The sequence below is a fragment of the Desulfoluna sp. CLI2B genome, from assembly GCF_056847375.1.
This window is the reverse complement of the sequence record NZ_CP186557.1, coordinates 4,106,077-4,163,747: the sequence shown is the minus strand read 5'-3', so window position 1 is coordinate 4,163,747 and position 57,671 is coordinate 4,106,077. Positions and strand designations below refer to the sequence as shown.

Genomic DNA, 57,671 nt, shown 5'->3' with positions numbered 1-57,671 from the left:
TCCGCTGGTGGTCCTGTCGGATCCGTGGAGCTACAGCTCGGAGCAGTTCCGCTCCATCAAGACGACGATCATGTTCCCGGAAGACGGCAAGGCGCGCCGCGTGATCCTTGTGACCAGCGCCATGCCCGCCGAGGGGAAGTCCTTTGTGGCCGCCAATGTGGCGGCGGCCATCGCCGGGAGCCTGGACAATCAAGTGATGGTCATCGACAGCGACTTGAGGCAGCCCGTGGTGGCGGATATTTTTTCCTTGCCCGGTGAAGCTCCGGGCCTGGATGCCTTCCTGAACAACCGCTGCGGGCTGGACGAGGTGATCCATCCCACGCACCTCGAAAAGCTCTCGGTTATTCCTGCCGGAAAGACCGTTGAGAACCCCTCGGAGCTTATTTCCTCTGCGTCCATGCACCACCTCATTGATGACCTGAAGATGAGGTATGCGGACCACTACGTCATCATCGACTCTCCGCCTCCTTTGTTCGCCCCTGAAACCGTGGCCCTGTCCCGACACGTGGATGGGATCGTGGTGGTGGTTCGAAACGACAAGACCTCCAAAAAGGTGGTGGGGGAGATGCTGGAAAAGGTGGACCGCACCAAGGTGATCGGCATCGTCCTCAACCGACACGATGTCCCCTTCGGGCGGGACCGAGGCTATAGCGAGTACTACGCCTACCGAAAAGGGCGCGGCAACGGGAGCAAGTCTTAACCGAATCAGACGGGGCTCGGGTATTTCCATGATCAATCTATTTGAACGGTATTACACGATTAGAAATATCTTTCTGGTCCTTCTGGAGAGCCTGCTGCTCTATGTGTGCCTGCTGCTTACCTGGTTCATCGTCTCCGGTGGGAGTCCCTGGAGTGACCACTCGGGCCTTCACCTGAAGGCGGTATGCATCATCCTGGTGTGTGTCTTCTGCCTCTATTGCAACAATGTCTACAGCCTCAGGGATATCAGTGGCTACCTGGACCTGGCCGTCAAGCTGTTTCAAGCCCTGGGCATGGCCCTGATCCTGCTGGCTTTGATCTACATCGGTTTCAGCCGGGCCAGGCTGGCCACGGAGTTCTTTCTCGTCTACGTGCCCGTGGTGGTCATGGTGCTGTCGACCTGGCGGTTTGTCTATGTCTTCATTTTGAAGACGGGCATGTTCAGCCAGAAGATCATGGTGGTGGGGGACGGCGACTTTGCCGTGGATATCTGCCGGGAGATCGAACGCGAGATCGACTGCGGGTACAGCGTGGAGGTTCTGGTTACCGAAAAGCACGTGGACGGGCTCGACACCTTGAGTACACCGCACCATCACTCCTACGAGAAGCTGGCGACGACCGCCGAAGAGTTTGAGGTGGAGCGCATCGTGGTGGCGTTAAAAGAGAAGCGGGGCAGCCTGCCCGTGGATGAGCTTCTTTTGTGCCGCATGAACGGCATCGATGTCATGGACGGCAACACCTTCTACGAAATGCTCACCGGGAAATTTCTGGTCTCCTCCATCAACCCGGGGTGGCTCATCTTTTCAGACGGGTTCAGGAAAGGGCGCCTGCGCAGCATGCTCAAGCGTCTGGAGGACATCGTGGTTTCGCTGACCCTGCTGGTCCTCTTCTCCCCTGTGATGCTGGTGGCCGCCGTCTTTATCAAGCTGGACTCAAGGGGGCCGCTCCTGTTTGCCCAGGAACGGCTGGGGCAGGGGCACAAGCCTTACAAGCTCTACAAGCTTCGGTCCATGGTGGAGAACGCAGAAAAGGAGTCCGGCCCGGTGTGGGCGCTGAAAAACGATTCCCGGGTGACCCGGGTGGGGCTTTTTATCCGGAAATGGCGCGTGGATGAGCTTCCCCAGCTGTTCAATGTCCTGAAAGGGGACATGAGCCTGGTGGGGCCGCGGCCGGAGAGGGCCCATTTTGTCGAGCAGCTGGAGGCCGAGATTCCCTACTACGGGGAGCGTTTCACCGTGCGCCCCGGGGTGACCGGGTGGGCCCAGGTTCGCTACGAGTACGGCGATTCCGTGGAGGACGCCATGGAAAAGCTCAACTACGACCTTTTTTACATCAAGAACATGAACCTGTTCATGGATATCGTCATTATTTTTCGCACGATCAGGACGGTGCTTTTCGGTGTGGGGGCGCGTTGACCGGGTCTTCCACCGTTTGGCGATATGGTTGAATCGCCGATATTGAAGGTGGGCTTATCCCCCTTTTAGCAGGCGTTTTGGCTTTCTACTTCGCGGCTTTTTGTCAACAAAAAATCAACGTTTGAAGAGGGTTCTGTAACCCGAGGGGCGGAGCTATGTCTAATCAATCGCGTATGGCGGTCATTCTGGCGGTCTGTCTGATGGTGACATGTGGCACGGGTATCGGAGGGGCTCTGGCCGAGACAAAGAAGGCCAAGAGCCCGGAGAGCTACACCCTGGGCTTTGGGGACGTCATCGACGTGCTGGTGTGGAAAGAACCCGATTTCTCCCTTGAAAACACGGTGATTCGCCTGGACGGCAAGATCACCCTGCCCCTGGTGAGCGACGTCACCGCCGCGGGCAGGACCACCCGGCAGCTCAAGGCCAATTTGGAGAGCGCGCTGCGCAGGTATATCGACAACCCGGTGGTCACGGTGATCTTAAGGGAAGCCCGAAGCCAGCGATTTTATATCCTGGGAGAGGTGGTCCAGGCCGGTGAATACCCCCTGGCCAAGGAGCTTACCGTGCTCCAGGCCTTTGCCATTGCAGGCGGGTTCACCGAGTGGGCCAACAAAAAAGATATCTTCGTGCTGAGGCGAAACGATCAGGGGGACACCAGGATCCGCATCAACTATCACGATATTCTCTCGGGAAAGGATTTGAAGGGAAACATCGTGCTCCTGGCCGATGACACCATCATGGTGCCTTGATGATGAGGGCGCGCAGGACGGCAACAGACAGCCGCAAATGGGTGGTCCCCGCGCTGGTGTTTCTGGTCGTCGCCCTGGGCGGAGGCGTGGCAACGGATCCCGTACGGGCCGATGTGCGCCTCGGGTTGGAAACCCAGGTGGAATACAACGACAACCTGTTCCTGGACGAAGGGGACGAGACCGACGATATCATCTACCGCGTCGCGCCCTGGATCGAGGCCACAAAACAGTGGCAGCGCCTTTTGACGGAACTGAGATACCAGCCTCGCTTTACCTGGTACGACGAAAACACGGACCTGGATTTCACCGGGCACAATGCGGACCTGGTGCTGTCCGGGAACGTCTCCCGCAACGTCAATCTGGTGCTGGACACCCGGTTTGTCCGAAGCGAAGAGGAGAACCTGTACTGGTCCACTTCAGCGATCCTCCCGTCTGCCTTACACCAACTTCTTTTCGAGTCTCACCGGCACCTGGCTTACCGGCAGGGACGAGAGCCTGGGCTTTGTCGTGAGCGGGGAGGACCTGGACTACGATGAGGAGAGCCTCTCCCAGGACGGCAGGGAGTATGAGGGGCGAATCAATGGTCGGCACCGGATTCAGGACCTGGATTTTGCCACCTTTGATGTGGGCTACGCCACCGGCGAGTACGACGACGACACCACCTATGACGTCTTCAACGGCGTGGTGGGGGCTGAGCGCGGGATCGACCGGCAACGGCGTCTGTTTGCCCGGCTGGGGTTTTCCACCACCTCCGGGGACGCCAGGGCAAACTACAACACCTTGAACCCCCTGGTGGGCATCGCAGGGGAGAAGAAAAATCTTCAGTACGATGTCGGGGCCGGTTTTCTGGTCTACGACCAGGATGATGCCGACACCGAGATCTACCCCTCTCTGGTGGCCAATGTGGTGGCCACCCACGGGTGGCGCCGGGGCGAGGTGGTGCTGACCTTTACCAGCGGGTACGAAGAGGAGTTTCTGGAGTCGGAAAACCCCGGGTTCAATACCTATGCCCTTGCAAGGGCCACGGGCCTTTACAGCCTCACCCAGGACTGGCGGTGCAGCGCACTGGGCGAGTTGCGGGGGGACGCCTACGAGGACAACCGCCCCAATCAGGATGACCGCAAGGATCTTTCCCTGATTGTGGGGGGCGGCATCGAATACCAGCTGATGCGTCGGGCCGTCGTGCGCCTGGATTATACCTTCCGCGCACGTGAGTCCGAGGACAATACCTTTGAGTACAAGGAAAACAGGGTGCTGATGACCTTGAACCTCTTCACGTTGTGATGTGTCGGGGACAAAGGGGCATCGGTGTCCGAGCAGATGAGGGCGCGAGGTGACGGACCATGCACAGGGCCGAACCGCTGGCAAGGGCGGATGAGCAGGAATACGGCGGTCTGGCACAGGATGCCGTGGGGCAGGAGCCCCCGGTGTTCCTGCTGACCGTGGACGTGGAAGACTGGTTCCAGGTGGAGAACTTCAAGCCCTGGATCCCCTTTGACTCCTGGGGCAGCCGGGAGCTTCGCGTGGTGGACAACACTCTGCGGCTCATGGACAGCCTGGAGGCCCTGGGGGGCAGCCAGCCCGTGAAGATAACCTTTTTTGTTCTCGGCTGGGTGGCGGCCCGGTGCCCGGAGCTTATCCGCGAGATGGACGCCCGTGGCCACGAGGTGGCATCCCACGGGTACAACCATCAGCTGGTGCCCACCTGTGACGACGATGAGCTCACCGAAGACCTGGTGGCAAGCCGTCAGTGCCTGGAGGATATCCTGGGAAAACCTGTGGCTGGTTACAGGGCCCCGAGTTTTTCCATCGAGCCGCGCCTGATACGGCTCCTGGCCGAGTGCGGATACCGTTATGATGCAAGCTACAACTCCTATGGGGGCAACGCCCGTTACGGCAGCTTTGACGACATGCCCCCCCCGGACCGGGGGGTGGCCCGACTTGCCAACGGCCTCTACGAGCTGCCGGTGAGCAACCTGTCCGTGGCCGGACGCACGGTGCCCTGGGGAGGCGGGGGCTTTTTCCGCCTGATTCCCAAGGGGCTGTACGTAAGGGGGGTCAAGGCTGAAGCCGCCCGGGACGGGGTGTTTCACTTTTACCTTCATCCCTGGGAGATCGACCCGCACCAGCCCCGCGTCCGTCAGGCGTCGCCCATGTTCAAGTTTCGTCATTACCTCAACCTGGGCCACTGCCTCGCCAAACTCACCTACCTCCTGAAGCGCCTCGACGGGTTTGTCTTTTCAACCTGCTCCGAGCACCTTGACAAGGTCGCCAACGATTCGACCGAAGGCTAAAGGGGACCCCATGCACATCGTGAACACAGAGACGGATCGTACCGTCACGGAGGAGGCCTGGAACGCCTACCTGTTCGCCCACGGCAGCGGTTCGCTTTACGCCATGGCCCAATGGGGGGCGCTGGTCAGGGAGATTTACGGCCATCGGGATATTCGCCTAACGGCCTTGGAGAGGCGCCACGGCGCCGACGAGGTGGTGGGGGTGCTTCCCCTGGTGGCCATGCGGTCCCGGATTTTTGGGCACAAGCTCGTCTCCATGCCTTACGTGGACATGGCCGGGGTGGTGGCCGATACCCCGGAGATCGAGCAGGCCCTTGTGACTCGGGCCCTTGAGATCGGTCGTGAAACCGGGTCGCGCTGTGTGGAGGTGAGGCAGGCCGGAACCTTAGAGTCCTTTGACGGAAAGGAGACCCTGGACATGGGGGCAGGGGTGTATACCCTCACCGTGGCCCGGGACAAGGCGCGCATGGTTCTCTCCCTTCCGGCTTCGTCCGAGGAGCTGTGGAGTTCGTTTAAGTCCAAGCTCAGGAATCAGATCTCCCGGGGAACCCGGGACGGGCTCTCGGCGCGGGTGGGAGGGGACGAGCTGGTGGCCCCTTTTTATACGGTGTTTGCCGAGAACATGCGGGACTTAGGGTCCCCGGTGCACTCCAAAAAGCTTTTTTATCGGGTGATGGAACGCTTTTCCGGCAAGGCCAACATCATCCTGGTGGAAAAAGAGGGGGAGCCTGTGTCCGCTGCCATGGTCTGCTCCTTTGGAAAGGCCCTCCAGAACCCCTGGGCCTCCACCCGGAGGCGGTTCAACAAGATGAGCCCCAACATGCTGTTGTACTGGCGCATGCTGGAGTTCGCCTGCGATGCGGGGCACACCTCATTTGACTTCGGACGGTCCACCCCGGGGGAGGGGACCTACCGGTTTAAAAAACAGTGGGGGCCGGAGCCCCACCCCTTGTACTGGTACAGGTTTACCCCCGGAGTACAGCCCCGATCCGAAGGCCCCGCCGGAGAGCGGGATCGGTTCGGCAAGGCCATGGCCTTCTGGAAAAAGCTGCCTGTTCCCGTGACCCGGGTCATCGGGCCCATGGTGAGGGGGCAGATCAGCCTGTGAGACTGGGACGTACACTGCCGCCCGCTGCCGCCCCCGTGCCCTTGAAAAGCGTGCTGAACGGCCTCAAGGGCCTGATGCGCGGGAAGACCGAACTCCGGCGCTTTGAAGACGAGCTCAAAGCGCACCACGGAGCGTCTCACGTGATTCTCGTCTCGTCGGGCAAGGCCTGCCTCTACCTTATCCTCAAGGCCCTGCAGCGGCTCAACCCGTCCCGCCGGGAGGTGGTGATCCCTGCCTACACCTGCTACTCCGTCCCTTCGGCGGTGAAGCGGGCAGGGCTTACGGTGTGCCTCTGCGACATCGACCCGGCAACCCTGGATTTTGATTTTACGCGCCTCTCCCGGCTCCTTGCCGAGCGGGGCGATGACATTCTGGCCGTGATGCCGACCCATCTCTTCGGGGTGGCCTCGGACGTGCCGGAGGTTCGAAAGCTCACGGCCGGGACCCCGGTGACGGTCGTCGAAGACGCGGCCCAGGCCCTGGGGGGACGGCTTCGGGGCAAGCCCCTGGGCACCTTGGGTGACGTGGGTTTTTTCAGTTTGGGGCGGGGCAAGGCCCTCTCCACCGTGGAGGGGGGCGTGGTCCTCACCGACAACGGGGACCTTGCCGCAGCCCTTAATGATGAGCTTTCGTCTTTTGACGGGTACTCGGCCCTTGATATCGTGAACCTTGGGGTGCAGGCTGCGGCCCTTGCTCTGCTCATGGACCCCAGGTTCTTCTGGATTCCCAAGGCCCTTCCGTTTTTGAGACTCGGGGAGACCCATTTTGATACCGATTTTTCCTTAAAACGCATGTCCGGCTTTCAGGCAGGGCTGGCCCGTGGCTGGCAACAGCGGCTGGAAGAGGCGACATCAGCGCGGCGCCGACACACCGGTGCCTGGGCCGAGGCGCTTCAAGGTGACGGGAGCGCAGGGCACACGAGCCCTGCCGAGGGCCTTTTGAGGTACCCCCTTCTGGTGTCGGAGCCGACGCAGAGGCAGGCGCTTTTGTCTGCCAGCGAGCGTCTTGGTCTGGGCGTGATGGTCGCCTACCCGCGATCCCTGGATTGCCTTTCCGCCATGGGAGCCCATTGCGGGGACACCCACTGCCCCGGGGCCCGGGACGTTGCGAGCCGGTTGGTGACCCTGCCGGTGCACCCCTATGTGACGGACGGTGACCGGCGGCGCATTCATAAAGCCCTTCCGTGTACCGCGGCGTCCGGTGGGGAGGCCGTACCATGAACGGGGTCCACCAAAAAATCCGGTTGATGCAGATCACCCATGACCTGGCCATCGGGGGCCTTCAGCAGGTGGTGGTGAATTTGTGCCGCCACATTGACAAAGAGCGCTTCGAGGTCTCGGTGCTTTGCCTGAGAGAACTGGGGGAATTTGCCCCGGAGGTGGAGGCCATGGGGATCCCCGTCTTCCTGCTGCCCCAGAAGGAGGGCACCGACTATTTTTCGTTTGTGAAGGTGGGGCGCCTGTTGCGGCGCGAAAAGATCGAGGTGATCCATACCCACAACACCCAGCCCTTTGTGGACGGCATGGTGGGCGCCCTCATGGCCGGGGTGAAGAGACGGATCCACACGGACCATGCCCGTGCCTTTCCGGACAAATGGCGTTACATGGCAGCCGAATGGGCGGTCTCCCACGTTGCCCACAAGGTGGTGGGGGTTTCGGATCATACGGTGTCCAACCTGAGGCGTTACGAAAAAATTTCCCCTGCCAAGCTGGCAACCATCGTCAACGGCATCTCCGGGGAGACCTACGCCGTGCCCGTGGACCGCAGGGCCAAGGCACGTGAACTGGGCCTGGATTTCGACGGGCCTGTGCTGGGGTTTGTAGCGCGCCTGGAAGAGGAAAAGGGAGGGATTTTTCTTATCCGGGCCATGCCGGAGATCGCCGCCCGTCTTCCCGGGGCCGTGCTGGTGGTGGCCGGGCAGGGCAGCCGGCAGGGAGCTCTGGAGGAGGAGGCCCGGAGCCTTGGCATGACCGATCGCATCCGTTTTATCGGGCCCCGCATGGATGTGCCGGAACTCCTGGGGCTTTTTGATTTGTGCGTGCTCCCTTCCCTGCGGGAAGGGCTGCCCATGGTGATCCCCGAGGCCATGGCCGCCGGGTGTCCCTTGCTGGCCACCCGGGTGGGGGGCGTCCCGTCGGTGATTACCCATGGCGAGAACGGCTCCCTGGTGCCCCCTGCAGACCCTGGGGCCCTGGCCGCCGAGGCTGCGGACCTTTTGGAAGACGAAGCCAGGCTGGCCGCGTACCGGGAAGCCGGACGGCAGGTCTTTTGGGAGCGGTTCAGCGCCGAGACCATGGCGGCACGGTATGAGGCCCTCTATCTCGGGCGGAACGGGACGGACCCATCATGACAGTGGTTGAAAAAGCGTTCAAGGGCGTCTCCTGGCTGGCCCTGTTCCGTCTCTTCAGTCAGCTCTTCTCCTGGGCGGTGACGATCTTCATCGCCCGGGTCCTGGTCCCCGAGGACTACGGGCTCATGGTCATGGCCACCATCGTGACGGGCTATGCCGAGATCTTCAACGAGCTGGGCTTGGGGGCCGCCATCATCCAGAAGCAGGACATCGTCACCGAGCACCTTTCCAGTGTGTTCTGGTTTGCCCTGGGGGTGAGCTGCCTGGTGGCGGCAAGCTGCGTGCCCCTGTCTTACCTCACCGCCTATCTCCTTCGGGAGCCCCGGGTCGTGCCCCTGACCCAGGCCGTTTCCGTGATTTTTATCCTGTCGGGCCTTCAGATCATCCCCTTGAACCTCATCAAGAAAGAGCTGGGGTTCAAGTTCCTGGGGTTCATGACCATGGTGGGCACCGTGGTCTCGTGCCTGGGCATGATGGTCATCGCCACCCGGGGCGGGGGAGCGTGGACCCTTCTGGGGGGGCGGATCATCTCCTTTTCGGTCATCACCTTCTTTGTCTTTGCCAAGACCCGCTATTGCCCCCGGCTGCACTTCAGCTACCGGGAGCTCAAGCCCTATGTTTTCTTCGGGCTCACAAAGGCCTTCAGCGGGTCTGTATTTTATGTCTGGGAAAAATCAGACCAGTTCTTTGCCGGGCGTGCGTGGAAGAGCGGGACCCTGGGGTACTACTCCCTGGCCCTTCAGCTCTCGAAGATCCCCACGGAAAAGATCGTTTCTCTTATCAACCAGGTTGCCTTTTCCGCCTTTGCCAAGCTCCAGGGGAACAAAGAGGAGTTCAACCGGTTTTACTTAAGCATCACCAAGGTCTCCATGCTCCTTGTGATTCCTTTCTTCTTAGGGGGCTTTCTCACCGGGGACGTCATCGTCACCCTGCTGCTCACGGAGAAGTGGAGCCCCATCATCCATGTGTTCCGGTACCTGTGCATCGCCCAGATTTTCATCGCCTTAAACGCCAACAACAGCTTTGTGCACTTTGCCCAGGGGCGACCCAAGTGGGGGCTTTACTACCAGCTGGCCTGCGCCGTGTGCATGCCCATCTCCTTTTACCTGGTCATCCCTTACGGCCTTAACGCCATCGTCATCCCGTGGCTCACCGTCAATCCCCTGCTCTGCCTCGGCTGGGTCCTTGTGACCATCCGAAAGATCGGGATCCCGGTCTCCACGTATGTTGCCAACATCATGGGGTCTTTGGTGGCGTCTGTTGCCATGGTGTGCGGGGTGACGGCTTTGCGCTACGGGGTGGACTCGGCGCCCTTTGATGTTGCCCTGGGGGCTGAGCTGGCCCTCTACGTTGTGGGCGGGGGCGTGGCCTATCTGCTGGTTCTTTTCAAGCTGGAGCGAGCCGTCTTCGACAAGGTGGCGGAGTCTGTCTCCGGGGTGGTGTCGGTGGGCATCAAGCGCCTGCGCATGAGCCATGATGCCACCAAGCCGTAATCCTTTTAAGGCTCGGGCCATGCCGTGGCCCGGCCGTTGATTTCACGGGGTGTGAAACAGATGAAGAAAAAAAAGATATTTGTCGTGGCCGGGGCCCGTCCCAATTTCATGAAAATTGCGCCCATCGTCCGCGCCATGGACGCCTCCCCGGCCTTTGAGACTGTGATCGTCCATACCGGTCAGCACTACGACCACAACATGTCCGGCTCCTTTTTCGCGGAGCTGGGCATCCGGAGGCCGGACCACAACCTGGAGGTGGGGTCCGGTACCCATGCCTTTCAAACCGCTTCGGTGATGATGAAGTTCGAGGAGATCTGCCTGACGGACCGGCCCGATTACGTGATGGTGGTGGGGGACGTCAACTCAACCATTGCAGCTGGCCTTGTGGCCAAAAAACTGGGGGCGAGCCTGATCCATGTGGAGGCGGGCCTGCGCTCCGGGGACCGCCTGATGCCCGAAGAGATCAACCGGCTGGCCACCGATGCCATCACCGATATTTTCTTCACCACGGAAAAGGGCGCCACCGCCAACCTTGTTTCCGCAGGGTGCGACCCCGGCCGGGTCCATTTCGTGGGCAACGTGATGATTGATAACCTGTTTTATCAGCTGGGCAGGCTCGAGGCCTCGGCGGTGTCCGGGGAGGTGGCGACCCTGAAGCAGAGCATTCGCGGAAACTACATCTGTCTGACCATGCACCGGCCCTCCAACGTGGACAACCCCGAAGTGCTTGAGGCCATGCTGGCCGCCCTCGGGGAGCTCGCCGGAGAGGTGCCAGTGCTCTTTCCCTGCCACCCCCGGTCGCGAAAAAACATCACGCGCTTCGGCCTGGACGGGTATCTGAGCGAACTCCCCATCAACGGCGGCACCGTGAAAGAGGGCCTGTTGTGCATGCCGCCCCTGGGCTACAACGATTTCCTCTACCTGTGGAAGGATGCGGCCCTGGTCATCACAGACAGCGGCGGGCTTCAGGAGGAGACCACGGCCCTTGAGATTCCCTGCATCACGATCCGGGAAAACACAGAGCGCCCCGTCACCGTGGATGTGGGCTCCAACCTTATCGTGGGATCCGACGGCGAAAGGCTCAAAACCGAAAGCCTGAAGGCCCTGTCCGGCCGCTGGAAGCCATGCACCGTGCCGGAGCTGTGGGACGGACACGCCGGTGAGCGGATCACGTCGGTTCTTGAGGGCGCCTGTGGCATCTAAAAACCTTTTGATGGTGTGTTACTACTTTCCGCCCTTGACCGATGTGGGGTGCAAGCGGAGCGTTGCCTTTGCCACCTACCTGAAAAAGGACGGCTGGAGCCCCTATGCCCTGAGCGTGAAAAACCCGGACAGGCACTACTGCTCCCTGGGCACGGACGCACCTCCGGACGGGGTGCCCGCGGTCTACACCCGGTCCATCGTCAATCCCATCAAGTTTCTGGGCAAGGCCAACGGCCTGGTGGACAGGGTCCTCTCCCTGTTCAACAGGGGGGTGTCGCGGAACTATTTCTACGAGTTCCTCTGCATCCCCGGTTCCTGTGGGGCGGGGGTGCCGCTGACCATTGTCCGGGCCGTCAAGCTCATCCGTGCCCACAAGATCGATACCGTCTATGTCTCCTGCTCCCCTTTCAGCGCCGCCCTCATCGGCGTGGCCTGCCGACGGCTCACCGGCAGGCGATTGGTCCTTGATTTTCGCGACCCCTTCGGGTTGACGGTGGAGGGCTCCAAGGCCAGCCGCACCAAAGAAAAGATCGATGCCTTTTTTGCGAGGCTGTTTTTGAAACACACGGACCTGCTCATCGTCACCACCGACGAGACCCGGCGTGAGTATGCGGCCCAGTTCCCCCAGTTCAAAGAGAAGGTGGTGACCGTTCACAACGGCTTTGACGCCACCCACCTGGTGACGGATCGCCCGGAGAAGTTCCACCGGTTCACCATCATCTATACCGGGCAGTTCTACTACAAGTTCAACCCCTCCCTGAACATGTACGCGGACAACTTCTTTTCGGCCCTGGCCCAGTTGAAGAAGGAGAACAGGATCTGTCCCGAGACCTTTCGGTTTCTCTTTTACGGCTCCGAACAGGGGGCGATTCGCGACTATGCGGCCCGGTACGGGGTGGAGGACCTGGTGACGGTCAACGGCCGGGTGAGCCACGCCGAGGTGCTGCTGGCCATGAAGCGGTCCCATTTGCAGCTGCTGCGCATCATGAAGCTGATGCTCAGCACCAAGCTTTTTGAAGGGATCCCCATGAACATCCCGTTTCTGGCCACCATCCCGTCCGGTGAGGCTGAGGAGATCATACGGCGTTACAGCCCCGCGTCCTATGTCATCACCGAGGACTCATCGGAGGAGATCAAAGGGGCCATTGTGGATGCCATGGACCGGTATGCGGAAGGCCCCCTGCCCGACAATCATGTGGAGGAATTCATGGACTGTTTCTCACGGGAGGCCCTGACACAAAAACTCATGGGCCACCTTAACCCGGATATTTCATGAGCAAAATGGACCGAGGAGAGCGTGTGATGGAAGGCAACGGCAACAGGAAAAAGCTGGTCTTTATCGTTCCCCGCCCTTTAAGCAAGGTTTCGGAACTGTCCAAGTATGAGGATCTGTCGGCCCATTTTCAAGGGGTGGTGCTGGGCTCTTGCTACGGGCCCATGCTCAAGGTGCGCAAGGCGGGACATTTTCGGTTGATTCTCACGAAAATCCGGTACGACCGGTACCTGATGTACAACATCCTGTTTTTCATGCGCTGCGTGGCCTTTGCCCTGGCCTCGCGGGTGAAAAGGGACCGCTACGACCTGGTGGTTACTTACGACCCGTTGAAAACCGGGGTCTGGGGCGCTGTCACCGCCGCCATCTTAAACACGAAGTTCGCCCCGGAGGTCAACGGGGTCTACACATCCCCTGCCGAGTACATGGACGACGCCCATACCCTCTCCGTGAAATTGAAGAAGTTCTTTTACCCCAGGATCGAGGCCTGGGTCCTCAAAAGGGCCGACGGGGTTAAGCTCCTGTTTCCCACCCAGGTGGACCCCTTCAAACCGGTGATGAAGACCGACGTCATCCACAGCTTTTCCAATTACGTGCCCATCGACCGGTTTGCCGGGGAAAACGGGACCGAGAACCACGAGGTGCTCTTTGTGGGGTACCCCTTCAAGCGCAAGGGGGTGGATATCCTCATTGACGCCTTCAAACGGGTGGCCCCGGAGTTCCCCCAGTGGCGGCTGAAGATCCTCGGCTGGTACCCGGACCCCCGGGAGCTTAAGGCATGCATGGGCAATCATCCCCAGATCCTCCACCACCCCCCGGTGGAGACCTCGGAGGTCCCCGCCCATATCCGGGGGTGCTCCATCTTTGTGCTGCCCTCCCGTTCGGAGGCCATGGGACGGGTGCTGGTGGAGTCCATGGCCGCCGGGAAACCCCGCATCGGGGCCAATGTGGACGGGATCCCCACCGTGATCCGGGACGGGGTGGACGGGGTGCTTTTTGAGCCTGAAAATACCGCGGAGCTGTCGGAAAAACTGGCGCAGCTCATGGGGGACAAGGCCTTGAGGGACGTCCTTGGTGAGGCCGCCCGAAAGCGGGCGTTCACCGAGCATGTAAAGGAAACCTACCTCAACAATGTCGTGAGTTTTTACAACGCCGCCATGTGAGCGTGGCGTTGAGGCAAGACCACGGGAAGGAGGGACCATGAACAGGGCAGGGGTCGGCACGGCCGAGAAAAAGGCAATGGACCTGTCAAATCAACCCGGCACGTATTTTGTCTGGACGCTGCTGTTTTTATGTCTGGCAGCGATTTTTTTCATCATCATGGTGACGGACATGGAGCTCTATCTCCTCCTGGTGAAGGAGAGCGCCTACACCGAGTTGTTGACGGCGATCCTTTACCTGGCTTCGGGGTTGATGTTCTGGGTTCGGGCCTGGCAGGTCTACCGGGTAGAAAGGTCTTTCAAGGGTATCGTGTTCTACCTTCTCTTCGGGCTGATGTTTGTGTTTATTGCCGGGGAAGAGGAGAGCTGGGGGCAGTGGATGTTTCATTATGAGGTTCCGGAGGGCATCTCCAGTATCAATGTCCAGAACGAACTCAACGTCCACAACATGGCTTTTTTCTCCAAGTACTCCCATATTTTCAACACCCATCGGGCGCTGGCGGCCATGGCCGGCATGCTCTTTGTCATCCTTCCCTTGCTGAACGCGAGGGTCCCCAGGGTGCGGGCCCTCCTTGAGACCCTGCGGTTTCCCGTGGCGCCCCTGCTTTGCGTCCCCCTGTTTGTGGTTGCCGTAACTTACGAAAAGGTGGCCATGATGGTTCTGGCCCACTGGTCCCACGCCGAGATCGCCGAGTTTTTCTATTCCATGGATTCCTATTATGCATCGTCGGTCTATACGCGGGCCGACCTGGGGCCGCGGAAGTCCCCGAAGGGGAAGATCGCCGAAGCGTGATCAGAAGCTTCTTTACCAGCGGGTCACGGCCCAGAGCCCTGCCCCCCGAAACCGGATCGGAAGGCCTATGTCCAACGTAACGCAACCCGGGCTAACCATGGAGCGTGGAACCCAGTACGCGTCGTGGTTTTTTTTCACCATGATGTACCTTGTGGTGGATTACGGCAGGCCCCAGGTGGTACTGCCCATCGCCGCCATACGGCCCGCCCTGATCCTGACTCTGGTTCTGTGCTTCTACCTCTTGATCAACGGGTACAAAGACTACCTCCAGTACCGGCAGATATGGCTCATGGGCCTGTTCATTCTGTTGCTGGCGGCGTACGTTCCCTTTGTCCGTAACCAGTATTACGCCTTTATGGCCTTCAAGACCCAGCTTCTGTACATGCCCTTTGTGCTTTCCCTTATCGTGTGCGTGAACTCGGTCCGTCGCCTGCGGACCGTCATGACGGTGGGGGTGATCCTGTCGATTTACATCGGTTTTTACTCCATGACCCACGGCTGGATCGGGCCGGGGCACTATTTCCACGATCAGAACGACCTCTCTTTGTACATGAACATGTGGTTTCCCATCAGCTACTACCTTTATGTTACGGAACGCAGCCGAAGCCTCCGGCTTCTCTTCCTCGCAGGGGTGGGGGTGGGGCTGCTGACGGTGGTGGGCTCCATGTCCCGCGGGGGCTTTGTGGGGCTTTTGGCGGTGTGTCTTGCCATGTGTTTTTTCTCAAAGAGAAGGGCGCTTTCCCTTACCCTGGTGGCCCTGGCCTGCGTGGCCGTGGTCTTGTGGGTGGACTCCGGGTACATCGATGAGATGGCCACCATCACGGATTTGTCGGAGAGCACCGCAGATACCCGGCTCAAGTCCTGGGCCGCGGGCTGGCGGATGTTTCTGGACAATCCCCTGGGGGTGGGGGGCAACAACTATCCTATCCGGTTTCCCGAATACCAGGGGGATGATTTCCAGAAGAGCATGTGGGGCCGTGCCGCCCATTCCCTCTGGTTTACCCTGATTCCGGAGACCGGCATTATAGGGACCCTTCTCTACCTGCTTTTGGTACACGCCAATATGAAGGACGCCTTCTGGCTGATCAGGGTGTCGGCATGGGATGAGGACAGGGACGAAGACGAAGAGGATGATGATGAAGCCGAAGATCGCGGGTTCCTTCGCGCTTTGGGTCTGGGATATGTCGTGGCCATGGTGGGGTTCTTTGCCTCGGCCACCTTTATTTCGGTCCTGTACTACGCCCACTTCTGGTACCTCACGGGGTTGATCATCGTGACGGTCAACGTCGCAGACCCCCTGGCCGAGGCGTGGGAACCTTCCGGGGCGAGCCATGGGGTTTCTTGACCTGACGGGCGCCAAGGGCGCCGTGAAGCGGGCCATGGCCTGGGCATACTGCCGAACGGGGCTGACGGCCCGGCGGCTGGCCGATCTCTCCTTCGGGGCCTATCCCGTTCTCATGTACCATCGCGTGCTTCCCGAATCCGAAGCGGCGGGCACCACACAACCCGGGATGTACGTGACCCCTGAGACCTTCGGGGCCCATGTGGCCTACCTGAAAGAGCGATTTGACATTGTCTCCCTTGAAAAAGCCCTCGTGCTTGCCCTTTCAGCCAACGGCGCCGGGTCGGGACGTCCCTATTGCGTCCTGACCTTCGATGACGGGTGGATCGACTTTTACGAAAACGCCTACCCGATCCTGAGGCGCGCCAAGACCCCGGCCACGGTGTTTTTGCCCACCGCCTTCATCGGGGAAAACCGTACCTTCTGGACCGACAGGCTGGTAACCCTTTTTTACGGTCGCCAGGGCGCGGTGAAGCAGGCCGAGCCCAGCAGAGACAGCCGGGTGAGGGCCCTGGAGGGGCTCAAAGGGACCGTGGAGGCACAGATCGAAGCCGCGGCGGCCCTGCTGAAAAAAGAGCCCGTCGCAGAGATCGAAAAGGTGCTCACCCTTCTTTTTGAGAGGTGGCAGGTGGGGGTTGCCCCGACAAAGCGTGCCTTTATCAACTGGCAGGAAGTCGAGGAGATGCGGGCCTCGGGCCTGGTCACCTTCGGGTCGCACACCCACGGCCACCATCTGCTTACCCTTCTCAGCGACGAGGAGGTGGCCGAGGAGCTGACTGTCTCCATGGCACAGCTCTGTGCCAGGGGTGCCGTGGACCCCGGGTTCTTGCCCTTTTGTTATCCCAACGGCAACTGGAATCCCGCCGTTGCCCGGCAGGTGGAGTCGTGCGGGTTTGCCGCGGCCGTGACCACCGAGTGGGGGTGGAACGACGGGAGAGGTGATGTGTTCAGATTGAGCAGGGTCCCGGTGCATGAGGACATGACAAATTCGGACAGGATGTTCGGCTGCCGGTTGGCGGGCCTTTTGTGAGGGCCGTGCGGCGGTGAGTTTTTGCATGGGGTTTTGAAGCAAGTCGAAAAAAAACGTGGATGGAGGAAAATGATGGACGAACGGACAAGGACAAGGGGGGCTGCGGGCCGATGCTGCATGGTGATGTGGGCGGTGCTGTTCATGATTGGAGCCGGGGTCGCGGAGGTCCGGGCCAAGTCGCTGTATGTGGCACCCGGGGGCAGCGATTCCGTCTCCTACGACAGCAACACCATCGACAATCCCTGGGCCTCGCCCCGGCAGGCCTGGTTCAACGCCCGGGCCGGTGACACCGTCTATTTCCGGGGAGGCAGCTACACCATCTCCTCGGAGATCGATACCAAGAGCAGCGGAAATGACGGCACATCCTCAAGTCCCATCACCTTTCGGAACTACGAAAACGAAGACGTGACCTTTGTCAGCACCCTGGGATCGGCCAAGGTGTTTGACATCGAGCGAAACTACAACGTCGTCAAGGGGATCAATTTTCGTGGGGGCGGCATCTTTTTCCATGTGGGCTACAACACCACGGCAACGAACTTTACCATCTCCCACTGCACGGCCGAGATGACCGACGGCGGGGACAACGTGGCCTTTGTCAAAGCGTCAATCCGGGCCGAAAATCTTCTTATGGAACACTGCACGGTGAGGGGGCCCGGCTTTAACGTCCACCAGAACACCGCGGGCGTGATTTTCTTCCGCAGCCCCGGAGCCAGGGTGCTCCACTGCGAGTTTTCCAACGCCCCCATCGGCATTTTTTACAAGCATGCCAACACGGCGAACTCCCCCCAGATTGAGATCGCCTACAACTATATCCATGACACGGCCAATCGCTACTCCATCCTCACCAACACCAACTATGCCTACATCCACGACAACGTCATCGGCGTTTCCAACGCCAACTTCCGGGTGAACAGCGAAAACGGCGGCGACGGCGGGGACAACAACAAGATCTGGTACAACACGGTGTTCGGTGCCCAGCTGCTCTTGAGCGACGACGCAGACGGCGCCCGGAACAACGACATCCGGGGCAATGTCTTCACCAAAGAGATTCCCATCCACCGGTATGAGAGCATGGCCCATAACTCCGTTATGGACGAGAACCTGCACCCCACCGGGACCATCGTCATCGAAAACAGGGTGAACTACGACCTGAACGCATGGCGCAGCCACACCGGGGGCAGCGCCAACTCCGTGCTCATGGGCTCCACCTCCGCGGATTTCGTGGGGGGCAGCTCGCCGAGTTCCCTTTCCGGATATGCCTTGAGCAGCTCCAGCGCCGGTTACATGGCCATCAACCGGGATGTGGACGGGGACGGCTCATCCGAAGCGGCCAGCATGGGGGCGTACATCCCCCTGGTGGGGCCCCAGGACGGTGGGGACGAACCCGTGGATCCGGATCCTCCCGATTCCAATGTGCCGGTGCCCCGTGTGGACAGCGTGGAGGTGGTGGATGAGGTGGCCGGGGACGACACCATTTTCATGGACGACTTTGAGTCGTCTTCCCTTTCCAGCGACTACTCCGACTACAACGCCGGGGACAACACCGCCTTGTCCATTACCTCGGACCAGGGGTTCGGCGGCTCCTCCAAGTCCCTTGTGGCCAAATGGTTTAGCGCAGGGCAGGTGAGCGCCGGGTCGGTCTCCTACTTTTTCGGGCGAAACCCGGCGGGCTCCAAGAGCCGCAGCTCCGAGGATTTCGACGAGATCTTCTGGCGGTTTTACATCAAGCTCTCCAAGGGGTGGGAGGGCAACGCCAAAAAAGTCACCCGCGCCTCGGTGTTTTCCGCCTCGGACTGGCGCCAGGCCATGATCGCCCACGTGCTGGGCATGGCAACAATGAGCTGGCCCTGGACGAATCTCAAGACCTTTGTCTCCGGCAGCACCGTCACCTCCACCACCTACAACGACCAGAACAACGGGACGTGGCTGGGGGCCAAGTCGGGGAGCACCCAGATCTATGCCACGGACAACGCTGATCACTGGATCTGCATCGAGTCCCGGGTCAAGCTCAACTCACCGGGCAACAGCGACGGGGAACAGGACCTCTGGATCGACGGGGAGCTGGAGATTCGCCAGACAGGCCTCAACTGGATCGGTTCCTGGCGTGACTACGGCATCAACATGATCTCCCTGGGCAACTATTGGAACGGTGGCTCCCCCCGGCCCCAGCAGCGGTACCTGGACAATCTGGTCATCGCCACCTCACGCATCGGCATGGCAGGCTCGCCGGTGATCTTGGCCATTTACAATACTGCTTTTTGATGATCGGGCCACACCCAGAGCGGGTTCGAAGGGCAGGTGAGCACCACGTCTTCGGAGACCGGCATGGTGTGGGCCGGGCAGGTGTCGGGCACCGGCAACACCCTGGTGGTGAACAGCAGCTCCGGTGCCTTTCAGGGAAGCCTTGCAGGCCAGGCCTCCCTGGCTCAGTGCACCACCTACTACGCCCGGGTCCGCCAGACCGACGAAGGGGGAAACCTCTCGGGCTGGTCCCCCTGGAAGATGTTCGTCACCCTTGAGGCCCCCTGGGGCGGCGGGGAGGTCGGTCCCCTTGAGGTGAACTGACACGGCTTAAATGATCACAGCGATGCCTCCGGCAGGTCCGCCGGAGGCATCGTTGATAACCTAATATTGAAAAGGCCAACGGAGACCCATGGATATACAAGGTCCATCCCTGTCCGTCATTATTCCCGCCTACAATGAAGAGGAGTTCATCGGCGCCACCCTGGGGCGTGTGTTTGAGCTGCTGGACGACGACCTTCTCAAGGAGGTGGTGGTGGTGGACAACGGCTCCACCGACGGCACCGCGGTCATTGCCCGGGGGGTGGAGGGGGTGACCCTTGTCCCTCTTGCCGAGGCCGTCACCATTTCGCGGGCCCGCAACATCGGGGTTGCCTCGTCGACAGCCCCGGTCCTGGCCTTTCTGGACGCCGATGTGCTCATCACCGGAGAGTGGGTGAGGCAGCTGCGCCAGGAGCTTCCCCTGATGGAGGGCGGGCCCCTGGTGGGCGACCGGGGCCCTGGACGACCTCTCCGAAGAGCCCAGCGCCCTTGAGGAGGTGTGGTTCGCTCACCTGGTCCGTCGGACCCACCGGGCCGCCACCTACCTCAATGGTGGAAACATCATCACAACCCGGGCCGTGTTCGAGGCCGTGGGCGGGTTTCGTGAAGACCTGGTGACGGGGGAGGACGTGGATTTTTGCGACAGGGCCCGGGCCGCCGGGGCGGCGCTGCACATCAACCCGGGGTACAGGACCCACCACGAGGGGTACCCGAAAACCGTGAAGGCGTTCTTCCTAAGAGAACTCTGGCACGGCACCGGGGACATGCAGAGCTTTGGGGCCTTTACCCGATCCAAGGTGGCTGTGGCCGCCTCGGTCCACAGCGTCCTGTGGTGTCTTTCGCTTCTCCTGCTGGTGACGGGGCGCTTTGCAGGGGCCATGGTGGCAGCGGTGGCGGCCGTGGCTCTCAACGTTGGGCTCACCGTCACCAAGTTCGGTTTTATTACGCCCCGGGCCCTGGTGCCGAATGTGTTCTACCATGGGGTGTACCTGGTGGCCAGGAGCCTCTCTTTTCTTAAACGTTGACCCGAAAGGCCATGATGCGCGTCTGTTACATTGTCTCCGACGATCTCTGGGCCGGTGCCGAGGTCATGGCGTGGAACCTTGCCCGGACCCTGCATGCGTCGGGCAGGGTGGCTGTTCAGGTCATCGCCCTGAACCCGGGGCGGCTCTCCCGCCTCCTCCGGGAAGAGGGCGTGCCCGTGTGGGTGGTGCCTGAAGAGACCCTCTCCTTTGGGACGCTTTTGGTGAAGGTGCGCAGGATCCTCAAGGAGACGGCGCCGGACATTGTCCATGCTCACCGGTACAAGGAGAACATCCTCACCTTTCTGGCCTGCGGCCTGGTGCAGAGACCGCGGCTGGTCTCCACCCAGCACGGGATGCCGGAGACCTCCCTTAAAGAGTCAGGGATTCTGAAACGATGCGTATCACGGATCAACATGCTGCTGCTCACCCACGGCTTTCACCTGTATGTCTGTGTCTCCGACGATTTAAGGAGAGCCATGGCTCGCAGTTTCGGCCTCAAGGATGGGAAGGCCTGTGTGGTCTACAATGGGGTCACCCCCTCTGGGGGCCTTGCACACCGGCCGGCAGGGAACACCCTCACCATCGGCTCCGCAGGCCGGTTTTACCCGGTGAAGGATTTTGCCTTGATGATCGATACGGCCGAGGCCGTGGGGCGCCTCCTGCCTGAGGTGCGGTTCAAGCTGGCCGGGGACGGCCCCTTGCGGGACGCCCTCCAGGGGCGGGTCCAGGCTGCAGGGCTCACGGACCGGTTCTCCTTTGCGGGGCATGTGACGGATATGCCCGCTTTTTACCGGTCCATCGACATCTACCTCAACACCTCCGTGCACGAAGGCATCCCCATGAGCATCCTGGAGGCCATGGCCGCCGGGGTGCCTGTGGTGGCCCCCGATGTGGGGGGGCTCGGCGAGATCATCACCCACGGCAGGGACGGGTACCTGGTGCCCACCCGGGACGCGGGGGATTTTGCCCGGTGCCTGGTTCCCCTGTGTGAAAACGGTGACCTGCGAGAACAGGTGGCCCACCGTGCCGAAAAAACCGTTCAGGACCGTTTCTCCGCCGAGGCCATGGCGGAGCATTACCATCAACTGTATGAAGGGGTGCTGGATCGGCCCGGGGGGGATCGATGAGTGCATGGCTGTTCGCGGGGTCCGTGTTCATGATTTTTTTCGCTTACTTTGGCTACCCCCTGTCCCTGAAGCTGATCCGGCCGAGGCATGCCCCGGTGCAAAAGATGTCCATTCTTCCGTCGGTGACCTTTATCATCGCAGCCTACAACGAGGAGAAGAGGATCGGGCAAAAACTCGAGGACACCCTTGCCCTGGACTATCCGCAGGACTCCTTTCAGGTGGTGGTGGCCTCCGACGGATCCACCGACGGCACCGCCGATATTGTCAGGACCTTTGAGGACCGGGGGGTAGAATTCATCGAGATGCCGGGGCGCAGCGGCAAGGAGCGGGCGCAGAAGGCCGCCCTGGAGCGTGCCCGTGGTGAGATCGTGGTTTTTTCCGATGTGGCCACCATCCTCGAACCCCACGGCATCCGGGCCATTGTCGCCAACTTTGCGGATCCGTCGGTGGGGTGTGTCTCCAGTGAGGACAGGCTCCTGACGCGGGACGGCAAGCCGTGCGGGGAAGGGGCCTATGTCCGCTATGAGATGTGGGTGAGGCGGGTGGAGTCTTTGGTTCATTCGGTGGTGGGACTCAGCGGCTCTTTTTTTGCCGCCCGGAAAGAGGTGTGCCGGGATTTTTCCGGGGAGATGCAAAGCGACTTCAGAATGCTGCTTTCCGCGGTGAACCTGGGGTATCGCGGGGTGAGCGATCCCAATGTCCTGGGGTATTACCACGACATCGCAGACCCGGACAAAGAGCTGAGCCGGAAGGTCCGTACCGTGGTCCGCGGCCTGACCGTTTTTTTTGAGAACAGGCGGTTTTTGAATCCCTTCAGGTACGGCCTGTTTTCCTATCAGCTTCTGGCCCACAAGCTCTGCAGGTGGCTGGTTCCTTTTTTTCTCGTGGTCGCCTTTGGGCCAACCTGATCCTTGCGGCATTTTCTGTTTTTTTTCTGCCTGCTGTTCTGGCAGGAACCGTTTTACGGGATTGCCGCCGCCGAGCATGCGAGAAGGACTCCTTTTGCCCATGCCATGCTTCGGATTCCCGGGTATTTTGTCACCGTGAATATCGCCATTGCCCTGGCCTGGAAGCTTTACTGGAGCGGGCATCGCATCGTGATGTGGACTTCATCGGAGCGGTAAAGGCAATGTGGAAGAAGAACAAGGAGGCAGTCCATGGAAAAAGGAGAATGGGGTGCCATTCTCCTTTTTTCATGGGCATGCCCCCCCCAGGGAGGCTGCTCAGTGGACTTTCTTGGCTTCGAGGCGTTTCCGGCAGATACCGGCAAGGCCGAACAGGGCGATACCGAGGAAAAAGAGTGACGCGGGGTCATACACCGGCGCTGCGTCAGCCTTGGCAGCCTTGGGTGTGGTGAGGCTTCCACTGACGGGTTGCACGGCGTGGCCCATGGAGCGGGAGGTGTCCTGCCCGCTGAAGGACGTGGTGACCGCCACAGGAGAGTGGGTTGTATCGGCGGAGGCTATCAGCAGGGGCTGGGTTGTGTACCCGGCCTCCGGTGCCACCATGGACTCATGGATAGTATGTGGTGAGGCAAAAACAGTTTCCCGCCGTGGTGAAGAAAATGGCGAAAAACGTCAATAGCCAAGGGGTCAAACGGTATTTCATTATGTCTCCAAACGTGGGAAGGGTAAACGATGAGACGATATGGCGGAGCATGATGGAGATGTTTTGGAATCGCTGCCGATGGGCGTTGTGCGATCCGGTCATGGTGAGGGTGAGAGGGAGGTTCCAACTTAAGGGGAAAATACTGCAGGAATGATGCCAGGACGCCCTGATGAATCGCAGGGTATGGATGATTCGTAAATACACTGTGTTCAGCCCGGGATGCCACCGGGCGGGGTTGGTATGGAATGTGGTGATGTGTACCTTCTTACATAGTTTGCTGTGTTGATGTGTAACTGATTACATAATTGATCCCACCCATGGAGCCCTTTCATGCCCACGGAAACCCGTGAATGCACTTTGGTTGTTCAAACCATCTAAAACCCAACAGCAACCGGTTGTAACGATAATGTATTGATTTTGGTGTCATTGTTATCCCATGACATATCCTGGCAAGGAGTGTAGCCATGTACGTAGAGCACTATAGCCTGAAGGCCAAGCCCTTTGAAATCACCGCGGACCCGGACTTTCTCTGGCTCGGGGAAAAGCACAGGGAAGCCTATGCCATGCTGCGGTACGGAGTGCTTGAGAACAAAGGGATCCTTTTGCTGACCGGTGATGTGGGGGCGGGAAAGACCACCCTGATCAAGGCCCTTGTGGGGGATCTGTCCGGGGATGTGATCTGTGCCACCGTCCCGGACCCCGGGGTGGGCGTGATGGACTTTTACAGGTTCATGGCCCGAGGGTTCGGCATTGATGCTTCCTTCTCCTCCAAAGGTCAGTTCATCACCGTTTTCGGCACCTTTCTTCAAGAATGTTTCAACCGGCGAAAGATTGTTCTGCTTATCATTGACGAAGCCCAGAGGATGAGCGAACGATTGCTGGACGACGTGCGCATGCTCTCCAACCTGGAGCACAACGGTGTCAAGATGCTCAACATCTTTTTTGTGGGCCAGCAGGAGTTTCTGGTTGCCATCAGCACCCAGAAGTTCAGGGCCTTTCGCCAGCGCATCACCCTCAGCTATGCCATCGAGCCCCTGGACCTGGAGGAGACCTACCGGTATATCGCCTCGCGGCTGAAGAAGGCCGGGGCAAAGACCAACTGCTTTACCAAGGGCGCCATCAAAGAGATTCACCAGTACTCGGGAGGCTCACCCAGGGTGATCAACCTGCTCTGCGACATGACCATGATGGTGGGCTACTCCAAGGGGGTAACGCGACTGGAAAAACAGACGGTCCGGGATGCAGCCGAAAAGCTGCCCGGGGTGACGGCACCCGTAAAGAAAAAACGGAAGCTGACACGGGACGAGCCCCGTGAACCGGCGGTTTGAATTGTCTTGATGTATTGAGTTTCTATGCTATAATGTATTTAATTTTTAATCCCTTATAAGCTGAGTGTGACAGCCTCATACCTTGTTTTTCATCATGCCTTGCGCAGATCTGCAAGGGATGATGACGGGCTGAAAAGTGGTATCGTACCGCGTTTTTCGAGCCTTTGTTTCCGTGCGTCTGCAGCTTGTCCGCTTGCCGGGGACTCACAAGCCGTTTGACCGAGACCGTCTTTATCCCAGCCACCTCTGTACTCTGTCTTTCTTGAGCACCCCTGTCTCTCATCCCCGTGTATCCCTCATGTTCATGCTGACATCGTCGCTTATCTCAGCGCACCCACCGGCGCGATCAGTCAATGCCGTCCACCCACAGGCTCGAGGGGATCGGATCGTTTATCGTGCACAGGTCAAAAGCAACAACGGAAAGATTCGTCCCTCCATGGGCGACGGTCAGGCGCTGGACGCTGGGCTTTGGTCTTTTGGTGTGCGGGGCATGCCTTCTGGCCTTGTCTGTTCCGGCCGTCAAGGTGGAGTTACGGGCCGCCCTCGGGCGGGAGCTCATTGATGTGGACTCGCCCATCCCGGGGAAAGTTGACGCAATATACGTTCTGGGCGGGGGCGTCCGAAGCACCCGCGCCCATTTGAAACGGGCGGCGGGCCTGTACCATCAAGGTGTCTCGGAAAAAATTCTTTACTTTCATCGGGACGGAGACACGGTGAGGGACTGGTCCCTGGGGCGCGACATCAGCCGTGACGCCTGGGTGATGAGGCAACTGACCGCCCGTGGGGTTCCCGTCTCGGCCACCGAGGCTGTCCCTGTCATGGAGGGGTTCTGGGGGACCTATTCCGAAGCTGAGGCGGTGTCGGCCCTCGTGGTGGAACGACGTCGGAATAGCCTGCTGCTTATCACCTCGCCACACCATACAAAGCGCGTTCGGCAGTCCTTTGCCTATTTTCTCCGGGGGCAGGGGGTCTCCGTCCTCGTGGGCGGCTCCGAGGACACGGCCTATCTCCGGGAGCTTTTGATGGAGCACGTGAAGGTGAGGGTTTACGGAATGTTTCTGCTGTAGGAAACCTCGATGAAAATCGACGGCGCACCGGGATCCCGTCAGGGAAGGGAACGGTGCGGCGGACAATGCAAGGAATCATGCCTATGTGCGGCGTTTCAGGGATATTGGGCGGTCACCTGGACGGACCGTCAAGGGAGAAGGCGATCTGCTCGATGGTCTCCACCTTGACCCACCGGGGACCCGACGGATGGGGCATCTATTGTAGCGGGGAGTTGGCGCTGGGGCATACCCGGCTCTCCATCGTGGACCTTCAGGGCGGTCATCAGCCCATGATGAGCGACCGGTTCGTGATCTGCTACAACGGAGAGATCTACAACCATATCGAGCTCCGGCAGGAGCTTGAGAAGAAAGGGGTCACCTTTGAGACCACGTGTGACACGGAGGTGGCCTTAAAGGCCTTTGAGGTCTACGGCACCGATGCCTTTTCCCGGTTCAACGGGCAGTTTGCCATGTTGATCTGGGACCGGCTGAAAAAGGAGCTGGTGGTGGCAAGGGACCGTTACGGTATCCGTCCCCTGTACATTCTCCAGCATGGGGGCGCCTTCTATTTTTCCTCGGAGATCAAGGCCTTCGACACCCTGGAAGGGTTCCGGCGCACCATGGACATGCAGGGGCTGTTCGAACATGCCCTGTTGTGGAACACCATGGGGGACAGCACCGTTTCTGCCACGAACGGGATCCGCAGCGTATCGTCCGGGACCTTCGAGCGGTTCACGGCCCAGGGCCAGAGTGGGGCGGTCGCTATTACGAGATCGGCGTCCTGCGGGACGTCGCCGGAGACCCTTGAGGAGGCAGGGGAGCTCCTGGAGTCCCTGCTCCTCGACTCGGTGCGTCTGCGGCTCAGGAGTGATGTGCCGGTGGGGGCCTACCTGAGCGGGGGCATCGACTCGTCCGTGATCACCCACCTGACCTCGGTGTGGAACCGCGAGAAGTTCAAGACCTTTTCCGTGGCCTTTGAAGACGCCGAGTTTGATGAGTCCTTTTTCCAGCGGGAGATGGTCTCCCGCATCAACTCGGATCACCTGGCCCTTCAGGTGGGCTACAGTCACATCAACGAGCATTTCCTGGATGCCGTGTATCACTTTGAACGGCCCGTGTTCCGTACGGCAGGGGTTCCCCTGTTCATGCTCTCCGAGAAGGTCCGGGAGCACGGGATCAAGGTGGTGCTCACCGGGGAAGGGGCCGACGAGATTCTCTGCGGGTACGACTCCTTTAAAGAACTCAAGCTCCTGGAGTTTTGGGGACGGGATCCTTCCTCCACCATGCGTCCTTTGCTGATCAAAAAGCTCTATCCCCATCTTCGGCATTACAGCAACCCCAGGCAGTACGGGTTGATGAAGATGTACTACGAGGGGTTCCTCGGAGAGTACGACAACGAACTCACCGGCCTGAACATCCGCGCTGGCAACAACCGGATCCTTGCCAAGTACTTCCACAAAGACCACCCCGTGACGTTTGAAAAGGAGCGCCTCATCGAGACAGCCAGGCAGGTGCTTCCCGACAACTTTTCGTCATGGACCCTCCTCCAGAAAAACCAGTTCATGGAGATGAAGACCCTCCTTTCCGGCTACCTGCTCTCGTCCCAGGGGGACCGCATGTCCCTGGCCCACAGCGTGGAGGGGCGCTATCCCTTCCTGGATCACCGGGTGGTGGAGGCACTTTTCTATTTCAAGGACAGGTTCAAGCTCCGGGGCTTTTCCCAGAAGTACCTGTTGGGCAAAACCTACGGGCACCACCTGCCCGATGCCATCGTCAACCGCCCCAAAAAACCTTACACCGCCCCGGATCTGAAGTCCTTTTTCCATGGGGGCGGCCTCTCGGAGCAGGCGGCACATTTCCTCTCCCCGGAGGTGATCCGGGAGTACGGGGTCTTCGACGAGACCATGGTGGAAAGGCTGGTGAACAAGTTCAACCGCCAGATACCAGCTGAGATCGGCTATCGCGACAACATGCTCATCACCTTTATCCTGTCGTGCCAGATGACCCATCACTGGGCGGGGCACCCGAAAAAGGACCTGCTGGACCCGGCGTCCATGACCGTAAGGATCGACGACCGGCAGGGAACCACAGGGGCTGTTGGATAGGATCGTTGACCTAACCCAAGAGAGGATCATTCCATGAAGGAACATACCCAGGACCGCTGTGTCAGCTGCGTTCTTTCCGCTTCTTTTCCGGGCATTGAGTTTAACGCGGAAGGGGTCTGCAACTTTTGTCGGAACAAGCTCCAGATAACCTCCGATGCCGAGGCCATTGCCCGAGCAAAAGAGAAGATCGAGTCCACCATCAGCCAGCAGCGCGGCCAGGGCCGGTACGATGCCCTGATGTGCTACAGCGGCGGCAAGGACAGCACCTACACCCTGATGCTTGCCGTGCATAAATACGGTCTGAGGGTGCTCTCCTTTACCCTGGACAACGGGTTTTTGTCCGCCGGGGCCATGGATAACATCAACCGGGTGGTGGACGGCCTGGGTGTGGACCAGGTGACGGTGAAGCCGTCGTCGACCTTTTTCCGGTCCGTTGTCAAGGCCAGCGCCCTCAACGACATCTTTGGCGACCGGGCCCTTGTGCGCATCTCCTCCGGGTGCCATGCGTGCATCTCCCTTGTGAACATCACCGCCCAGACCATGGCCCTTGAAAAAGGCATCCCTTTTATCCTGGCCGGGTTCACCCTGGGCCAGATCCCAGCCAACGGCGTGATGTACAAGACCAACTACCGCTTTTTGATGGACAGCCGCAAAACTGCCATGGACAACCTCAGGGCCCACGTCGGCGACGATGTGGATGCGTACTACGGGATCCGGGAGTCCCTCATCGATGCGGTGACCTCCTACCCGTACACCATGAACCTGCTCTGCCTCGAAGATATCACCGAGGCCGAGATCGTGCGGGCCATCGAGCCCCTGGGCTGGGAAAGGCCCGGGGATGTGGACGGTTGCTCTTCCAATTGCCGCCTGAACACCTTCAACAACCATATCCACCAGATAAAATACGGATACAGCCCCTATGAACTCGAACTCAGTCACCTCATTCGAAAAGGGCTGATGGCAAGGGACGAGGCTCTGGAAAAGATATTTGATCAGCCGGTTGATCAGTTTCAATCGGTGATGAGCCAACTCGGCATGACAGACAACGACATCGATTCCCTTGAGCCCCGGAGGCAGGAGGCCTGTTCCGGGGGCCTGGGAGCGATGGGGGGGACTTGACCATGGGACCAGTGAACTCAGGAGACCGCCCCGACAATGGGGCTGAAGGAACCAACACCATCGTGTTTCGAAAAAAGGAGATCCAGGAGGCGCTGCTGGAATTCATCACACGAAACTTCATGGTGGAGCGCAGCGACATCAAACTGGATCTCTCCATGATTGACGAGGGGATCATTGATTCCTTCGGTCTGGTTGAAATCGTCACCTTCATGGAGACGACCTTCGACATGGAGGTGGCCGACGACGACATGAACCGAGATAACTTCGGCTCGGTCCTGAAGATCGTGGATTACATCTACAGACAGACCGACACCGACATCCCAATCCGTGCCGCAACATAACCCCGGGAGGTATTGTATTATGACGACCTTCAGCAGCGAGGCCGCAAGTTATCCTGCATCGGCCATTCAAGAGCAGTTCTGGCTCATCAACCAGCTCCATCCGGAGAGCTCTGCCTACAACATTCCCCTTTTATTTCGCATCAGGGGGCCCCTTGATCGCGACAGCCTGGAAAAAAGTCTCAACGACATGATCGGACGTCACCAGATCCTGCGGACCTGTTTTGCCATGGATCGGGGCGATCTGGTGCAGCATGTGGCACCCAGCCTGAACCTTCCCCTGGCCTGCGATGTGCCGGAAGGGGAGGAGGCGGTGAACCGCTGCGTCCGTGAGGAGCTGAGGCGGCCCTTTTCCCTGTCGGAGCTTCCCCTGATTCGCTTCCGGCTCTTTCGGACAGGGGAGGAGGAGCATCTCTTCCTCATTGTCATGCACCATATTATCACCGACCTGCGGACCAAGGAGCTCTTTACCGAAGAGCTCTCCTCCCTGTACGGAGCGGCGGTGACCCGGCGTCCGGCCCTACAGCCCGCCTCGTCGGTGCCTTATGCTGAGTTTTCGAGGTGGCAGAGGGACTGGCTCGCAGGGGATGAGTGCCGCTCCATGCTGGTGTACTGGAAGGAGCATCTCAAGGGCCGCACCGATTCCCTTGACCTGCCCATGGAGAAAAAGCGTCCGTCGCTTCTCTCCCTGGAAGGGGAGGCCGTGTTCTTCCACCTGGAGCCTTCGTTTGTGGGTGAGTTGAAGCAGTTTAGCAGAGACCGCAGCGTCACGATCTTTCTGACCCTTCTGGCCGCCTACGCGGCCTTGCTTTTCCGCTACGGCGGCAACCCGCAGCTCACCATCGGCGTGCCCCTGACCAACCGGCGCAAGGAAAGATACAAGGATACCCTGGGGTGTTTTGTCAACATTCTTCCCCTGGCCGTGACCGTGTCCGGGGAGACCAGCTTCCCGGACCTCCTGGGCAAGGTCCGGCAGGCCATGCTGGGAGCCCACAGGCATCAGGAAGCACCCTACCGCCTTCTGGCGCACACGGTGGAGCCCAGGACAGGCTCCAGCCACAACCCGTTGTTTCAGGCCGGGTTTACCCTGGATCCCCCTGTAGGAATGAGTTTAGAGGGCCTTGAGGTGGAGCCCGTGGCCGTACACAGCGGGGGCGCCCAACTGGACCTCTTCTTTACCTTCTGGGAAGGGGACGACGGGATCCGGGGGTACTTTGAGTACAACTCGGAGCTTTTTGACGAGGCCATGGTTCGGCAGGTCTCTGAGAATTACCGAACGCTTCTCCGGGAGGTGCTCCGGGACGGGGACCGCCCCATTGCCGCTATTCCCGTGGTGTCCGAAGGGGAAAAAGAGACCCTGTGCGTGGCGTGGAATCAAACGGAGGCACCTGCGTCCCGGGGCACGGTGGTGCACCGGCTCATCGAGGCTCAGGTGGATGCCGCCCCCCATGCCGTGGCCGCCGTGTTTGAAGGGGAGTCCCTCACCTACGGCGATCTGAACCGGCAGGCCAACCGGCTGGCCCGGTACCTTGGGGCCCAGGGCGTGAAACCCGGCGACCTCGTGGGGATCCATATGGAGCGCTCCCTGGACATGCTTGTGGCACTGGTGGGCACCATGAAGGCCGGGGCGGCCTATGTCCCCCTGGACCCGGCCTTTCCCGAAGAGAGGCTCCAATACATGCTTTCCCACACCGCGGCCTCCGTGGTGCTGACCCAGGAGAGCCTCAAAGGGACCCTGCCCGCGTGCACGGCCCGGCGGGTGTGCATGGACACCGACCGGGGGGCCGTGGCCGAGCAGTCCGACGACAACCCGGAGGTGGCGGTCTCCCCCGACGATCTGGCTTACGTGATCTATACCTCGGGGTCCACGGGGCGCCCCAAGGGCGTGGCCGTGCACCACGATGCCGTGGGCAACTTTTTGTCCAGCATGGCCAGGGAGCCCGGACTCACATCCGAGGACGTGGTGCTGGCCGTGACGACCCTTTCGTTTGACATCACCGTGCTGGAGCTCTACCTGCCCCTCATCGTGGGCGCCAAGGTGGTCATCGCCCCCAGGGATACCGTGGCCGACGGGCGGCTGCTTTTAGAAGCCCTTTCCCGGCATGGCGTGACCCTGCTCCAGGCCACCCCCGTCACCTGGCGCCTTCTCGTTGCCGCCGGGTGGCAGGGGGGAGATAACCTGAACGTCCTGTGCGGCGGCGAAGTTCTGCCCGCGGATCTGGCCGCCGCCCTTGTCTCCCGGTCGTCCCGGGTGTGGAACATGTACGGCCCCACCGAGACCACGGTTTGGTCCACCTGTGCCCGCATCACGGACGGGGAGGCAAGGGTGACCGTGGGACGTCCCATCGACAACACCCGTACCTACATCCTGGATCCCTGGATGCAGCCGGTTCCCACGGGGGTCTCAGGGACCCTTTTCATCGGCGGGGCCGGGGTGGCCAAAGGGTACCTGCATCAGCCCGACCTGACCCGGGAGATGTTTGTCCCCGATCCCTTTGCCGGGGAGACCGGGGCCCGGATGTACAACACCGGGGACCTGGCCCGTTACCGCGCCGACGGCACCATCGAGGTGCTGGGGCGGTCGGATTTTCAACTCAAAATCAACGGGTTCCGCATCGAGGCCGGGGAGGTGGAGACCGTGCTTTCCGGCCATCCGGCAGTCTCCCAGGCCATTGTGTCGGCCCATGAATTTGAGCCCGGGGATGCCCGGCTCGTGGCGTACATCACCCACACCAACGGCGGCCAGAGTCTTGTCTCCGATCTCAGGGCGCACCTTGCAGGGAGCCTGCCCGATTACATGATCCCTTCCATCTTCATGCCCCTTGATTCCTTGCCCCTGACCCCCAACGGAAAGGTGGACCGCAAAGGGCTTCCGGTGCCGGATACCCGTCGGCCCCAGACGGACCAGGCTTTTATGGCCCCGCAAAGCGATATGGAAAAGCTCCTCTCGGAGATCTGGACCCAGGTGTTGAAGGTGGACACCATCGGCACCGGAGACAGCTTTTTCGAGCTGGGGGGCAACTCCCTGCTCGGGGTTCGGGTGGTGGGCAAGGTGGGTGAGGCCCTGAAGCGGAAGGTTCCCGTCCTGGCGCTCTTTCAGTATCCCACCATTGCCGCCTTTGCAGGCTACCTCGCAGGGGAATCAGCGCAACCGGCTGTGGCCCAGGACAAGATTTCAGATCGCGCCACACAGAAGAAGCGGGCAATGGCCCGCCGACGGCGGTCGCCATAAGAGGTCGGCAACACATCACAGCCATGGATGGAGACGAGGATGAACTGTTTACGTTCATATAAGATCAAAGATTTTTCGACCAACGTGGAAGGCGAGGTGAACCGCCTTCGTTCCCAGGTGGACCTCTTCTGGCAGAAGGAGGTGAGGGCGTACCGGCGGTTCGGCCTGAAGGACGGCATGCGGGTGCTGGAGTGCGGAAGCGGGCCCGGCCACGTCATCGAAAACCTCCTGAAGGCCTGTCCGGGGTGCCGTGCCACGGCCGTTGAGATCGACCCTTACCTTGTGGCGATCCTCAAGGAGAGGCTGGACGGGCGGTGCGATATCTCGGAACAGTCCATCATGGAGCTGGGCTTTGCCTCGGGGAGCTTCGACTTTGTCATCACCCGCCTGGTGCTGGAGCACCTGCCGGACCCCCTGGGGGCTGTGCGGGAGGTCTATCGGGTGCTGAAACCGGGGGGCCGGGCCGTGTTCGTGGACAACGATTTTGCCATGCATCTTCGGACCCACCCCGAGATCCCGGAGTTGAGTGATCTCTACGATGCGTACTGCCGCCTGAGGGTCGACGAGGGAGGCAACCCCCTCATCGGCCGCGAGCTGCCCTCTCTCTTGAGGAAAGGCGGGTTTACCGATGTGGACCTGGAGGTGGTGTGCGCCCACAGCACCGTGACCGGGGACGATATGTTTCTCAAATCCGAAGGGGTGGGCATTCCCTCCCAGCTTGTGAAGGAGGGGTACCTGCCCTCGGGGCTCCTGGATCGGCTTGCCGTGAAGTGGCACCGGGTGCTGCGCCATGAGCACCACTCCATTTTCAGGCAGCTTTTTGTCTCCGGCGGAGAGAAACGGGCATCGGGCTCCCGAGGGATTCCCAGGCTCCATGGGGAAGCGGGCTCCGAAAACCGCCTGGGGCGGGAAGGGCAGGGCCTCGCTTCCGGCAGGGGGCTGGGGCCCCATCAGGTCATGGCTGCTCAGCCCCATGAGCGCCTGGCCCTCTTGAAGGCCTATCTGGTGACGCGTGTGGCCGATGCCCTGGGGGCCTCTCCGGAGTCCCTGGAGGGCGGCATGCGGGTCAGTGACCTGGGGTTTGACTCCCTCATGGCCGTGGAGGTGATGGACGAGGTGGAGTCCCAGTGGGGCGTCTGCCTCTCCCTGATGGACTTCTTTGAGGGGCAGAGTCTCGACGACATCACGGTCACCCTGCACGGTCGGCTGTTTCAGGAGGCACCGAAGGAACCGGACGAGGCGTTGGCTGAAGAGCCACAGGCCGTCCCGAGCGCCGTCACGGGCCCGGACGATGACGTCATGGAATGGGAAGAGGGTGAGATATGAGCATCGCGTATATCATGGAAAAACTCAGCCGGCTGGACATTGACCTGTGGGTCGAGGGCGGAGGCCTGAAATATCGTGCCCCCAAAGGGCGCATGACCCCAGAGCTGCGTCGCCTGATCAAGCTGAACAAGCCCGGATTGATGGTGCACCTGGGGGGCTCCGTGGGGGACGACAGGTCCGGCCCCCTGTCCTACAACCAGCAGTCCCTCTGGATTCTCAACCGCATGGACCCGGACTCCGCATGCTACAATGTGTCCCTGTCGTGCCGCATCGTCACCGAGGTCCGGCCCGAGGTGATGCAGGGCGTGTGCCGGCAGCTGGTGGCCCGCCACGAGATCCTGAGGACCACCTACGGTTTTGGCGACGACGACGGTCAGACCAGCCAGACCGTCCACGACACCATGGAACCGGAGTTTCACCTGGTGGACGCCCGGGAGCTCTCCGGGGAGGCGCTCAAGGAGCGGGTCCGGGAATACCATGCCCGACCCTTTGACCTGGAGAAAGGCCCCCTGTTGAGGGTGTGCCTTTTTACGCTTTCCGGGGGCGAGCACATCTTTGTGATGACCATTCACCATATCGCCAGCGACGGCAGCTCCTTTCACCTTCTCATCGACGAGTTCGGCAAGCTCTACCGCGCGGCGACGGCCGGTGAGGAGGCGAGGCTTGCTCCTGTGGAGCGCCAGTATCGCGATTTTGTCCGATACCAGCAGGAGATGCTCGCAGGGGAGGAGGGGGCCCGGCTGGAGCACTTCTGGCGGGATCGGCTGTCGGCCCCGCTTCCGGTCATGAACCTTCCCCTGGACGGCACGCCCTCCGCTTCCCCCAGTTTCACCGGGGCCAGCTATCCCTTTCAGGTAACCGGGGAGGCCTATGAAACCCTCCGGACCTTTGTGGGCACCGAAAATGTGACCCTTTATGTCATGCTGCTGGCGGTGTTTCAGGTGACCCTCATGCGGTTTTGCAATCAGGGGGACCTGATCATCGGCACCCCGGCGGTGGGGCGGGTGCGGCCGGAGTACAAGGGGGCCTGCGGTCACTTCATCAACATGGTGGCCATGCGGGGGGACCTCTCGTCGAGCATGAGTTTTCGAGAGCACGTGACCCGGAGCAGGCGGGTGGTTCTCCAGGCCCTGGACCATCAGGCCTACCCCTTTCCCCTGCTCGTGGAGAGGCTGGGCCTGGATCGCGACCCCAGCCGCTCGCCCCTGTTTCAGGTGATGTTCAACATGCTCAACCGCAAGATTCTGGGCCCTGCAGCGGACTTTTTCATGGGCGCATCCAACGAAACCCCGGTGGATTTCGGCGGTATGGGTATCATGCCCTACCCCCTGGACCAGGAGGAGGGCCAGTATGAGCTGGTCCTGGAGATCGTTGATAACGATGAGAGCCTGGCCTGCGCTCTTCAAGTACTGCATGGGGAATCCTGGTTTTCCGAAGAGACCGTCGCCTCCCTTGCCTCGGCCTTTGAAGGGTGCCTCGGCCACGTCATGGCGTCCCCGGACATGCGCCTGGGGGACGTGCCCATGCCCCTGGGACGGGATGGGGACCGGCCGGGCGGAAAGATGCCGCGGGGGACATCGCCCGTGCCCTGGGAATGGGAACAGGGGGAGCGGCTTGCGGCCGGGCCACCCGTCACCTTTATGTTCACCGGGCAGGGGGCCCAGTCTGTCCGCATGGCAGAGGGGCTGTATCAGGGCGAACCGGAGTTCAGGAACTGGGTGGATTATTGCGCGGACCGGCTGGTACCCCTCATGGGCTGCGATATCCGTCGCTTTATCTACCCATCCCCCGAAGAGGCCCCCGAGGCCGAGGAGAAGCTCAAACAGACCGCCGTCACCCAGCCCGTTCTCTTTACCCTGGAATATGCCCTGGCACGGCTCTGGATGAGCTGGGGTGTCCAGCCCCGGGCCATGATCGGACACAGCATCGGTGAATACACCGCCGCCTGCCTGGCCGGTGTTTTTTCCCTGGACGATGCCCTGGAACTGGTGGCCGCACGCGGTCGCCTCATGCAGGGGCAACCCGGGGGAGCCATGCTGGCTGTGGGCCTGCCCGAAGAGAAGATCATCCCGTTTTTGGGGGACGGGCTCTCCGTTGCCGTGATCAACGCGCCTTCCCGGTGTGTGGTGTCCGGGCCCCAGGCGTCGATCCAGGCCCTGGAGGAGAGGTTGGCCAAGGCCATGAAGATGGAGGGCAAAAAGGCCCGGTGGAGCCGTTTGCGCACCTCCCATGCCTTTCATTCGGAGATGATGGAGCCGGCCCTTGCACCCTTTGAGGCCTGCGTGACCAAGGTCTGTCCTGCGGCTCCTCGGATCCCCATCGTTTCCAACGTCACCGGGACCTGGCTCACCGCAGCCCAGGCCATGGACCCTGCCTACTGGTCGTCCCACTTGAGGGAGCCGGTGCGTTTTTCCAAGGGCGTGGCGACCCTTTTGACCCAACCCGCAGGGGTACTGCTGGAGGTGGGGCCAGGAAGCACCCTGGCGCTTCTTGCCCGCCAGCAGGTGGCAGAAACGGGGCGCCCGGTGATCCTTACATCCCTGCGTCATCCCGGCCAGGGCGGCTCCGACGACGCCTTTATCCGGGAGACCGTTATCTCCCTGAGAGAGGCCGGAGTCTCCGTGGACTGCTCCGGGGAGGCCTTTGGCTCAGGGACCACCCCGGGCGGGTCATCGGAAAAAGCGGAACTCGCTTATTGGAAGGAGACCCTGGGTACGGACCTGCCTGTACTCCAGCTTCCGGTGGACCATCCGCGTCCCGCCCATCTGGAATTCAGGGGCGGCACCCAGCGGTTTCGCCTTTCCTCGGAGTGCATCAAGGCCCTTAAAGGCCGTGGCCTGTCCGAGGGAGGCACCGTCTCTACCCTGCTGCTGGCCGCTTACGTCACCTTGTTGACGCGCTATTCCGGACAGACGGACCTCATGGTGGGGGTCTCGGGGGCCGACGGCGAACGGCCCGGAAACGGTGGGGCCTCTTCCCATATGTTTCCCTTGCGTGCGGATGTGTCGGATCCCTGCACCTTTGATGCGCTGCACCGCCGCATTTGCGAGGCAGCGCGCACGGCGCGGGCCCGTGCCGGGATGTCCCTTGCCCGCCTTGCCAAGCTTCTGGACCCGGACCACGCTCCGGATTCCCACCCGCTTTTCCAGGCGATGTTCACCTTCCAGGACGGCCCCTTGCCCGGCGGCATTGAACAGGGGCCTTCCCTTGGTGGATCGGGTGAGCCAAAGGGGCCTGCATGCGATCTCTCCCTGTTTGTCCGTGACGATGGTGAGCGGTGGCACGGTGGTTTTGTTTACAACGCCGAGTCCTTTCCACGTCGATCTGCGGCGTTCTCTGCGAGAGCTTCGAGGTTCTTCTGGATGCCGTGGCCGTGGGAGGGGACGTTGCCCTGGACCGCCTGCCCCTTTTGAGTCGGTCCGAGCGTGACAAGCTGCTTTTCGAATGGAACGACACAGGGCGGACCTACCCGGAGCCTGTCTGCCTTCACGAGATGTTTGAGGCCCAGGTGGCAAGGACCCCCGATGCGGTGGCCCTGACCTACGAGGGCGACACCCTCACCTATGGGGATCTGTCCATACGGGCCAACCGCCTTGCCCATGCTCTTCAGAAACACGGCGTGGGACCGGAAAAGCGAGTGGGCGTGTTTATGGAGCGCTCCGTGGAGATGGTCGTGGCCCTCTACGGGACCCTTAAGGCCGGCGGGGCCTATGTGCCCCTGGATCCGGATTATCCGGCCGAACGGCTGGCCTTTATGCTGGAAGACACCGAGGTTCCGGTGATTCTCACCCAGGAACACCTCAAGGAGATGCTGCCGGATCACTCGGCCACGGTGATCTGCCTGGATACCCAATGGGAGACCGTGGCCGGTGAGCCCGCCGAGGCCCCTGACGCCGGGGTCACCGAGGACAACCTGGCCTACGTGATCTACACCTCCGGATCCACGGGCAAGCCCAAGGGGGTCATGAACGACCACCGGGGCATCAGCAACCGCCTGTACTGGATGCAGGAGGCTTACGACCTTACCGCCGAGGACCGGGTGTTGCAGAAAACCCCGTACAGCTTCGACGTGTCCGTGTGGGAGTTCTTCTGGCCTCTGCTTTTCGGGGCGCGCCTTGTGGTGGCCCCTCCCCGGGTCCACAAAGACCCCGACGCCCTGGGCCGTCTCATCGAGGACCAGGGCATCACCATCCTTCATTTTGTCCCCTCCATGCTCCAGCTTTTTCTCCGGGAAGACCACGGGGACCGGTGCCGGAGCCTCACCAAGGTGATCTGCAGCGGGGAGCCCCTTCCCTGCGAGCTGCGGGACCGCTTCTTCGACACCTTGCCCGCGGAACTCCATAACCTCTACGGCCCTACCGAAGCGGCCGTAGACGTGACCTTCTGGGAGTGCAAACGTGAGGACCGTGGCCTGGTGGTGCCCATCGGCAGGCCCGTTGCCAACACCCAGATCCATATCCTGGATCGGCACATGGAGCCCGTGCCCGTGGGGGTGGCAGGGGAGCTGTATATCGGCGGTGTTCAGGTGGCCAGGGGGTACATGAACCGGCCCAAGCTGACCCGGGATCGCTTTATTCCCGATCCTTTCAGCAAGGAGCAGGGGGCGCGGCTGTACAAGACCGGCGACCTGTCCCGTTACTTGCCCGACGGGCAGATCGAGTACCTGGGCCGAAACGATTTTCAGGTCAAGGTGCGGGGCCTGCGCATCGAACTCGGAGAGATCGAGGCTGTCATTGCCGGGCATCCCGATGTCCTGGAGGTGGTGGTGGCGGCACGGGAGGATGCTTCCGGCAACAAGAAGGTGGTGGCCTATGTGGTGGCGGCCGACGGTGCCACGGGCATGGCCTCTGCCCTGCGGGGCTTTCTTTCAGAAAAGCTTCCCGAGTTTATGGTCCCCTCTTACTTTATCCAGCTTCCCGCCTTTCCCCTCATGGCCAACGGCAAGGTAGACCGCAAGGCCCTGCCGCCGCCCACCACGGACAGGCCTGAGGTGGGAACCCTCTACGCCGCCCCGAGCAGCGACGTGGAATCCGTCATCGCCGAGGTGTGGCAGGATCATCTGGGGGTGGACAACGTGGGGGTGGACGACAACTTCTTCGAGGTGGGGGGAGACTCCTTCCTGCTCGTGGAGGTGGCCAACAAGCTGGCCGGTACATTGAAGACGGACCTGAAGGTGCATCATCTCTTTGAGTACCCCACCATCCGTGCGGTGGCGGATTTTCTCAAGCCCCAGTCGGTGGCGGAGTCGGCACCGGCACGCGACGACATGGAAGCGCGGCTGAAAAAGAGAAAAGAGACATTGTCCAGGAGAAAAAAAAATAGAACGGGAGATCGCACATGAGCCAGGTGGACCAGTATGCAAACGCCATTGCCGTTGTGGGCATGTCCGGCCGTTTCCCAGGGGCTTCCAGCTGTGAGGCCTTCTGGGACAATATCGTAAACGGCGTGGAGTCCATAACCACGTTGTCCGACGAGGAGCTCAAGGCCCATGAGCTGGATTACGATGCCGTGAAAAACGATCCGAACTACGTGCCCGCCCGGGGCATCATCGAAGGGGCCGACCTGTTCGATGCCGGATTCTTCGGCTTCAACCCCCGGGAGGCCGCCATGCTGGATCCCCAGCACCGCCTCTGGCTGGAGTGCGTGTGGGAGGCCCTGGAGCGGGCTGGCTACGACCCGGAAAAGTACGACGGGGTCATCGGCCTGTTCGGGGGCGGGAGCTTTATCGACAGTTATTTCCTGCACAACATCACCCGCAGCCACGACCACCTGGAGCGGATGCTTCGCCAGCGAACCCCAGACGGGTTTGCCGCCATCCTGAGCAACCGCATGGAGTTTCTCACCACCCGGACCTCCCACCGACTGAACCTGAAGGGGCCCAGCGTCAACATCCAGACCGGGTGTTCCACCTCCCTTGTGGCGGTGTACTATGCCTGCCAGAGCCTGTTGAACTACGACTCCGACCTCTGCCTCGCCGGCGGGGTGTCGGTGATCTTTCCCCAGGAGTCCGGGTACCTCTACCAGGAAGGGGCCATCAACTCCCCGGACGGGCATTGCCGCCCCTTTGACGCCAAGGCCCAGGGCACGGTTTTCAGCGGGGGCCTGGGGGTGGTGGCCTTGAAGCGCATGGAAGATGCCCTGGCCGACGGGGATCAGGTCATCGCCGTGATCAAGGGGGTTGCCGTGAACAATGACGGCTCCCAGAAGATCGGCTACGCAGCACCCAGCGTCCAGGGCCAGGCCGAGGTTATCGCCATGGCCCATGCCGCAGCCGAGGTGGAACCCGACACCATCTCCTACGTGGAGGCCCACGGAACGGCAACGCCACTGGGGGATCCCATCGAGGTAGCGGCACTTACCAAGGCCTTCCGCATGCAGACCGACGCCAAAGGCTTTTGCGGCATCGGCTCGGTGAAGAGCAACATCGGCCACTCCGATGCCGCCGCAGGGGTGGTGGGGCTCATCAAGGCCTCCCTGTGCCTGCAGCACGGAAAAATTCCTGCGAGCCTCCATTTCCAGAACCCCAACCCGGAGATCGATTTTGAGAACAGCCCCTTCACCACCGGGCCATGGACTGGACCCCGGAACACCTCCCGAGGCGGGCAGGAGTCAGCTCCTTCGGCATCGGCGGGACCAATGCCCACGCGGTCTTGGAAGAGGCCCCCGAATCTCCCCCCGTGGGAGGGGAGCGTCCCTGGAAGCTGATGCTGCTCTCGGCAAAGACAGAGACGGCCCTTGAGGCCCAGGCCGAGCGCCTTGCCGATTTCCTGGCAGGGTCGGGGGAGACGTCTCTGGGAGACGTGGCCTATACCCTCCAGGTGGGCCGGCAGGACATGGCCGTGCGGCAGGCCTTTATCTGCCGCGACACACAGGAGGCCATGGCCGCGGCCCGCAAGGAAGAGGGCCAGTGGACCATGACACGCACCCCGGGCAGGCGGGACCCTTCGGTTGTGTTCATGTTCTCGGGTCAGGGCTCCCAGCACGTCCGTATGGGGGAGCAGGCCTATACATGCGAGCCGGTGTTCCAGGAGGCCCTGAATCAGTGTGCCGACGGCCTGGAACCCCACCTGGGGCTCGATATCCGTGAGCTCCTCTTTCCCGCCGAAGGCCAGGAAGAGGAGGCCACCCAACGCCTGGCTCGAACCGAACTCACCCAGCCCTGCCTGTTTGCGGTGGAGTACGCCCTGGCCCGGCTCTGGCAGAGCTGGGGCGTGGAGCCCGAGGCCATGATCAAGCAGATGACGGGTCAAGTCCATGGCCGCCACCCTGGCCGGGGTCTTTGCCCTGGAGGACGCCCTGGCCGTGGTGGCCACCCGGGGGCGACTCATGCAGCAGATGCCCGAAGGGAGCATGCGGGCCGTGAGGCTTCCCCAGGAGGAGCTGACGCCCCTGCTGACCCCGGGGGTGGCCCTGGCTGCGGTGAACGCCCCGTCCCTCTGCGTGGTCTCCGGTGCCCACGAGCACATCGAGGCCTTTGAACAGGCCCTGGCCGAGCGGGAGATCGACACCAGGAAACTCCACACCTCCCATGCCTTCCATTCGGAGATGATGGAGCCGGCCCTGGCTCCCTTTGCCGAGGCCCTGGAGGGTGTGGAACTCCATCCCCCGGAGATCCCTTTTATCTCCAACGTCACGGGCACCTGGATCACCGAGGAGATGGCCATGGACCCGGGGTACTGGGTCAGCCAGCTTCGTCGTCCCGTCCTGTTCAGCGACGGGATCCGCGAACTGCAGAAGGTCTCCGGCCGGGTGCTCATCGAGGTGGGGCCCGGAACAGCCCTGAGCACCTCGGCCCGGCAGCATCCGAACCGGGCGGCGGAGCAGACCGTCATCGCCTCCCTGGGGCACGCCAAAGAGACCCTTCCGGCCCTGGCCTGCCTGCTCAAAGCCCTGGGCGAGTACTGGCTCTCCGGCGGACAGGTGGACTGGGCAGGGTTCTCGTCTGCCGAGCGCAGGCAGCGCGTCCTGCTGCCCACCTACCCCTTTGAGCGGACGCGTCACTGGATCGAACCGGCGGACAGGGCCCCCGCAGCCGAGGTGCCGGAGACCTTTGCGGCAGCGGCTGCTGCACCCGAGCCCGCAGAGGCTGTGGCCGCGTCTGCTGCCCCTCTTCAGGCAACCGGAACCGATGCCATCGTGGCGCAGCTTAAAGAGATCATGCACGAGCTGTCGGGCATCGATTTTGATGCATTTTCCCCGTCGGTGACCTTCCTGGAGATGGGCATGGACTCCCTTTTCCTTACCCAGGTGAGCAACCGCCTGAAAAGCGCCTTTGGCGTTACCCTGGCCTTTCGGCACCTGGTGGGTGAGTATGCCACCTTCCCGAAGCTGGCCGCCTTTATCGAAGCCTCCCGGCCCGAGAGTGCGCCCGCTGCCCCTGAAGAGGCTCCGGCCGTGACCCGGGAGCCGGAGGCCGCAACGGAAGGCCCCGCTGGGTTTGCCGGGTCCACGGCAACGGAAGGGGATGCCCCCCTTTCGTCCATGCAGCAGCGCCTCTGGTACATCGACCAGCTCAACCCTGCCGTGTCACCCTTCCCTTGCCATTCGGTTTTCAGGGGCCGTGGACGGGGAGGTGATGCGGCAGAGCCTCCAGGCCTTCATGGATCGCCACGACGCCCTGCGTACCACCTTTGCCCTGGACGGGGGCGCACCGGTGCAGGTGGTGGCCCCCACACAGGAGATCGACTTTATTGCGGTGGATTACAGCACCCTTCCTTCAGAAACGCGGGAGGAGTCCCTGGCAACCTATCTGGAAGCCGAAGCGGCAAGGCCCCTGAGCCTGGCCCAAGGGCCTTTGGTACGCGCCGGGCTGGTGACCCTCTCCTCCGACGAACATGTGCTCTTCTTCATGCCCCACCACAGCATTTTCGACGGGATCTCCTTTGTCATCTTCCAGCGGGAGCTGTTTGCCCTGTACGAGGCCTTTTCAGAGGGGAGAGACCCTGAGTTGCCGCCCCTTCCCATCACCTATGCAGAATACTCCCGCTGGCAGCAGGAGGTGTGGCTGCCCGGTGAGGACTATCAGCGACAGCTTGCCTATTGGAAAGAGCAGCTGGCAGGGGATTTGCCCGTGTTGCAGCTTCCGGCGGATTTTCCCCGCCCTGCGGAGTTTTCCGGGCCGGGGGCCACCGAGACCCTGGTGATCCCCGAGGCCCTGGCAGCCCCCCTGGAGGAGCTGGCGCGCCGTGAAGGGGCCACGCTGTTTATGCTCTTTCTGGCCGCGTTCAAGGCGCTTCTGTATCGCTACACAGGCCAGGAGGAGATGTGTGTGGGCTCTCCCTTCGGCAACCGTGTCCACGGGGAGACCGAAGAGATCGTGGGCTTTTTCACCAACACCCTGGTGCTGCGAACGGCCTGTGGGGGCTCTCTCTCCTTTACGGAGCTTCTGGGGCGCGTCAGGGAGGTGTGCCTCGATGCGTACAACCATCAGGAGATGCCCTTTGAGCGACTGGTCCAGGAACTCAATCCCCACCGTGACCTCAGCATGACCGCCTTGTACCAGGTGCTTTTTGTCTTTCTCGGGGACATGGAGCAGGAGCGCGCCATGGCCGGAGTGCCGTGGCGGGAGGAGCCAGTGACCACCCACGTTGCCCAGACCGACCTCATGTGCACCGTGGGCAGGGAAGGGGCCGGTGTCAAGGTGGCCTTTGAATACGCCACGGACCTTTTTACGGCCGAAACCATGAAGCGGCTCCTTGAAAGCTATGCCGTGCTCCTTTCCGGCATCGTGGCCGAGCCCGATGCCGAGCTGGCAAGGCTGCCGGTGCTGTCGGAGACGGAGCAGGGGCTTTTGGCCCAATGGAACGAAACCCAGACCCCCTATCCCGAGGCTGCCTGCATCCACGAACTCTTCGAGAACCGCGTCGCGGCACATCCCGACGCTCCGGCCGTCTCCTGCAACGGGGACTGCCTGACCTACGGAGAGCTGAACGCAAGGGCCGAGGAGATTGCCGCCCACCTGCGCATCTCCGGGGTGGGCCCGGACGTTTTGGTGGGGATCTGCGTGGAGCGGTCCACGGAGATGCTGGCAGGGCTCCTGGGGATCCTCAAGGCAGGGGGGGCCTATGTGCCCCTGGACCCGGAGTACCCGGCCGAGCGCCTCGCCTACATGGTGGAGAGCGCCAAGGTCTCGGTGCTGCTCACCGAACAGGCCCTCCTCGACAACCTGCCGGAGAACAGCGCCCTGGTCATCTGCCTGGACAGGGATGTCTTGACGGGCCAGGGGCGGGGCCTGGACAGCGTGTGGGAGGACCCGGGCCCGGAACACCTCGCCTATGTGATCTTCACCTCCGGCTCCACGGGCAAGCCCAAGGGGGTTCAGGTGCCCCACGGCACTGTGGTGAACTTTCTCACCAGCATGGCCCGGACCCCGGGGATGACTTCGGAAGACACCCTGCTGGCCGTGACCACCCTCTCCTTTGACATTGCCGTTCTGGAGCTTTTCCTCCCCTTGAGCGTCGGGGGTGAGGTGATCATCGCAGACCGGGAGACTGCCCGGGACGGCCTGGCCCTGGTGGACGTCCTGAAGAGTTCCGGGACCACGGTGATGCAGGCCACCCCGGGAACGTGGCGGCTGCTTCTCGCCGCGGGCTGGAAAGGGGCCCAGTCCATGAAGATCCTCTGCGGAGGAGAGGCCTTTCCCCCGGATCTTGCCGAAGAACTCACCGGCTGCGTGGGCGAGGTGTGGAACATGTACGGACCCACCGAGACCACGGTGTGGTCCACATGCAGCCTGCTGGATAAAAACGGCGGGCCCATCCGCGTGGGGCGCCCCATTGCCAACACCCAAATTCACATCCTGGACGGTCGCATGCAGCCCGTGCCCGTGGGGGTTCCCGGGGAACTCTTGATCGGCGGGGCCGGGGTCACCCGGGGCTACCTGGACCGGCCCGAGCTCACCGCAGAGCGGTTTATCCCAGACCCCTTTGCGTCGGGGCCGGGGCATAGGCTCTACAGGACCGGCGACCTCGCCCGGTATCATCCCGACGGAACCATTGAATACCTGAACCGCATGGACAACCAGGTGAAGGTACGGGGCTTCCGCATCGAGCCCGGGGAGATCGAGGCCAGCCTCACCGATCATGAGGCCGTGCGCCAGGGTATTGTAACGGTTCGGGAGGAAAGCGCAGGGGACGTGCGCCTTGTGGCCCACCTTCTTTACGAGGATGGGGCTTCGGCCACGGGGTCCCAGTTGCGCAAGCACCTGCGAAAGACCCTGCCGGACTACATGATTCCCCAGCATTTTGTGGAGATCGACGACCTGCCCCTGACCCCCGCCGGGAAGATCGACCGCAAGGCCCTCCAAGCCTCCTTCAGCCTGGGCGCGGTTGCGGCCCGGGAGTTCGTGGCACCGGAGACCGACAGCGAAAAAATCCTGGCTGCCATCTGGCGGGACGAACTGGGCATCGCCCAGGTGGGGGTCCACGACAACTTCTTTGACGCCGGGGGCCACTCCCTGCTGGCCATCCGGGTCATCGCCCGGGTGCTCAAGGAGACCGGGGTAAAGCTCAGCCCGAGGGATATCTTTTTGAACACCCTGGGCCAGATCGCGGCCCGATATCCCTTCGTCCAAAAGGACGATAAGAATGACGGCCCGGGAACCAGGCTCCGCCAGCTCTGGGAGAAGGTGGCCGGGGCGTTGAAGCCCAAAGGGGACCCCGTTGAGGTGCCCGTCAACGAGAACAGACCTGCGTGACCACGTTGCCACAGGAGAGGTGAAACACACCCATGGTCCCATTCTATTTCGGCGCCCACGACACCCAGTTGTTCGGAATCTACTACCCACCGGCAGGGGCGGGGCTGCACCAGGAAGGGGTGCTGCTCTCTGCCCCCGTGGCCCATGAACACATACGGACCCACATGGCGATCCGGCAGCTGGCCCTTGCCCTGGCCGCCGCAGGGCGGCACGTGCTAGAGTTGATGCTACGGGGTGGGGGACTCCGCCGGAAAAAGCGAGGAGGGGGACGTGAACCACTGGACCCGGGATCTGGTAACAGCCGCCGGGGAACTGAAGGATATCTCCGGCGCCCTGCGGCTCTCGGTGGTGGGCTTGCGCCTCGGGGCCTCCCTGGCCGTGGCCGCGGCAGGGGAGATCCCTGGCCTCAAAGAGCTGGTGCTCTGGGACCCGGTGGTGGACGGAAAGGCCTATCTGGACGCCCATCGGCGGGCAGGGGGCACAACCCGTCCGTCCAGGGGAATACAGGAGGAGATTCTGGGCTATGCCTTCTCCCCGGAGATGATCACCTCCATTGAAGCCGTGGACCTGCTGGCTCCTCATCCGCCCCTGCCGGGTCCCGTCCACCTGGCCCTGTCCGAAGAAAAGCCCGAGTACCGGGCCCTTGAACAGGCCCTGGCCACGGCTGGAACCACCGTGGACACGGCCTTGGTGCAGGAACCCGCCGGATGGGAGCAGTTCAACGGCCACGACGAAGTGCTGGTGGCCAACGCCATGGTCCAGGCCATCGGAGATCGGCTGTCAACCCCATGACCGGCGGCCAGGTGGGGGCACCTGGAAACCCTATGGCGAATGCATGGAGGCAGACATCATGCAATTTTTTTTCGGGGCATTCGCATGGGGTGTGACATGAGTCAACCGGTTTTGCAGGAGAGGCCCATTTCATTTTTTTGGAAACACGATGAAGGGCATTTGGGATTCTCTTGTTGAGTCATCGGTAGGGCGCCGGAGGTCGTGCGGTTACTCGTAGCGGCAACGTATCCTGTGACGGTGAAGCTTGTGAGGCAGCTTGCATAAACCACCAGCGTAATATGCTTTCAAGGTGGCTTCACCTCGCCGCCGGAGGCATGCTTTTTTGGCGTTTTTCCCCATAAGGAGGCAGGTTATGGAAAAAGTGCTGGTATTCGGAGAGCACCGGAACCTTGTGGGGATTTTGTCCGAGCCCGAGGGGGGGGGCGGGGGGATGCCCGGGGTGCTTTTGCTCAACGCGGGGCTTCTGCACCGTGTGGGCCCCTATCGTCTTTATGTGGAACTTGCCCGCGGCCTGGAGGCCTCGGGGTTCCATGTGCTGAGGTTTGACGGCTCCGGCCTGGGGGACAGCGCCATGCCCCACGACTCCCGCGACTACGACGAACGGTCCAGAGACGACATCACCGATGCCATGGATCTGCTTACGGAAAAAAAGGGGATTGAGACCTTTGTGCTGGTGGGGCTTTGTTCCGGGGCGGACAACGCCCATGCCGTTGCCAGTGTGGACGAGCGGGTCACCGGGGTGGTGATGCTGGACGGGTTTACCTACCCCACCCTGCGGTTTTACCTGAAAGACTACGCACCGTACATGATCAATCCTGTGCGTCTGGCCTGGTTCCTGGCCAAGTGCCTGGGCAGGGCCGTGGCACGGCTTATTCCTGCCTTACGGGCTTCCAAGGGCGGTGGGGATGTGTACGAACGGACGTTTCCACCCAAGGCACGGGTGGCAGGAGAGCTGGCGGAGATGGCGGGGCGGGGGGTCCGCATGCTCACCATCTATTCCGGGGGCATTGCCGGGTATTACAACTACGCGGAGCAGTTCACCGACATGTTCAAAGGCACGGATTTCAAGGGGCTCCTCCAGCTGGAATACATCGAGGAAGCCAACCACACCTACACGGCCCTGTCCGTGCGACGGCACCTCATGGGCATTATCTTTACCTGGGTGACAGACCATTTTGCCGGGGACGCACCCGTGTATCTGGAGGGGACGCCATGACGGTTCACGTGTACATCACCATCGATACGGAAGAGGACTCCTGGGACACCTACCACGCCACGGACAACCCGGTGGAGAACCTGGCGAGGGTGCCGGAGCTTCAGCGGCTCTTCGACCGGTACGGGGCCGTCCCCACCTACCTCATCAACTGGCCTGTGGCAACGGACGACAGGGCCCGGGAAATCTTGAAGGGAATCTACGACGACGGGCGTTGCGAGATCGGGACCCATTGCCACCCCTGGAACACCCCGCCCCATGACGAAGAGATTTCGGTGGAACACTCCATGATGTGCAACCTGCCCGAGCCCCTGGTGAAACAGAAGATGACCCGCCTCCATGGCGCCATTGAAGAGCGGTTTCACCTCTCTCCGGTCTGTTTTCGGGCGGGCCGGTGGGGGTTTGACGCCAAGGTGGCGCGGACCCTCAAGGCTTTGGGCTACCGCATCGACACCTCCATCAGCCCCTTTGTGGACTGGAGTGCTTACAGCGGGCCTGATTTCAGCCGGGGGCTCAGCGAGGCCTACCCCTTTGACCCGGATTACCCCATGGTACCCGACCCCCAAGGGGCCCTTCTGGAAGTGCCTCCCACCGTGGGGTTTTATCAGAAAAACGGGCGCCTCTGTTATGCCCTCATGGAGAGACTCCGTAAGAAGCCCCTGTCCAGGCTGCGGCTGCTGGGCATCCTGGATCGGCTGAGGCTCCTTAACTTCAGGTGGCTCTCACCGGAGCTGAGCAGCGGGGCGGAGATGGTCCGGCTGGCGAAGCAGTGCGTTCGGTTCGGCCACCGGTTCCTCAACATGTCCTTTCACTCCACCTCCATGCTGCCGGGCAAGAGCCCCTTTGTGGACGGAGGATCTGGCGCGGTTCCTGGCCGACATCGAAATGTTCCTGGACTACGCCGCCGCCACCATTGTCTTCTCCCCTGTGCGAAGCCCTGGAGGCGCCCACGCTCCGTGAGGAGCGGGGGCGCCTCGGCCAGGGCCGTTAAACCACTTCCTTTTGTCCGGCTAATCCCCTCGTGAGGTGTCGATGAAGCAGCCCGACGAGCCGGAGCCGGGATCAGGGGTTTCCTCTTCATCGGGCTCATCCGGTGTATCCGGGGTGTAGGGGCCCATGCCGATGGCCACGAAGTGTTCGCCGTTGGAGATAAAGGGCGTGGGCCTGCTCTCTCCGTTGGCCTTGTTGTAGGGGGAGAGCCCCAGCTGGCCCCACTTCACAATGGACTGGTCCGCGGTCATGGCCGGGAACCGGCCCTCGGGCAGGTGCTCGTCTGCGGGCACGGGCCCCAGGCCGATGATGATCTCGTCAATGCCGTCGTCATTGATGTCCGTGGTGGCCGGGCGCGTCTCTCCCTGCATGCTGTTGTAGTCGTTCCAGTCCACGGTGAGCCAGCTGTGGTGCACCGGGGCGCCGTCCACCATGGCGGCGACCTCCGTGCGTCCCTCACCACCGGCACCCAGGCCCAGGAGGATTTCATCGCGGCCGTCGCCGTCGATGTCTCCGCAGGTGGGCCAGGTGGCGCCGTTGGAGGCGTTGTACTCGGTCCACTGGCTCTGGCCCCAGGCCATGAGTTCAAAGGGATCGTTGAGGTTGCCGTTGCATACCTTGTCCAGGACGGCGTAGCGCCCGTTGGGCGTAAAGCCCGTGCGTTCGTCCGATCCCAATCCCACCACGATCTCCATGCAGGGATCGTCGTCCAGGTTGCCCAGGGCGGGTCGGGTTTCCCCGATGACCTCATTGTAGGCGTCCCAGGGAACAGAGGTCCACTGCCGGAGGGCGACACTGCCCAGGCTGTAAGAGAAGACAGCCAGTTTTCCCTGCCCCCCTTTGCCCAATCCCACCACAATTTCATCGACACCGTCGCCGTCGATGTCCCCACATGCCGGCCATGTCTCCCCATTCAGGTTGTTGTACTCTTCCCAGGGAATCTGGCCCCAGGCCAGATGCTTGAAGTCATGGGAGATGATCTGGAAGTACCCGCCGGGGATGGCGGGGTCCGAATCCACGGGCCCCAGGCCGATCACCAGCTCATGATAGCCGTCCCCGTCCAGGTCGCCGCTGGCCACCCGGGCTTCGTTGTTGTGTTTGCGGTAGGCATCCCAGCCGATACTGAGCCAGTCACGGTGCTGCATGTCGCTGTCGAGGACTTCGATGGAGGCGTTGCCCGTATCGTCCGTGGGGTTGGTCTGTACCAGGGTGTCGGTGACTTTGATACTGTCTGAATGGGACAGCCCGCCGTTGTCCGTGATCGTCAGGGTAAACTCCAGCTCCACGCCGCCCGGGGTGGATTTCGGTGCCACAAAGTGCACCACGGGATCACCCGGAGGTGTCAGGGTCACGGTGGGCCCGGAGGTCTGGGTCCAGGTCCAGGTGGAGATGCCGTCGTCCGGATCCAGGGATGCCGATCCGTCCAGGGTGACTGTCTCCCCTTCCAGGACGAACTGGTCTTCTCCTGCATTGGCCACGGGAGGCTGGTTGACAAAGAGGACCTGCACGGCGGTGGAGTCCGTGTCGGTGAGCCCCTGGCTGTCCGTGACAGTGACGCTGAAGAGGAGCCTGGCACCTTCTGTGCTCACGATGGGCGCCGTAAAGGTGGGGCTCACGGTTTCGGCGTCGGAGAGGAAGACCGTGGGGCCAGATGTCTGCTCCCAGAGATAACCGGTCAGGTTGTTGTCCGGGTCATGGCTTCCCGCAGCCGACAGGGTGACCACGGTTCCTTCGTCCACCACCTGGTCGGGACCTGCCGAGGCCACCGGGGGCTGGTTGACAAAGGTGACGGTGACCCTCACCTCATCGGTGGTGAAGAGCCCGCTGTTGTCCGTCACGGTGAGGCGGAAGGCGAGGGTGGCCCCGTCCGTGGAGACCGATGGCGCCGTGAAGGTGGTCACAGCCTGGTTGGGTGTGGCCAGTGCCACATAGGGCCCTTCAATTTGCTCCCATCGGTAGGCACTGATGCCGTCATCCGCATCGGAAGAGCCTTCGCCCGAGAGGGTCACCGTGGTCTTTTCATCGGCGAAGAAGTCTTCCCCTGCATCGGCCGTGGGGGGCTGGTTGGTGTCGGTGACGTTGATGATGACCCGGTCCGCTGCCGAGAGTCCGCCGTTGTCCGTTACCGTCAGCTCGAAGGTCAGGGTGGACCCGTTGGGGCTGTCGGCAAGGGCGGTGAAGACCGGTGCCACGGCCGTGGCATCGGAAAGGGTCACCACCGGTCCGGATTTCTGGGCCCAGCGGTAGGCGGCAATGGAGCCGTCGGGGTCGCTGGAGCCTGCTCCCGAGAGGGTAACCTCGGCGCCCACGGGCACGGTCTGGGCGTCACCGGCATCGGCCACCGGCGGTTGGTTGAGGGTGGAGATGGTCACCTGCATGGTGTCGGTGGCGGTTAAACCGCCCGTATCGGTGACCGTGACCATGAAGGTGAGCTGGGTGCCGTCGGGCAGCCCGTCAGGCACGGTGACCCTGGGGGAGACGGCCGAGGTATCGGAAATGGCCGCAGGGGGACCCAGGGTCTGAGACCAGGCAAAGGAGGCGATGCCGTTGTCCGGGTCGCTGGAGCCCGCAGCCGAGAGGGTTACGGTGCCCCCTGAACTCAGGGTCTGGTCGGCCCCGGCGTCGGCCACCGGCGGCTGGTTCACGAAGATCACGTTGATGACGGTCTGTGCCGTGGCTGCGAGCCCTCGGCTGTCCGTGACCGTCAGTTTGAAGGTGAGGCTGCCCCCGGACGGCCCCACATCCGGGGCCGTGAAACCGGCAACGGCGGTATTGGCGTCCATGAGTTCAACGGACGGCCCGTCCAGCTGCTCCCAGCGATAGGAGGCAATGGGGTCGTTGTCGGGATCCGACGAGTTGACGCCGGAGAGGCTCACGGGTTCACCCTCCCGGGCGGTGCGGTCCGGTCCGGCATCGGCAACGGGGGGCTGGTTCTCAAAGGTGACGTTTACCAGGCTCGTGGCCGCGTGGGTGGCCCCTTCGTTGTCCGTGACTGTCAGCTGGAAGGTCAGGGCGCTGCCGCCTTCATCCACACTGGGGGCCGTAAAGGAGGCTGTCTCGGTGTCGGCACCGGTGAGGGTTACCACGGGCTCGTCGGCTGTGGTCACCTGCTCCCATGTGTAGGCTGAGACGGTGCCGTCCGGGTCGCTGGAGTTGGCGCCGGACAAGGTGACCTCAACCTCCGGCTCCACGGTCTGGTCCGGCCCGGCGTCGGCCTTGGGCTTTCGGTTGACCTTGGTCAGGGTCACCTTGGTGGTGTCCTGGGCCGTGGCTCCGGCCGGATCGGTCACCGTCAGGGTGAACTCCAGGGCGGTGTGGGAGCCCACGTCGGGGGAGACAAAGCTGGGCGTTGCCGTGTCGGCGTTTTCAAGGGTGACCGTGACCTTGGAGTTGGCGTCCGTACGGACCCAGGCGTAGCTGAGAACGCCCCCTTCCGGATCCCTGGAGCCCGTACCATTGAGCACCACGGTGGTGGGGGTGCCGTCTGAGGTGATCTCCGGGTGGGTCTGGTCCGGCCCGGCGTCGGCCACCGGCGGCTGGTTGAGGTGGGTGATGGTGACCTGAACGCGATCCGAGGCCGTGGCACCGTTGTCGTCGGTGACGGTGAGTTCAAACTCCAGGGTGGTGTCGGCGGAAACCGCAGGGGCCGAGAACTGCGGGGTGGGGGTATCGGCCCCCTGGAGGGAGACGGAAATCCCTGAGTTCGTGTCCGTACGGACCCAGGCGTAGCGGGTGAGGGTACCGTCCGCATCACTGGAGCCGTTGCCGTTTAAGCTGATCATCGTGGGAACACCGCCGGTGGTCTCGGGGTGGACCTGGTCCGGTCCCGCATCGGCCACGGGGGGCCGGTTCACATGGGTGATGGTGGTGCGTACGCGGTCCGAGGCCGTGGCGCCGCTGTTGTCCGTGATGGTGAGCTCAAATTCGAAGGTGGTGTTGGCGGAAACGTCCGGGGCGGTAAAGCTCGGCGTGGCCGTGTCGCTGTTCTGGAGCGAGATGGGGATGTCCGCATGGGAGTCGATACGGGTCCACGCGTATCCGGTGATGGAGCCGTCCGGGTCGCTGGAGGCACTGCCGTCCAGGGTCACGATGGTGGGGATTCCCCCGGTGGTTTCCGGCTGGGTCTGGTCCGTCCCGGCGTTGGCCATGGGGGCCTGGTTGACGTTGGTGATGGTGACGGTGACCTGGTCGGAATCCGTGGCTCCGTTGTCGTCGGTTACCGTGAGTTCAAAGACGAGGTCCACGTTGGCCGAAACACTGGGTGCGTTAAAGGAGGGCCGCACAGCCGTGGGGCTCGACAGAATGGTGGAAATGTCGCCGTGGTCGTCCACGCGTCGCCAGTGATAGGCGATGATGGTGCCGTCTTCATCCGTGGAGCCCGAGGCATCCAGGGTGATGCGCGAGGGGATGCCGCCGATGGTTTCCGGATGGGACTGGTTATCCCCCGCATGGGCCGAAGGGGAGGTGTTCCCGCCGGGCAGGGGGATGGTCTTGTTCACTTCGTTGGAGTACTCCGACGGCTGGTTGCAGGCGTTGAATGCCTGGATGGCAAAGTAATAGGTGGTGTCCTGGATCAGCCCGGACACGGTATGGACCATCTGGGGCGGAAGGGGGGATGGTTGCGGGATGGTGGTGCTGTGTTCGGTGTAATTTCCCGCCTCGGTGCCCCAGTGAACGATGTAGTAGGACGCCTCGGCCGAAGAGGGCCAGGTCAGGGTGGCATCTCCGGTCTCCACAACCCGTTCGGTGATGGTGACCCTCACCTGGTCGGTGTCCGTGGCCCCCTTGTCGTCGGTTACGGTGAGTTCAAACTCAAAGGCGACGTCTCCGCTTACCTGGGGCGCGGTAAAGGAGGCCGTGGCCGTTCCGGCGTTTTTCAGGTCAAAGGAGTAGTCTGTGTTCGCGTCGATGCGCGTCCAGGCATAGCTGACGATGGAGCCGTCGGCATCGCTGGAGGCGTTGCCGCTTAAGGTGACGGTGGTGGGAGACCCGTCGGTGGCGTCCGGGTGCTGTTGATCCGAACCGGCGTTGGCCGTCGGAGGAACGTTTGTCCCGGGGGCGGTGATGGTCTTGGAGACTTCGTTGGAGAAGTCAGAGCTTCCGTTGCAGGCGTTGAAGCCTTTGACGGTAAAAAAGTAGGTGGTGCCCTCGGTGAGTCCGGACACGGTATGGGTGATGCCGGACGGCAGGGGGGACGGCTGGGGAATGTTGGCGCTCTGCTGGTTGTATTGCCCGGAAGCGGTTCCCCAGTAGACCACGTAATACGAGGCTTCGGACGCAGGGGGCCAGGTGAGGACGGCGTCCCCAGCCAGGGCCCCGGAGGGGCCGAGGAGCCAAAAAAGAAAAACCCACAAAAGGAGAAAGGCGCGTGTTCCCGGTTTTGCGGGGGGGCGCCTGTTTTCCGGTCCGTTGGTGGTGCATGGGTACAGGTGTTGGTTTCGGGGGCGGTGATCTCGTGTTGCGGGTGTGTGTCTCATGTCGTTATTGCTTATATCTCATGGCCTTGGGAGGTATCTTTCCCAGCGGGGATGGCGTTCAGGTTGGGGAGCCGGCCCAGGATCGGGAGCCGGGTGTCTTCAGCGATCTGTTTTTCAGATTTGTACGAGCTGTCCATGGATTCCAGAAGGATGTGGACCACCACAAAGGCCACGAGCCCGGCAAAAAGCCACAGGAGTGTTGGCAAGGCCCTGTCGCTGCTCCAGGCAAGGCGGGTTGCCGGAGGCACGGGGTCCATGCGGGGTACGTCGATGATGGGGGCCTTGATGTGGGCTCCCTGCCGTTTGTAGCCCTCCTGTATCCGCTGGTGGAGGGTGGTGCTGTAGTAGAAGACCAGGTGGCTTCCCAGCTCCTTGTCGGAGCCCCGGTAAACGGTGCGCAGGTTGTTGTCCTCGACCTTGATCGACAGGTTGGTCAACGCCTCACGGTAGATCTCATTGGTCTTTTTCGGGGAGATGGGCAGGCCGTAGCCCCGGGGGTATCCCATGATGCGTTGGGAGTTGAAATTGGCCTTGATAAAGGCCTCCCAACGGGAAGGACTGGAAAGAAGCGGGGCCAGGGGGGCCACGCCCGTGGGCGTACCGGTCTGGGCCACGGGGGCGTCCTCGGGCACGGCAAAACTAGACGAGAGGGTGTAGACGCTTGGCGTCAGGGCCATGTAACCGACATACGCCAGGGGGGGGATCAGGACCATCCAGAAGAAGATCCAATGCGCGGTAAGGCGGTACGTCAGTCGTTCAAGGTAAAAAATCATGGTCGACCTCATGATAGGGCGGTTAGCGGTTGGAGTGCACCAGGCGCGCTCCGGCTTTTCCCGTCCCGGACCGGCGTGCAGGGCCGTGGCTTAAGGGGGAAAGGGGGTTCCGCCATTGGTTGGCGACAATGCCGAGTACCTGGGCCCCGCTTGACTGCAGTGCGCAGCAGGCGCCTTTGGTTTTGGACTTGGGGGTGACATGGGTCAGGGCCACAAGGATCACCCCGTCGGCGGCTTTGCCCAGGAGCATGGGATCGTTCATGTTCCGGTTGGTGGGGTAGACGGCCGAGGTGTCGATGAAGATCTGGTCGTACCTGTTTTTTGCCTCGTTGATCAGGGCCGCCTGGCTGGGAATGGAGCTGGCGTCGTTCCAGCTCTCCGACTTGGCAAAGGCCGCAGCCGTGAGGATAGACAGATCGCCCATGCCGGGCACGGCGATGACGTTGTCCAGAACATCATTGGATGCATTCGGGGGAGGCTCTGCGGGGATGCCGAACTGGGTGTGCACCTCCGGTGAGAACCAGTGGTAGTCGATAAGCAGCACCCTTTTCCCTTTTTCCCGGGCGGCCAGGGCCGCCAGATTACAGGCCAGGGTCGTTTTACCCTCTCCCCACCAGCCGCTGGTGATGAGAACGCTTCGGGGGGGCGACGTCCCTTTTTGTTCGAACACGACCGAGTAGATGCGTCGTGTTTCGGCGCTGTCCCTCAGGATGGACGACGTGTTGCTGTGTTTCCGATCCATGGAGTACCTTTAGGTTTATGTATGTGTAAAAGATACGCATTCAACGGGCCCGTACACATGGTCACTCACGGCCGTCTGTGGGCTGCAGGCCACGGCGTGTTGCGGAAGAACACAACGTCTCCTGTCACCGGACACAAGGGGGCCGTTGGGTGGATGCGTCGGCATGTACGGACATCGGGATGTAAAACAGAATCACTTCAGGAAGGAATATCAGCAGGTTGGAATATCCATTTCGTCAAGCTGGGAAGAGGGGTGACGGGTGGTCTGGTGAAGCTCAGGGGGAATCAATGAATCCTGTGTGTTTAAGACCAAATATAGTCGAATGTGTTCTTGTTTTCAATGCAAATTAAGATGGCACCCTTAGTTTTTTGGGGTGAGCGATGTTTAATTTAAGGGAACCCGGGCAATCACAAAGCCGTTGGTTGTCCAGGGGCGTTTTGGTGCCGGATTCCCTTCCGAAGGGGCTATCCCGCTTGAATTATCGGTGCAATGTTCGTATATCTGTCTGGCATTGAGGATTAAACACGGAACATTCGGACCCCATGGTTGACACTCCGGCACGGGCCGGGGCCAGAAGGATCGGGACAGGGAGCAATAAAGGCATGCAGGAGCAGGGCGGTATCACCATCACAACGGAGCAGGGGCAGGGTGTGGTCTCCCTTCACGGTCCCTGGGACCGGGCGGAAACGGGCCTTCGGGTCGCAGAGTCCCTTCTCGCCCTGGGGCCGGTGCGGCGGGTGCGTTTCGATACCACAGGGCTTGTCAGCTGGGATTCCCGCCTGGCCGTCTTTGTAAGCGGCCTGGTTGAGGACCTCAAGGCCCGGGACGTGGCCGTGGATGAGAAAGGGCTCCCCACGGGGATGCTCCGGCTCATGGCCCTGGCGGCCCAGGGGGCGGGCGCAGCGGGCGCTTCGGTGAAGCCGCCGCGGGAACCGCTCTTGATGCGGGCCGGCCTGAAGGCCACGGCCGCGTGGGCGGCCCTTGTGGACACCCTTGGCTTTATCGGGGAGACGGCCCTTGGCCTGGGCCGCCTGGTCACGGGCAGGGGGCGCTTCAGGCGCGACGATTTTTTCCTGCTCCTGCAGGACTGCGGGGCATCGGCCCTGCCCATTGTGTCTCTCATCAGCCTGGTCATCGGGGTGATCTTTGCCTTTGTGGGGTCGGTGCAGCTCAAGCTGTTCGGGGCCCAGATCTATGTGGCGGATATTGTGGGCCTTGCCATGGCCCGCGAACTGGGCGCCATGATGACGGGCATCATCATGGCGGGCCGCACCGGCGCAGCCTTTGCCGCCCAGCTGGGCACCATGCAGGTCAATGAAGAGGTGGATGCACTCACCACCATGGGGTTGAACCCGGCGGAGTACCTTGTGATTCCGCGGGTGGCGGCTCTTGTGATGATGATGCCCCTGCTCTGCCTGTATGCGGATTTCCTGGGCATCGGTGGGGGCATGGCCATCGGGGTGGGGATGCTGGACATCCCCCTTGTCCAGTACTGGAACCAGACCCGGGCTGCCCTTGACGTCACCCAGTTTATGCACGGTATCATCAAGAGCGCCCTGTACGGGGTCATCATCGCCATGGCGGGCTGCTATCACGGCATGCGGTGCGGTCGCAGCGCCTCGGCTGTGGGGGATGCGGCCACCCGGGCCGTGGTGGCGGCCATTGTGGGCATCATCATCGCCGACGGCCTCATCGCCGTGGTCACCAGCATCATCGGAATGTAGCATGACAAACACACGTGCGGGGGATCCCCCCCTGAAAGTGACGGACCTCACCATGGCCTACGGCCCGCGGGTGATACAACGGGACCTCGCCTTTGAAGTGGCAAAGGGTGAGATCTTTATCATCATGGGGGGCAGCGGCTGCGGGAAGAGCACCTTGCTGCGCCATCTCGTGGGGTTGAAGGAGCCTGCCAGGGGAAAGGTCTTCCATGGCCGGACATCCCTGTATGAGGCTTCGTCCCGGGAGCAGAGTGCCTTGATGCAGCGCATCGGGATTCTTTACCAGAGCGGAGCGCTTTTCAGCTCCATGACCCTTTTTGAGAATGTGGCCCTTCCCCTGTACCAGTACAGCGATTACACGGCGTCCGAGATCCGGGAGCTGGTGATGTTCAAGCTGGCCCTGGTGGGCCTGGGCGGGTTTGAAGACCACCTTCCGGCAGAGATCAGCGGGGGCATGAAGAAACGGGCCGGCCTGGCCCGGGCCATGGCCCTTGACCCAGAGATTCTTTTTTTCGACGAACCCTCGGCGGGACTCGACCCTGT

43 protein-coding genes and 2 pseudogenes (2 of these 45 only partly in view) are annotated in these 57,671 nt (G+C 61.7%); 41 read left to right on the top strand and 4 right to left on the bottom strand.

From position 1 onward, the window contains the following. From ACOYW2_RS19445 to ACOYW2_RS19335, 23 genes are all read left to right on the top strand, one after another. Window positions 1–700, top strand: partial view of a polysaccharide biosynthesis tyrosine autokinase gene (locus ACOYW2_RS19445; protein WP_482767639.1) — the 3' portion only. Its footprint begins 167 nt before the window's first position; only the last 700 of its 867 coding nucleotides appear in the window; its start codon lies beyond the left edge, outside the window; its stop codon occupies window positions 698–700. 28 nt (window positions 701–728) lie between these two features. Next, window positions 729–2,114 (top strand): TIGR03013 family XrtA/PEP-CTERM system glycosyltransferase, encoded by a 1,386-nt coding sequence (locus ACOYW2_RS19440; protein ID WP_482417682.1) that lies wholly within the window; start codon window positions 729–731, stop codon window positions 2,112–2,114. 200 nt (window positions 2,115–2,314) lie between these two features. Continuing rightward, window positions 2,315–2,863, top strand: a complete 549-nt coding sequence (locus tag ACOYW2_RS19435; protein ID WP_482419611.1) for a polysaccharide biosynthesis/export family protein — start codon at window positions 2,315–2,317, stop codon at window positions 2,861–2,863. Further along, window positions 2,863–3,399 (top strand): outer membrane beta-barrel protein, encoded by a 537-nt coding sequence (locus ACOYW2_RS19430; RefSeq protein WP_482767638.1) that lies wholly within the window; start codon window positions 2,863–2,865, stop codon window positions 3,397–3,399. Before ACOYW2_RS19435 ends, ACOYW2_RS19430 begins: the two co-directional genes overlap by 1 nt. Further along, window positions 3,371–4,147, top strand: a complete 777-nt coding sequence (locus ACOYW2_RS19425; RefSeq protein ID WP_482419609.1) for a hypothetical protein — start codon at window positions 3,371–3,373, stop codon at window positions 4,145–4,147. Before ACOYW2_RS19430 ends, ACOYW2_RS19425 begins: the two co-directional genes overlap by 29 nt. A gap of 59 nt (window positions 4,148–4,206) precedes the next feature. Further along, entirely contained in the window at window positions 4,207–5,157 is a 951-nt protein-coding gene (locus ACOYW2_RS19420) for a DUF3473 domain-containing protein (protein ID WP_482767637.1), read from the top strand. Between the two features lie 10 nt (window positions 5,158–5,167). Continuing rightward, on the top strand, window positions 5,168–6,265 hold the full coding sequence (locus ACOYW2_RS19415; protein ID WP_482767636.1) for a FemAB family XrtA/PEP-CTERM system-associated protein: 1,098 nt from the start codon (window positions 5,168–5,170) through the stop codon (window positions 6,263–6,265). Beyond that, entirely contained in the window at window positions 6,262–7,485 is a 1,224-nt protein-coding gene (locus ACOYW2_RS19410) for a DegT/DnrJ/EryC1/StrS family aminotransferase (RefSeq protein WP_482767635.1), read from the top strand. Before ACOYW2_RS19415 ends, ACOYW2_RS19410 begins: the two co-directional genes overlap by 4 nt. Further along, window positions 7,482–8,615 (top strand): glycosyltransferase, encoded by a 1,134-nt coding sequence (locus ACOYW2_RS19405; RefSeq protein ID WP_482767634.1) that lies wholly within the window; start codon window positions 7,482–7,484, stop codon window positions 8,613–8,615. Before ACOYW2_RS19410 ends, ACOYW2_RS19405 begins: the two co-directional genes overlap by 4 nt. Beyond that, window positions 8,612–10,108, top strand: a complete 1,497-nt coding sequence (locus ACOYW2_RS19400; protein ID WP_482419605.1) for a lipopolysaccharide biosynthesis protein — start codon at window positions 8,612–8,614, stop codon at window positions 10,106–10,108. Before ACOYW2_RS19405 ends, ACOYW2_RS19400 begins: the two co-directional genes overlap by 4 nt. A gap of 60 nt (window positions 10,109–10,168) precedes the next feature. Next, window positions 10,169–11,311 carry a non-hydrolyzing UDP-N-acetylglucosamine 2-epimerase gene (wecB, locus tag ACOYW2_RS19395; protein WP_482419604.1) on the top strand — a complete coding sequence of 381 codons (1,143 nt, stop codon included), beginning with the start codon at window positions 10,169–10,171 and terminating at the stop codon, window positions 11,309–11,311. Then, complete coding sequence (locus ACOYW2_RS19390) at window positions 11,301–12,587, top strand: glycosyltransferase (RefSeq protein ID WP_482767632.1); 1,287 nt, start codon at window positions 11,301–11,303, stop codon at window positions 12,585–12,587. The genes wecB and ACOYW2_RS19390 overlap by 11 nt, the downstream gene beginning before the upstream one ends. Next, window positions 12,584–13,747 (top strand): glycosyltransferase family 4 protein, encoded by a 1,164-nt coding sequence (locus tag ACOYW2_RS19385; RefSeq protein WP_482417672.1) that lies wholly within the window; start codon window positions 12,584–12,586, stop codon window positions 13,745–13,747. The genes ACOYW2_RS19390 and ACOYW2_RS19385 overlap by 4 nt, the downstream gene beginning before the upstream one ends. 37 nt (window positions 13,748–13,784) lie before the next feature. After that, window positions 13,785–14,537 carry a hypothetical protein gene (locus ACOYW2_RS19380; RefSeq protein ID WP_482767631.1) on the top strand — a complete coding sequence of 251 codons (753 nt, stop codon included), beginning with the start codon at window positions 13,785–13,787 and terminating at the stop codon, window positions 14,535–14,537. A gap of 67 nt (window positions 14,538–14,604) precedes the next feature. Beyond that, a complete protein-coding gene (locus ACOYW2_RS19375; RefSeq protein ID WP_482767630.1) occupies window positions 14,605–15,882 on the top strand; it encodes an O-antigen ligase family protein in 1,278 nt (425 codons plus the stop codon). Next, the gene (locus ACOYW2_RS19370) at window positions 15,869–16,909 is read left to right on the top strand and encodes a polysaccharide deacetylase family protein (protein WP_482767629.1); all 1,041 of its coding nucleotides are present in this window, start codon (window positions 15,869–15,871) and stop codon (window positions 16,907–16,909) included. Before ACOYW2_RS19375 ends, ACOYW2_RS19370 begins: the two co-directional genes overlap by 14 nt. Window positions 16,910–16,978: 69 nt before the next feature. Beyond that, window positions 16,979–19,171, top strand: a complete 2,193-nt coding sequence (locus tag ACOYW2_RS19365) for a right-handed parallel beta-helix repeat-containing protein (protein ID WP_482767628.1) — start codon at window positions 16,979–16,981, stop codon at window positions 19,169–19,171. A 36-nt stretch (window positions 19,172–19,207) separates the two neighbouring features. Next, a complete protein-coding gene (locus ACOYW2_RS19360) occupies window positions 19,208–19,474 on the top strand; it encodes a hypothetical protein (RefSeq protein WP_482767627.1) in 267 nt (88 codons plus the stop codon). Between the two features lie 88 nt (window positions 19,475–19,562). Further along, on the top strand, window positions 19,563–19,964 hold the full coding sequence (locus ACOYW2_RS19355) for a glycosyltransferase family 2 protein (RefSeq protein WP_482767626.1): 402 nt from the start codon (window positions 19,563–19,565) through the stop codon (window positions 19,962–19,964). Between the two features lie 4 nt (window positions 19,965–19,968). Then, entirely contained in the window at window positions 19,969–20,496 is a 528-nt protein-coding gene (locus tag ACOYW2_RS19350) for a glycosyltransferase family 2 protein (RefSeq protein WP_482767625.1), read from the top strand. A gap of 11 nt (window positions 20,497–20,507) precedes the next feature. Further along, a complete protein-coding gene (locus ACOYW2_RS19345; RefSeq protein ID WP_482767624.1) occupies window positions 20,508–21,623 on the top strand; it encodes a glycosyltransferase family 4 protein in 1,116 nt (371 codons plus the stop codon). Continuing rightward, window positions 21,620–22,531 (top strand): glycosyltransferase family 2 protein, encoded by a 912-nt coding sequence (locus tag ACOYW2_RS19340; RefSeq protein WP_482767623.1) that lies wholly within the window; start codon window positions 21,620–21,622, stop codon window positions 22,529–22,531. Before ACOYW2_RS19345 ends, ACOYW2_RS19340 begins: the two co-directional genes overlap by 4 nt. A gap of 3 nt (window positions 22,532–22,534) precedes the next feature. Beyond that, entirely contained in the window at window positions 22,535–22,747 is a 213-nt protein-coding gene (locus tag ACOYW2_RS19335) for a hypothetical protein (RefSeq protein WP_482767622.1), read from the top strand. 99 nt (window positions 22,748–22,846) lie between these two features. On the opposite strand, the gene ACOYW2_RS19330 is transcribed toward ACOYW2_RS19335, so the two are convergent. Continuing rightward, window positions 22,847–23,131 (bottom strand): hypothetical protein, encoded by a 285-nt coding sequence (locus tag ACOYW2_RS19330; protein WP_482767621.1) that lies wholly within the window; start codon window positions 23,129–23,131, stop codon window positions 22,847–22,849. Window positions 23,132–23,695: 564 nt separating this feature from the next. Between ACOYW2_RS19330 and ACOYW2_RS19325 the strand changes: the two genes are divergently transcribed. The 16 genes and pseudogenes from ACOYW2_RS19325 (at window position 23,696) to ACOYW2_RS19250 (ending at window position 48,450) form a co-directional block, all read left to right on the top strand. Next, window positions 23,696–24,559 (top strand): ExeA family protein, encoded by an 864-nt coding sequence (locus ACOYW2_RS19325; RefSeq protein ID WP_482767620.1) that lies wholly within the window; start codon window positions 23,696–23,698, stop codon window positions 24,557–24,559. Window positions 24,560–25,038: 479 nt separating this feature from the next. Beyond that, entirely contained in the window at window positions 25,039–25,626 is a 588-nt protein-coding gene (locus ACOYW2_RS19320) for an ElyC/SanA/YdcF family protein (protein ID WP_482767619.1), read from the top strand. Window positions 25,627–25,691: 65 nt separating this feature from the next. Then, window positions 25,692–27,710 (top strand): asparagine synthase (glutamine-hydrolyzing), encoded by a 2,019-nt coding sequence (gene asnB / locus ACOYW2_RS19315; protein ID WP_482767618.1) that lies wholly within the window; start codon window positions 25,692–25,694, stop codon window positions 27,708–27,710. Between the two features lie 33 nt (window positions 27,711–27,743). After that, a complete protein-coding gene (locus ACOYW2_RS19310) occupies window positions 27,744–28,829 on the top strand; it encodes an adenine nucleotide alpha hydrolase family protein (RefSeq protein WP_482767617.1) in 1,086 nt (361 codons plus the stop codon). A 2-nt stretch (window positions 28,830–28,831) separates the two neighbouring features. Next, on the top strand, window positions 28,832–29,170 hold the full coding sequence (locus ACOYW2_RS19305) for an acyl carrier protein (protein ID WP_482417658.1): 339 nt from the start codon (window positions 28,832–28,834) through the stop codon (window positions 29,168–29,170). Window positions 29,171–29,189: 19 nt separating this feature from the next. Continuing rightward, window positions 29,190–32,399: a non-ribosomal peptide synthetase gene (locus ACOYW2_RS19300; protein WP_482767616.1), complete on the top strand. Its 3,210-nt coding sequence runs from the start codon at window positions 29,190–29,192 to the stop codon at window positions 32,397–32,399. 39 nt (window positions 32,400–32,438) lie between these two features. Further along, a complete protein-coding gene (locus ACOYW2_RS19295) occupies window positions 32,439–33,725 on the top strand; it encodes a methyltransferase domain-containing protein (RefSeq protein WP_482767615.1) in 1,287 nt (428 codons plus the stop codon). Next, complete coding sequence (locus ACOYW2_RS19290; RefSeq protein WP_482767614.1) at window positions 33,722–37,138, top strand: condensation domain-containing protein; 3,417 nt, start codon at window positions 33,722–33,724, stop codon at window positions 37,136–37,138. The genes ACOYW2_RS19295 and ACOYW2_RS19290 overlap by 4 nt, the downstream gene beginning before the upstream one ends. Beyond that, a complete protein-coding gene (locus tag ACOYW2_RS19285) occupies window positions 37,099–39,066 on the top strand; it encodes a non-ribosomal peptide synthetase (protein ID WP_482767613.1) in 1,968 nt (655 codons plus the stop codon). The genes ACOYW2_RS19290 and ACOYW2_RS19285 overlap by 40 nt, the downstream gene beginning before the upstream one ends. Continuing rightward, on the top strand, window positions 39,063–40,430 hold the full coding sequence (locus ACOYW2_RS19280; protein ID WP_482767612.1) for a beta-ketoacyl synthase N-terminal-like domain-containing protein: 1,368 nt from the start codon (window positions 39,063–39,065) through the stop codon (window positions 40,428–40,430). The genes ACOYW2_RS19285 and ACOYW2_RS19280 overlap by 4 nt, the downstream gene beginning before the upstream one ends. Further along, window positions 40,349–40,945 (top strand): annotated as a pseudogene (locus tag ACOYW2_RS19275) (CurL C-terminal domain-containing protein); the annotation flags it as partial. The gene ACOYW2_RS19280 and the pseudogene ACOYW2_RS19275, both read left to right, overlap by 82 nt. A 34-nt stretch (window positions 40,946–40,979) precedes the next feature. Further along, window positions 40,980–42,056, top strand: a pseudogene (locus ACOYW2_RS19270) (acyl carrier protein); the annotation flags it as partial. 244 nt (window positions 42,057–42,300) lie between these two features. Beyond that, entirely contained in the window at window positions 42,301–45,420 is a 3,120-nt protein-coding gene (locus tag ACOYW2_RS19265) for a non-ribosomal peptide synthetase (RefSeq protein WP_482771059.1), read from the top strand. A 270-nt stretch (window positions 45,421–45,690) separates the two neighbouring features. After that, window positions 45,691–46,212 (top strand): alpha/beta hydrolase family protein, encoded by a 522-nt coding sequence (locus tag ACOYW2_RS19260; RefSeq protein WP_482767611.1) that lies wholly within the window; start codon window positions 45,691–45,693, stop codon window positions 46,210–46,212. 352 nt (window positions 46,213–46,564) lie between these two features. Then, window positions 46,565–47,428: an alpha/beta fold hydrolase gene (locus ACOYW2_RS19255; RefSeq protein ID WP_482767610.1), complete on the top strand. Its 864-nt coding sequence runs from the start codon at window positions 46,565–46,567 to the stop codon at window positions 47,426–47,428. Then, complete coding sequence (locus tag ACOYW2_RS19250) at window positions 47,425–48,450, top strand: polysaccharide deacetylase family protein (protein WP_482767609.1); 1,026 nt, start codon at window positions 47,425–47,427, stop codon at window positions 48,448–48,450. The genes ACOYW2_RS19255 and ACOYW2_RS19250 overlap by 4 nt, the downstream gene beginning before the upstream one ends. Here the strand turns inward: ACOYW2_RS19250 and ACOYW2_RS19245 are convergent. From ACOYW2_RS19245 to ACOYW2_RS19235, 3 genes are read right to left on the bottom strand one after another with little or no spacing between them, the layout of a single operon-like run. After that, window positions 48,436–53,892, bottom strand: coding sequence for a PKD domain-containing protein (locus ACOYW2_RS19245; protein ID WP_482767608.1), 5,457 nt, complete (start codon window positions 53,890–53,892; stop codon window positions 48,436–48,438). The genes ACOYW2_RS19250 and ACOYW2_RS19245 overlap by 15 nt on opposite strands. Window positions 53,893–53,903: 11 nt before the next feature. Then, the gene (locus ACOYW2_RS19240; protein ID WP_482767607.1) at window positions 53,904–54,665 is read right to left on the bottom strand and encodes a YveK family protein; all 762 of its coding nucleotides are present in this window, start codon (window positions 54,663–54,665) and stop codon (window positions 53,904–53,906) included. A 22-nt stretch (window positions 54,666–54,687) separates the two neighbouring features. Beyond that, entirely contained in the window at window positions 54,688–55,407 is a 720-nt protein-coding gene (locus tag ACOYW2_RS19235; protein ID WP_482417648.1) for a nucleotide-binding protein, read from the bottom strand. A gap of 542 nt (window positions 55,408–55,949) precedes the next feature. Here ACOYW2_RS19235 and ACOYW2_RS19230 point away from each other — a divergent pair. Together ACOYW2_RS19230 and ACOYW2_RS19225 are read left to right on the top strand one after the other, a co-directional pair. Next, the gene (locus ACOYW2_RS19230) at window positions 55,950–57,131 is read left to right on the top strand and encodes an MlaE family ABC transporter permease (RefSeq protein WP_482767606.1); all 1,182 of its coding nucleotides are present in this window, start codon (window positions 55,950–55,952) and stop codon (window positions 57,129–57,131) included. Between the two features lies 1 nt (window position 57,132). Further along, on the top strand, window positions 57,133–57,671 hold the 5' portion of the coding sequence (locus ACOYW2_RS19225; protein WP_482417646.1) for an ABC transporter ATP-binding protein. 232 nt of this gene lie beyond the right edge of the window; 539 of the gene's 771 nt are visible here — the first part of the coding sequence; it begins with the start codon at window positions 57,133–57,135; the stop codon falls past the right edge of the window.

Coding starts and splice junctions, on each gene's coding strand:
- ACOYW2_RS19440 (WP_482417682.1), top strand. CDS start 729: ATGATCAATCTATTTGAACGGTATTACACGATTAGAAATATCTTTCTG.
- ACOYW2_RS19435 (WP_482419611.1), top strand. CDS start 2,315: ATGGTGACATGTGGCACGGGTATCGGAGGGGCTCTGGCCGAGACAAAG.
- ACOYW2_RS19430 (WP_482767638.1), top strand. CDS start 2,863: ATGATGAGGGCGCGCAGGACGGCAACAGACAGCCGCAAATGGGTGGTC.
- ACOYW2_RS19420 (WP_482767637.1), top strand. CDS start 4,207: ATGCACAGGGCCGAACCGCTGGCAAGGGCGGATGAGCAGGAATACGGC.
- ACOYW2_RS19415 (WP_482767636.1), top strand. CDS start 5,168: ATGCACATCGTGAACACAGAGACGGATCGTACCGTCACGGAGGAGGCC.
- ACOYW2_RS19405 (WP_482767634.1), top strand. CDS start 7,482: ATGAACGGGGTCCACCAAAAAATCCGGTTGATGCAGATCACCCATGAC.
- ACOYW2_RS19400 (WP_482419605.1), top strand. CDS start 8,612: ATGACAGTGGTTGAAAAAGCGTTCAAGGGCGTCTCCTGGCTGGCCCTG.
- wecB (WP_482419604.1), top strand. CDS start 10,169: ATGAAGAAAAAAAAGATATTTGTCGTGGCCGGGGCCCGTCCCAATTTC.
- ACOYW2_RS19385 (WP_482417672.1), top strand. CDS start 12,584: ATGAGCAAAATGGACCGAGGAGAGCGTGTGATGGAAGGCAACGGCAAC.
- ACOYW2_RS19380 (WP_482767631.1), top strand. CDS start 13,785: ATGAACAGGGCAGGGGTCGGCACGGCCGAGAAAAAGGCAATGGACCTG.
- ACOYW2_RS19375 (WP_482767630.1), top strand. CDS start 14,605: ATGTCCAACGTAACGCAACCCGGGCTAACCATGGAGCGTGGAACCCAG.
- ACOYW2_RS19370 (WP_482767629.1), top strand. CDS start 15,869: ATGGGGTTTCTTGACCTGACGGGCGCCAAGGGCGCCGTGAAGCGGGCC.
- ACOYW2_RS19365 (WP_482767628.1), top strand. CDS start 16,979: ATGATGGACGAACGGACAAGGACAAGGGGGGCTGCGGGCCGATGCTGC.
- ACOYW2_RS19355 (WP_482767626.1), top strand. CDS start 19,563: ATGGATATACAAGGTCCATCCCTGTCCGTCATTATTCCCGCCTACAAT.
- ACOYW2_RS19345 (WP_482767624.1), top strand. CDS start 20,508: ATGATGCGCGTCTGTTACATTGTCTCCGACGATCTCTGGGCCGGTGCC.
- ACOYW2_RS19340 (WP_482767623.1), top strand. CDS start 21,620: ATGAGTGCATGGCTGTTCGCGGGGTCCGTGTTCATGATTTTTTTCGCT.
- ACOYW2_RS19330 (WP_482767621.1), bottom strand. CDS start 23,131: ATGGTGGCACCGGAGGCCGGGTACACAACCCAGCCCCTGCTGATAGCC.
- ACOYW2_RS19325 (WP_482767620.1), top strand. CDS start 23,696: ATGTACGTAGAGCACTATAGCCTGAAGGCCAAGCCCTTTGAAATCACC.
- asnB (WP_482767618.1), top strand. CDS start 25,692: ATGCAAGGAATCATGCCTATGTGCGGCGTTTCAGGGATATTGGGCGGT.
- ACOYW2_RS19310 (WP_482767617.1), top strand. CDS start 27,744: ATGAAGGAACATACCCAGGACCGCTGTGTCAGCTGCGTTCTTTCCGCT.
- ACOYW2_RS19305 (WP_482417658.1), top strand. CDS start 28,832: ATGGGACCAGTGAACTCAGGAGACCGCCCCGACAATGGGGCTGAAGGA.
- ACOYW2_RS19300 (WP_482767616.1), top strand. CDS start 29,190: ATGACGACCTTCAGCAGCGAGGCCGCAAGTTATCCTGCATCGGCCATT.
- ACOYW2_RS19295 (WP_482767615.1), top strand. CDS start 32,439: ATGAACTGTTTACGTTCATATAAGATCAAAGATTTTTCGACCAACGTG.
- ACOYW2_RS19290 (WP_482767614.1), top strand. CDS start 33,722: ATGAGCATCGCGTATATCATGGAAAAACTCAGCCGGCTGGACATTGAC.
- ACOYW2_RS19280 (WP_482767612.1), top strand. CDS start 39,063: ATGAGCCAGGTGGACCAGTATGCAAACGCCATTGCCGTTGTGGGCATG.
- ACOYW2_RS19265 (WP_482771059.1), top strand. CDS start 42,301: ATGCGGCAGAGCCTCCAGGCCTTCATGGATCGCCACGACGCCCTGCGT.
- ACOYW2_RS19255 (WP_482767610.1), top strand. CDS start 46,565: ATGGAAAAAGTGCTGGTATTCGGAGAGCACCGGAACCTTGTGGGGATT.
- ACOYW2_RS19250 (WP_482767609.1), top strand. CDS start 47,425: ATGACGGTTCACGTGTACATCACCATCGATACGGAAGAGGACTCCTGG.
- ACOYW2_RS19245 (WP_482767608.1), bottom strand. CDS start 53,892: ATGAGACACACACCCGCAACACGAGATCACCGCCCCCGAAACCAACAC.
- ACOYW2_RS19240 (WP_482767607.1), bottom strand. CDS start 54,665: ATGATTTTTTACCTTGAACGACTGACGTACCGCCTTACCGCGCATTGG.
- ACOYW2_RS19235 (WP_482417648.1), bottom strand. CDS start 55,407: ATGGATCGGAAACACAGCAACACGTCGTCCATCCTGAGGGACAGCGCC.
- ACOYW2_RS19230 (WP_482767606.1), top strand. CDS start 55,950: ATGGTTGACACTCCGGCACGGGCCGGGGCCAGAAGGATCGGGACAGGG.